The organism is Metabacillus bambusae (genome assembly GCF_017497975.1).
GTDB lineage: Bacteria > Bacillota > Bacilli > Bacillales > Bacillaceae > Metabacillus > Metabacillus bambusae.
Window position 1 is genome coordinate 230685 of the sequence record NZ_JAGDEL010000001.1, and the last position, 57671, is coordinate 288355.

A 57671-nucleotide genomic window follows, 5' to 3' on the forward strand; every position below is an offset into this window, starting at 1 on the left:
TACCCGACATTGGCTTCATCACTATTTTCGAATGTTTTTTCAAATAGGATATGACCTGTTTTCCACGCTGAATTCTTTTTGTCGGTATCAGGTAGTCTGCAAATTCGTTTTCTGTTTTTACTTTTTTATATACTTGTAATTTATTTCCTACAGAATGACTGGTAAAAGGAAGGTCTTGTTTCAATCTCCTATAAATCATCACTTGTTCCGCTGATTTTGGACTACTGCTGTTTATCACAACATCTGGAAAGTCTGTTTCTAATTGTAGCCATTCTCCATTTCCATATTGCCAACTGTTAATTTTTCTTCTATTAAAATCAATCCCGTTATAGGAAAAATAAATAAAATCTACACCTTCCATTTTTGCAACTGCTGCAAATGCATAGGCCTTTTTTACCTTTTCCGGACTTTTTCGATAATGGAGCATACCAATTAATGTCATGTTGAATCATCCTTATAGAGGGACTAAATAAAACTTTATTTCTTTAGCCGCTTTCATTGCAATCCTTTTAGCTTCTTCCGGTGTGTCAGCCGCTGCAAGAACATATGCGTATCTGTCACCCATTGACATTGGAATTGTTAAAATTGTTCCTTTCCGAGGTTTAACATATACTTTTCTAACTCCGCTTATGGCAGAAGCTCGATTTTTCCCTGTTATTTTTAACAATCTCCCTGTTGAATTAACAGTTAAATAATGTGCGTAAACATATTTTTGTTCATTAATCGTTTGAAAGGATTTTAAACCTAAGGTCAATTTTAAAATTTCTTTTGCTAAATTTATCCCTGTACTTTCCATAATGATTTCATTCATTGCACCGCCAGAAATTCGTGGATTTATTTCGATTAATTTCCAAACGCCATTTACGAACCTCATTTCTAAGTGACAACTACCATCAGTAAATTCCATACATTTTAGTATGCTTGTTACCGAGTTTATTAAATTCGTATATGCTTCTTCTGTTAGTACTGCAGGATATTCATATCCTGTTACAATAAAACGATATTTATGATCAATTTTCTGTTCAATTACTCCTGCAAACTCTATTTTTCCATTACATACAACAATCTCAATAATGTATTGGGTTCCATTTAAAAATTCCTCAACTAAAATTGAACTAGTTGGATATTTCCTTCTTAAAGACAAAAAACCATTTGTAAATTCTTCAATACTTTTTACTAAAATCACATCTTTTGAGCCATTTGATACTGGGATTTTAAGTACTAGTGGTAATTGATCTTTAATCTTTTCAATACAAAAGGTAAGAGGAGCCTCAAAAGGGAGAATCGTATATGATGGCGTTGAAGGGTGAGTGGATAAATGATCACGGGTCCTTGTTTTATCCTCCATCCTATAAAGTGCTTTAGTTGATAAATGAACTAGACCTAAATATTCAGATAGTCTTGCTGCTACATACACAAAAGGATCTATGTAACTAATACAACCCTTTATTGATTTACCCAGCTCAGACAATCTTTCAATCTCCCTTATTAGTTCTTCATTATATGATAAATTTTTCAAATAAATCATCAAATGGACATCAGGGAACTCATCTCGTTGGCGGAAAAAATTTTCCCGATCAGTAAACAAAACAGTGAAGTAGCCAAGTTCTTCCGCTGCTTTTATTGCATCTCTACTTGATCCTGATTTGTTCGTGCCGATAAATACAATCGTTTTCATATTCTCTTCAACTCCAAAAACGTAAAGTGAAACTTCTAAAAGGTCAGAAAATGGCTTTAATCATAATTTATTCATGTGAATTTCAATGTGTCATTTTTTTTAGTATGTTTTGAAAAAATCCAACATCTAATAAATGTATATGGTAGTAGGAGGTTTTAAATGTGAGGACAATTGGGGTTTTACTGACAGAAAGAACATATCAGTCCATTAAAAAAGGAACTCCTCCCCGTTCGATTACATTTTACGAAGAGGTTGCTATTTTAAATAAGTTATCAATTGTTTATACCTGCCCTTCGCAAATAAATGACATTTATGTAGAAACTGGCTTGGTATATGATGCAAATTTAAAAACATTTCATGAAAAATCATGCCCACTCCCTTCCATTTTTTATAATCGTTCAAGCTTCAATAATAGTAAGTCCATAAAAAAAGTGAGTTCACTTATACAAACTAATATTGTTGTTTTTAATGCACTCCCGTTTAGAAACGGTAAGCATAAAATAAACAACATTTTACAAGGTTATGAAACGATAAATAAACACCTTCCGAAAACAGCCATGACCTCAGAATCATCGTTGATCAAAATGATGAAAAAGTATTCAATGCTTATTCTCAAGCCATGCCATAGTAGTAAAGGAAAAGGAATCATGTCTCTTGAAGAAGTCAATCAAAATCAATGGCTTCTTATTTATCAAACCAAAAATGGGAACATGAAGGAAATCGGAGAAAAACAGCAGATTGTGAAGCTTATTATGAAAAAAATCAACGGAAAAAAATATATAATACAAGAAAAAATTAAACTATCAACGTTAAATGATCGCCCCTTTGATATTCGAGTTATTCTTCAAAAAAACGATCTAGGAGAGTGGAGCGTCACGGGGATGCTAGGTAAACTTGCCGCAATAGAAGAATTTGTTACGAATGTTGGACATAGAGGAGAATTTGATTTATTAGAGTCCTATTTAATGAAACATCCATCACTATCCTCATCCAGTGTTATTCTTCAATTGGAACAGTTATCAAAGCTAATCGCTCAGAAATTAGAAAAACACTGCTATCTACTCGGTGATTTAGGTTTTGATTTTGGTGTAACAAACGAGGGGAAAATTTATTTTATAGAATGTAATTTCAGGTCACAATATAACGTGCTAAAAAGCAAAGAATATCTCTACTACTTATGGAAACAAACTCATACCCAACCAATTTTATATGCGAAATTTTTATTAAATAATCTTTAATACATTCATTAAATTTGAGACCCTATAAGTTGAAATATTTTTAATGAAAATAGGAAAACTAAGCAGGATACAAACATCTTAAAAAAGGAGGTTTTCAAAGTGTCAAAGAAAAAACAAACACCATCACCAGAAGTTGATCAAAAACAACTAATCAACGACAAGGTTGAAAAGTTACGTGAAAACAATTATGAAGATGATCACGTTCGGAAGGTAACAATAAGTGGTGCAGATGGTCAATAGGAACTAGGTTTTAATTTACAAAGCCTGCATTTTTAACAATTACAGGCTTTGTAAATTTACTAATATTAATATTAATCGTTTTCTTACAAGCTTGGAAGTGTTTGAGAAATCTGTTTCTTCACCGTGTTCTCCAATACACCAATACCCCCTATTTCGATTTCAATTCGATCATTATGATCCAATGTAAATTCATTCGGAGGTACAATACATGTGCCTGTTAGTAACACTGTACCATCAAATATTTCGTTATCTTTTAATAAATAGGAAACTAGCTCTGTATAGCTACGTTTTAATTGCTCTGTATTTGCAGTACCTTCAAATACTTTTTCTTCATTTCGGAATATTCTACATGTAATATCAAAGTTATATGGATCTTCTACCGTTTCTGCTAGTCGAATCGAAGGACCAATCGAACATGAATTTTTCCATACTTTTGCTTGTGGTAAATACAACGGATTTTCCCCTTCAATATCCCGACAGCTCATATCGTTTCCAATTGTATAACCAATGACTTTCCCTATCTTATTAATAACCAACCCTAGCTCTGGCTCAGGAATTTGCCAATTTGAGTCACTTCGTAAATAAACTTCACCTCTAGGTGCAACAGTCCGAGCACTTGTTGATTTGAAAAAGATTTCAGGACGTGCCGCATTGTATACCTTGTCATAGAATGTTTCTTCTTTTTTCTCATACCCTTGAGATGCCTCGTAATTTCTTGCAAGCTTGCTATTTTCATAGGTTACGCCCGCTGCCCATACTTCAGGGGCATCGACTGGTATTAACAAATCTAATTCATTTAACGTCATTTCCAATGGAAGAGAATTTTCGATTACTTCTTCAATAAGAAACAATGGTGTTTTTCCCTTATCTTCTGCCTCCCTAACTAAAGATAAAAAATCTGACTGAGGTAGGACATATATTTTACTTTCAATGGTCAACACCGCTAAAACGCTTTCATTTAATTCGTTTCTATACCGTATAATATTCATTTTAAATTCCTCCAGCTATTTAATATGATATTACAAATATCGAATAACCTGATCTGAATTAGTTCCAATTACATTTTCCTCATCTAGGAGCTCTTTATAAATAAAGTATTCAAAATCAGCATGCTTTTTTGCACCGCTTAAATCTTGAACACACAATCCGATAAATGTTCCTGTAAAGCGTATGTAATCACCGTATTCGTCTGATAAATGACAAATATCGATTAAAGGACCAATCTTGTTCCATTTATCATTTTGCGAATAGGTATAATAAAATTGCAAGTTCTCCCTTTCGATAACAGCTTTTAACTTACAAGTTTTTCCTTCCTGTAGAGGGACATCTTTTTCTAACAATTCATCATATTGCCCATTCTTTGTTTGGATGATGTTCAAACACTTACCTAGCTCCTCATTATTGGATATCCGTAAATATACATAATCATTTGTGTCATAATAAACAACTAGCCCTGCCATATGTTGAAAATGTTCTGGATTGAAATCAATTGCTGTTTCAACTTCACAATTAAAACTTTGTTGCCTTCTTGCTACTAAACTTTGTTTATGCGTGGATGATAGCGATTCCATTCCTTTTAATCTTAAAAAGCCTGATCGTTCTGTTAAAGATATCCATGAAGGATCTGTTGGAATTCGTAATGTACTCCAATTAAGCTGTAGAGACTCGGATTGAAAGTCATCTTTTATCAAAACTGGATCAAATGGATGTGACTCAATTTTAGGTGCCTCAACATGTAAGGACGGTGTATTTCCTTCACCATCGATTCTCAGCCAACTATCTTCAGTCCAATAACAGCGTTGGATCGCTGTTTCTCTTCCTAAATTACAGTAGTTATCCTTCAATGGTCGACCACAAAGATGTGCTAAATACCACTCATCAGTGTGTGTTTGAACAAGACTACCATGTCCCGCCTTCTGTAAGGATAGTTCTGGATGGTTAGCAGATGTTAGAATTGGATTTGACGGATCAACTTCAAAAGGCCCAAAAAGCGATTTAGATCTAGCCATTGTAACAGCATGGTTATATTCTGTACCACCTTCTGCTGTCATCAAATAGTAATAACCATTTCGTTTATAAAGATGTGGCCCTTCAGTAAGCTTAAGGTCTGTTCCTTTAAAGATATTTATTACTGGTCCAACTAGTTTTGCTTCTTCTAACGAGTATTCTTGAATTACAATGCCTGCAAACGAGTTTTTTCCTTTTCGACCATCCCAAAGCATGTTTACTAACCACTTTTTTCCATCGTCATCATGAAACAGTGAAGGATCGAATCCACTGCTATTTAGATAGATTGGTTCAGACCACGGCCCCATAATATCTTGTGCTGTCACTAAATAGTTATGTGTATCTTTGTATGCTCCTTTTCTACTTTTCACATCTGTATAAATCAAATAAAAGATTCCCTCTGAATAGGTCAAACATGGTGCCCAAACTCCCCCGGAATCAATATTACCTTCCATATTCACCTGTGATTTACGTGTTAAAGCATGTGTTAATAATCTCCAGTTTACTAGATCTTTAGAATGGTGAATTTGTACCCCAGGGAACCATTCAAAAGTAGATGTTGCAATATAATAATCATCCTCCACCCTTAAAATTGAAGGATCCGGGTTAAAACCACGTAAAATTGGATTTGTAATCTTTCTCATCTTTGCCTCCTCAATTCTACCATACTAGTATGGCTATGATGGTGTAATGATAGGATGAATTTGCATCCATCCCTTAAAATTAGTCTTAACTATACTTGATAATCTTCTTCAGTTTTTTAAATAAACTGATAATTTAACTTTACCATAAAACCCATATTTAACATAGATTCAAATTCTAGTTTTCCATTATTTTTTCTGCTAAAATCCATCTATACCACTGAATTTTGAATTAAATAAGTTAACCTTAAAGATTATTACTTACAACGAAATCAACCTACTAAATCTTATCGATTTAATAGGTTGATTTATCTAAACTACGTTATTATTTTACAGCAGAGGGACGTTCCTTCGCTTTATCCGATTCCCCAGCATTTTTAGATGATTCGTCTCGATTTTGAGCCATTTCTTCAACTGTTTTCACTTTTAAACGTGCTGCACCTTCGTAATTTTTTGTAGGTAATAGATTTCCGGAAGCTAATCGTTTCTTCGCTTCAGCTATTGCTTCTTTATACTGTGGCAACCATCGCTCTTGTGCGACAAGCATTTCGTCAGTCATTTGCCATATTTCCTTTGGATTACAAACTGCCCCAACCAATGGGTCCATCATCATTGCTTGTCGAAGTAGGAAATCATCGCCATTAATCGCTGCTTCAACAGCTAATCTTTGTACTGAAATACTCACATTACAAACAGCAGCACAGCCTAATGGAAGATTTCCTACATGTGGCATGCTTATCCCATTACGATCAACATATCCAGGTGCTTCTATGATAGCATCGTCTGGTAAATTTGAAATCACACCATTGTTTACTACGTTGAAGTGACCTCTGTAAACACGGCCTGTTTCAAGGGCTTCAATAATATATGAACCATGCTCTTCCCCTCGGTTTTCTTGTTTATATTCCATTGCTGGTTCTGTTAACCAATTAGGAAAGTCTGTTTCAAACCAATTTCTTCCCTCTGTACATACGCGTAAATAACCGCCAGTTTCTCCATTAATCCATGTACCTAAATCAATCCATTCATTGATTTCTTCTGCACGCTTACGATACCATGGAACATATTCACTTAAATGGCCATTTGATTCTGTTGAATAGAAACCAAAACGTCTGAGCATATCGATACGGACCTTTTCTGTCTTACTAAACTCAGGATGATTCTCGAATGCTTCTAATATTTCCCCTGTCATATCCTCACCATTGTGCTTCACACTTATATACCATGTTTGGTGATTGATACCTGCACAGATGATGTCTACTTCTTCCTTTTTCAATCCAAGTGCATTTGCAATTTGTCTATGACCACCTTGTACCCCGTGGCAAAGACCAATTGTTCGTACACCACCATAAGTATTACAAGCCCACGTTAACATAGCCATTGGGTTCGCATAGTTAAGCAATAAACAATTTTTTTCAGCTACTTCACGGATATCTTTACAGATTTCCATCATCTCAGCAATACCCCGTTGACCGTACATGATTCCTCCAGCACAAAGCGTATCACCAACACATTGATCAATACCATACTTTAACGGAATATCTACATCGGTTTGAAATGCCTCAAGCCCGCCAATTCTCACGACAGAAAAGATGTATCTGGCATCTCTTAATGCTTCTCTTCGATTTGTTGTTGAAAATATCTTAATATCTAAACCATTCTCGTCTATATCACGCTGACAAAGCTGAGTAACCATATCAAGATTTTGTGAATTAATATCTGTAAAAGCAACTTCTATTTGATTAAATTCCGAAACCGCTAATAGATCTCGTAATAAACCTCTAGTAAAACCAATGCTTCCTGCGCCAATAAATGCGATTTTAAATGACATTGACAGTTCTCCTTTTCTCAGTTCAGTATTAAAAAACCTATGATTATTTTATCAACTATGACTTGAATACGTTTTCAATTTTATAACTTTATGATGTAAAAAATCTTAACCTTTTTTTAATTCTAGGGTTATTTGCTTTTCGTTATAAGATCACACTTTAGGTATACTTTTTTGATCATACCAAAAAGCAACGGCCATCAAACCGTTGCTAATTTCTTACTAACTGCTATATTTAACGATGTTTTTAAGTACAGATTTTCTAAACTCAAGTGGTGTTTTATTTGTATACTTTTTAAAAAGAAGACTAAAGTATTGTCTGCTATTGATACCTACATAATGTGAGATTTCGATTATAGGTATATCTGTATCAGTTAAAAGCATTTTTGCCTTTTCCATTCGATGAGAAGTCAAATATTCCATAATCGAACAGTCCATTTGATTTTTAAAAATACGGTGAAGATATCCAGGATGTAAATTTACTGCTTTACCAACATCTTTTATTTGTATATCACAGTCGTAGTTTTGATGGAGGAATTCAATCGCCTTCTTCACATAGATATTCGCCTGATGAAACTCACAATCTTTCTCTTTTTCTTCAACAACCATTCTAGCTATTTGAATAAGTAATTGAGCCAAAAGAATCTGAACCAACATTTCGTTTTCCGAGCCTTTTTTATCCATCTCTAATACCAGATTTTTAAGTGTATGATAGATTTCATTTGGATCCTTTAACACAATATATGAGTAACTTAATGCTAATAATTGAGTCAGGCTTTTATTTTCCGCTACTAACTCTTTAAACGCCGGAAAACTCCCCTGTTTTTGCACGAAGGAAAACTCTATATTTAACATTCTGCATGGAACGCTTTTCTCTACTGTTAATCGATGGGGCACATTTGCATCTAATAAAATAAAATCTCCCTTTTTCATTGAAATCCTTTTATCTTCTGTCTCAACCGTACATTTCCCATCGATTACATACATGATTTCTACTTCCTTATGTGAATGAAAAGGCATTTGATGACTTTGCCATTGTTTAAAATAATAGGCATTTACCTTTGGGTGGAATTGACCTGCTATCAATTCATCTTGATAAAGACTAAAATTGTTCATAGCCCCCCCCTTAAGTCATACGTTATGTTTTAGATTCATTCATTACAAAGCTTATTCTTCAATCATTCCATTTGGATAAACCATTACCTTTAAACTGGCTTTTTTATTAAGTCTTGCTCGTTCCATCGCTTCCTTCGTTTCTTCTAACATAAAGCGATCAGTAATTAAGCTTATTAATTCAGTATTCTGCGCATTCAAAAATTCAATTCCTTGAGGATATGTATTTGAGTATCGGAAAATTCCGAAAATATCTAATTCATTATCTGCAATAAGAGGAACATTTAGACCTATTTCATCTTGTGGAGGTAGACCAATGATTGCCATTTTTCCCCCACGTTTGACAGCTTTCAACGCAGATTGTAACGCTTTTGGGTTTCCGGCTGTTTCAAATGCAACATCGACACCTTTTCCATCAGTTATCTTTAGTATTTCTTCATTTGGATCTTGTTCTAATACATTAATCACATGGGTTGCTCCAAGTTTTTTAGCTGCTTCTAAACGATTATTTTCCAAATCAGTAACAATAATATTTGCAGCACCAAACGCTTTAACTGCTGCAATTGCAGTTAATCCTACCGGCCCCATCCCCATAATTGCAACAGTTGAACCTGGTTTAAGATTTGAACGCTTTGCTGCATGAATTCCAACAGAAAAAGGCTCAACAAGTGCTGCCTCCTCAAATGATAGATCATCAGGAATAGGAAATAAAAAATCTTCACGATGCTTTATGTATTGTACAAATGCACCATCAACAGGTGGTGTTGCCAAAAACTGAACGTCTGGACAAAGATTATATCTTCCCTCTTTACAGTATTCACAACGACCGCATGTAATACCTGGTTCAATTGCAACACGATCTCCAACTTTTACGTTCGTAACATTTTCACCAACCTTTGCAACAATACCTGCACATTCATGTCCTAAAATAATTGGTTTTTCAACGACATAACGGCCAATCTTGCCGTGTTCATAATAATGAATATCTGACCCACAAACACCTACAGCCATGACTTTCACTAACACCTCATCACCTTGAACCTGTGGTACTGCGATTTCTTGTATTTCGATATCAAAAGGTTTATTCATTACTGCAGCTTTCATAATAGTAGGAACCTCTATTACTCCAGCTATTTTTACATTTGATTTTGTCGTCATTTTTACTTCCTCCAATTATTTTATTAAAAACCTACACTGATAACGTTTACATAATTGTTCAGTCTAAACTTTCCCTTAGGTCTGAAACGGTCCCAATTTTGTCTACTTTATTAAAGAATACCACCATCCTTAATTAAAGTAAAAGATAGATTACTAGTTTTAACCCAAAAATCTCTTTCCACTTTTTTATAAAAATAAGATGATCGTTACAGTCAACTTTTCTTGTCAAGGCACCAACTCTTTAAAGTAAACACTTTGACTCCATTACGTTTTTTTCAATTTATAAAAATTAATTTTCACAATTTGCATGAAGAATTCTACATATAGAGACACTACAAAGAACAGTTTAAATGTAGAGGTGTTATTAATGGAAATTAGTAGGTATGAATTAAAACGTGATTTGAATAATTATTACACACTTGTCATTTATCTTGATCCTCTGTTGACTGAATTTTCAACAGAATTAGGAGAAGCTCAACTAAAAAAAGATGATTTCAATAAACATTTTCGAACTTTAATCAAAGAGAGATTTCCGTATGTTCCTATTAAAGCTGCGAAGGTAATGGCTGGATCTTTACTTATTACGACTTTATATTTAACAGGATCAGCAACGAGTGCAGAAGCAAGTAGTTCCACCCAGCTCACACAAGGAAATCAATTTGATGTGTACACCGTACAATCTGGTGATAGCTTATTTCTTATTGCAAAACGATTTAATGTGTCAACTGCCTCTCTTAAATCGTTAAATCATTTAGCATCAGACTCTATTTTTATTGGCCAAAAGTTAAATCTACCTTTCTTCACCTATACTGTTGTTTCAGGTGATAGCCTTTCTGTTATCGCCAAACGTTTTAATACGACGACTGAGGCAATAGGAGCATTTAATCAACTTACAAGTTATACAATTAACATTGGACAAAAGCTTAAAATCCCAATAGATACTAATCAAATTCAAGAAACACCTGATGCCCCTCCAATAGTTGAAAATAATAATAATAATAATAATAGTACGTACACGGTTATTTCCGGTGATTCTTTGTCACTAATTGCCAAAAAACTCAATACAACTGTCGATACTATTCGGACTTTAAATCTTTTAACGTCTGATATGATATATGTTGGCCAAATATTGAAAGTTCCGCAAAATCAACTGCTTGATCCAACAGAAGAAGCACCACCAACAACTGTTAAAGAGCCAGAACTAGAACTAGCTCCTGAGACACAAAAAACAGATGCTCCAACTACATATACGGTTATTTCAGGGGATTCATTATCATTAATAGCGAAAAAGTTTTCTACGACTGTCGCTGCCATTCAGGATCAAAACAACTTAACAACAACCGTTATCTTTGTCGGACAAATGTTAACCATTCCAAAAGCAGCGGTAGAAAGCGAGGCTACAACAGAACCAATTAAAGAAATAACAACAACTTATACCGTTATCGCTGGGGATTCTTTATCTGTTATCGCAAAACGCTTAAACACAACAGTAAACGCTATTAAGACAACCAATGGTTTAACAACAGACCTTATCTTTGTTGGTCAAACACTCAAAATACCTACAGTTGATACTGCACCTGTGAAACCTGCAGATAATTTGGCTCCTTCTATTCCTGTTTTAACTACAGCTAGTCAGATTACTAGTTCAAACTATGCACGTTTGAATATATCAGGAGCAACAGAAGCCAATGCAAATGTAAAAGTTTCCATTTCAGACGGTAAGAATGAACCTAATACATTCGAGATAAAAGCTGATGCAAATGGAAAGTTCCAAAAGGTTGTAGATGTATCGATGTTACAGGATGGATCTGTTACCATTACAGCTTCGGCAACAGATGCTGCAGGAAATCAAAGTTCAGAATCTCAATTAATTGTAAAAAAAGATACTGTTTCAACAGCTCCTACCATCTCGTATACAACGATTAATCAGTCATCATCTGGAGCTCACCCTATTATAGGTACAGCAGATCCTGGCTCTATCGTGACAATCATGATATCTGACGGAGAAAATTTAGAGATTACAACTCAAAGCATAGCAAATGAACGTGGAGAATTCCGAGCCATTGTAGATTTAACTCCTTTAAATGATGGGGAAATTTTCATTACTGCCAAGGCAATAGATTCTGCTGAAAATGAAAGTCAAGCATCGAAAATTTCTGTTATTAAGGATGCTTCTATTAATCGACCAACAATGGAACTACCTTCTACAGTAAATAGTGATTCTGTTGGAAATGTAGCCATCAAAGGAAAAAGTGAAGAAAATGCTTCCATTATGATAAAAGCTACAGATGGAGTTTCTGTGGTTGAAGCTAGTGTGACAAGCACTAAAGAAGGTGACTATCAAGCAAATTTGGATTTAACTTCACTTAATGATGGGAAAATTACGATTACTGCTACCGCTATTGACCGATTTGGTAACAAAAGCGAGAAAAATATAGGAATAATTGCTAAGGACACATTTGCAACTGAACCTATAATCGATACTAAAAAACACGTTACAAATGTAAATGCACACGAATACACAATTTTTGGCGTTGCTGAGCCTGACGCTACAATCAAAATTATTGTAACTGATGAAAATAACTCTAAAATTAATACTATTGTAACAGCTAATGAAAATGGTGAATTTCAAGCAAATGTTGATTTACGTTCACTTAGTGACGGTCAACTAATAATAACTGCTCAAGGAATAGATTTGTCTGGTAATCGTAGTGTTACCCTAGTTAAAAAGCTGTTAAAAGACACTGATATTCCCCTAGTCCCTATATTTAATAATAATTTTTTTATTAATAGTGAAAATCAAAGCTCATACCTTCTTACGGGATCTGCAGAAGGAAATGCCCAAATCAATGTAATCATCTTTAATAACGATGGGCAGTCGATTCAAGTAGATGGAACTGCTGATGAGGGTGGGAGCTACCAAATTCCAATTGACCTCACCACATTTAATGATGGAGATGTAACATTCAAAATAACGCAAAATGATTTCGCAGGGAACATTAGTCCTTCCATCTCAAAAACAATAATAAAGGATACAATCGCTCCAACAAATCTAAAGGTTGATCTACTTAATACTATTTTTAGTGGTAATGCTAACTCCTATAAAGTTGGTGGCTCGGCTGAACCAAACATTACGCTTGAAATTACTCTTTCAGATGAGAAAACAAATGTAACAAAGTCTTTGACAACTAACCAAGATGGGTCTTTTGAAATACCATTAGATGTTAGTACATTAATGGATGGAATTATCACTGTTTCATTTTTGACAAGGGATGCAGCTGGAAATAGTGGTTCACCAGAGTCCATCACCATTAAGAAGGATACAACTGCACCTGCTGAAGCGATTGTAACAGTTCCACCCTATGTGAATTCACAAAATATGAAGCAATATAACATAACTGGCTCTAGTGTTGAAGAAGGTTCACTAATCAAAATGGTCGTAACAGATGGGACGACGGAGATAATAAAATCAGCGAAGGTAATAAATGGTAGTTTTAACACACAACTCGATTTAGCAAGTTTAAAAGATGGTCCAATAACCTTTGAAATCACTCAAACAGATCTTGCTGGAAACACAGGTATTGTTCAAGCATCTTCGATTGAAAAAGATACAGTTGTAGAAAATCCAATTGTTTCAAAAAGTGGTTTCAAATATGAAAACCTCCAGTCTATTTATACAATGATTGGAATAGCTGAGCCAAATGCAACAATTGATATAACGATTTATGATGCCAACGGGAATAAACTTTTAACAAAATCATCCTCTGCCGATTCTAAGGGGTATTATTCAACATTTTTTCAGCTAGATCTTGATGTGCTGAACACATCTGGTGAGATAACTGCATCAGTCTCTCAAACAGATTTAGCTGGAAACACAAGTGATATAACATCTGTAAACCTTTACACTTATCAAGTTGCAGCTGGCGATTCGCTATATTCGATTGCAAAACGTAATAACACAACAGTTGACGCTTTAATGTCTCTTAATCAATTAACAAGCGAAGCGATTCAACCTAATCAAAAATTACGCTTACCTATCTCAGCAAGTGAAGTGATTAACTTAGGATATATGTATTTTGGCAATACAAATGAATACATTAACATGGTAAATCAAACAGCAAATTCAGTAAATATCGTGTCTCCAAGTTACTTTGATATAAATTCTGATGGATCATTAAAGCTCACCTATCAAGTAGATCCTCATTTTATTGCTATGATGCACCAGCAAGGTAAACGAGTTGTACCATTTTTAAGTAACCATTGGGATCGTAATATTGGTCGTGCAATGCTGGAAAATAAAGAGCAAGCTGCACAGCAAATTGCTGATGCGATAGAGCACTACAATTTAGATGGTGTAAATGTTGACATTGAGAATGTAACAGAGTTAGATCGTGAAAACTATACAGAATTTGTTCGGTTATTAAGGGAAAAAATCCCAATGACTAAAGAAGTATCTGTTGCTGTTGCTGCGAATCCTAATGCATGGTCCTCGGGCTGGCATGGTTCCTATGATTATACGGAATTAGCCAAATATGCTGACTATTTAATGATTATGAGTTACGACGAAAGCTATACTGGCGGTGAGGCAGGTTCTGTAGCTAGTTATTCATGGGTAGAAAAATCTATTCAATATGCACTTGATCAAGGTGTGACAAGTGATAAGATTGTCGTAGGTGTTGCACATTTTGGTCGTTATTGGATTGAAGGAGTTTCATACGGAGGCTTTGGGATATCGAATTCTAAGGTTGAGGAAATGATTGAAAAATATAATGGATCGGTAACGTTTGATGAAATAAGTAAAACACCAAAAGCAACGATCACCATTAACGAAGGTGACCCTATTACATTTGTGAGTGGTAGCTCCCTTTCTCCTGGTACGTATACAATTTGGTATGAAAATGAAGAATCTATTCGACATAAACTTTCATTAGTAAATCAGTATAATCTACGTGGAGTTGGTAACTGGAGTATAGGACAAGAAAATCCAGAGGTTTGGAAAAGTTATACGACCTCACTACCTACTACTGTTCCTGTCATCACGCCTGAATTTACAAATGTGGATAAAGACGAAGGAAAAGACTACAGACTTTACACTGTAGTTTCAGGTGATAGTTTATGGGCAATTGCGAACAAAAATAATACGACAGTTACTATCCTTAGAGACATAAACAATTTAAATACAGATACTGTACTGATAGGACAAACTTTAAAAATACCTTATGATGAAAATATTGCAACAGTAGCTGAACCAGAGACCTCAACTATGTCTTATACAGTTGTTTCTGGTGACTCACTATCGGTTATAGCTATGCGTTTTAACACAACTGTTACGTCAATTAAAGAACAAAACAACTTAATATCGGATTCTATTTATGTAGGACAGGTTTTAAATATAAGCACTACCACTACCTCGACAGAAATTGTGACTCCACTAAAGGATCCTGAAATAACAACCTATACAGTAGTCTCTGGTGACTCATTATCAGTTATTGCTAACCGATTTAACACTACTGTTACGTTAATTAAGGAAACAAATAATTTAACATCTGACACGATTTATGTAGGGCAAACTTTAAAAATCACTCATTAGTAACTAATCTGTATTTTTCAAAGTAGAGAGCATATCGAGTAGGCGTCGTCATTTATGTCACGTCTCTTACAAAACCGTACTTCGTATAAAGTCCTTTCACTGAACGCTTATAGTGGTACTGTTCATCATAATTAGAATTCTTGTATAAAAATACCTTCTGAATCGCAAAATAGAAGGAAATGCCACTGTTTCGGGAGGACTTTTCAAAATGCAAGATAAATCAGAGGTACGATTAACAGCAGCTGAAATGTCAACACTTTGGTCGCAATATATAAATGACTCTGCTTCAGTTTGTGTATTAAGCCATTTTTTAGAAAAAGTTGAAGATGATGAAGTTCACCCAATTATTGAGTTCGCCTTAAATACATCAAAAAGGAATTTATCACTATTAAATGAACTATTCCAAAAAGAAGATTTTCCAGTACCCATTGGTTTTATCGAAGAAGATATAAATCCTAAAGCACCTAAGCTGTTTTCAGATACATTTGTCTTAATGTATTTAAGAAATATGGCTGTGTTAGGTTTAGCAGCAAGCAGTTTATCGCTTGGAATTGTTACTCGAGAAGATATATTTACCTTTCATAACGATGTGTTAAATTCATCTGTTAAACTACAATATCTATCACGTGAATTAATGCTAATACAAGGGACATATGTAAGACCTCCATTTGTTTCCACTCCTGATAAAGTAGATTTTGTTGAAAACCAACAATTTTTAGGAGGTATCCTTGGCAAAAAAAGACCATTAACTACTGTAGAAATTACCCACTTGTTTATAAATGTCCAAACCAACGCTATTGGTAAGACGCTAATTTTAGGATTCGCTCAAGTAGCTCAAAAAAAAGAAGTGATACAATATCTTCTTAGGGGAAAACAACTAGCTCAAAAGCATGAAGACATTTTTAGTGACATCTTAAAAAAGGCCGACTTACCCGCACCTATGTCTTGGGATTCTGCAGTAACTGATAGTACTACACCAATTTTTTCGGATAAATTAATTATTTTTCTTGTATCTGCTATGATTACTGCTGGAATAGGTAATTATGGAACAGCTATGGCTGCAAGTCCTAGAAAGGATATCGCCATTAAGTATGCTTCATTAATTCCGGAAATATCACTGTACGCTGAAGATGGTGCAGATATCATGATAAAAAATGGATGGTTGGAAGAGCCCCCTCAATCAGACGATCGAAAAAAGCTTGCAAAAAAAGAATATGAATAACAATGAATGATCTTAGATAACTTTTAGATAAATACAACACAAAAAAATCTCAACTTTAATATGCATTAGTTATAAAATAAAAAAGAAAATATCACAGTGGCACTTTTTCACCACTGCGATATTTTCATTACAATTCACTAAATACTTTATCAAAACCTAACTTTGACCTTCTAAAAAGCTCTTCAATTGGTTGTGTGGGCATACTCGGTGTAAGGACTTCTTGAGCTACTGGACCAGTATAACCAGTTTGTTTAATGCTTTGCAGAAATAAGGCTAAATCAATAACTCCTTCCCCTGTATATAAACGATCATTATCTTTTAGTTCAGCTGCAGGCAGATTGTAAGCATCGTTAATATGTACATGGACAATTTGATTTTCTTTTAATTTTACAAGATCCTGACTTGTTAATCCTGTTGTATACCAATGATATGAATCAAGCAAGAGACCAACATTAGACAACCCAATTGCATCTATTAACTCTAACGTTTCTTCTTGTGTCCAAATAAATGGATTTTTCCAGGTTTTTCTTAAATGATGTGGTCCAACATACTCTAAACCCAATCTTATCCCATACGCACTTAAAACATCTGAACAAATTCTTAATCGTTTTACTGCAAGACTCATCAGTCTTGCAGCTTTAAGGTCTGTTGAAGGCAAAATATACGTACAACAGCGTGTACACCCTAGTTCTGCAGCTGCTTTGGCTGTAGCCGTAAGATCTGATAATCCTTCAGAGAAGATTTCAGTTGATTGACGCCATTCAACTGGAAGCCCAATTGAACCTATTTCAATCTCATTTTTTTGTAAGATATCCTTCGCTCTATCCACACCATATTCATCGATGAAATTTTTTGCATCAAGATCAACAGAATGAAAACCAAATTCCGCTGCTAATTCAATAAACCGTTTATCATCTGCTATTTGCCCTAAACCCGCTTTTGTTATACCCCTTAACATGTTCCTAAACACCCTTTCGTTAGTAAATAACCTTAAATTAAAATCCGTCTTTCAAATTAAGAGGAAACGGTACCCTATTTTGGATACCGAAACGAAAAAATTAAATATTCCAATCTAACACAACTTCACGACCAGTAATAGAAGATTCATAGATTGCATCAAGGATAAGGTTATTAGTTAATCCTGACATTGCAGATGTGATCGGTTGTTTTCCTTCACGAATACATTCAATAAAATGTCTACTTAATTGGGCACGATCATCTTGTTCACCTTCAGGTGGTGTAAGATCAATATCAATAGCACGGTCAAATTGTTCTGTTAAGATTTTTGCATGATTACCGCTTAGTGATGCACCACCCTCTGATCCCATTAAGTGAATAAATGGTTCATTACTTGTATCCATATGAACGGCCCAGCTTACTTCAAGTGATAATGTAGAACCATCCTCCATTTTAATTAAGGCAGTTGCCAAGTCCTCAACATCATATTGGCCATTCCAATTTGGTGTTCCCCAAGAACCAATACCTTTTTTCTTCGGACCGAATTCAGCATATGTTGAGCCGTAAACCGATACTGGTTTCGGATTTCCCATTAAATAAAGAGCTATATCTAGCATATGAACCCCGATATCAATTAATGGACCGCCACCAGCTTCAGACTTCTGTGTAAACCAGCTACCCCATCCAGGAATTCCTTTTCTACGAAACCAACCAGTCTTGGCATTATAAATTTTACCTAATGATCCCTTTTCAACTTGTTCTTTTATTTGTTGAAATTGCCACTGCCATCTCATTTGATGACCTACCATGACAACTTTACCAGTTTCACGTTGTGCTCTTACGATATCCTTTGCAGCTTCACTATTAATTCCCATTGGCTTTTCAACAAGTACATGCTTCCCTGCCTTTAACGCTTGAATAGCTAATGGGGCATGCCACTTGTTTGGTACACCAATAATGATTGCATCTATTTGTGGATCATGGATCAATTCCTCTGCACTATTGAACACTGTGTTTATTCCATATTCCTCTGCTCGCTTTTCTGCTAGTGGTAAATAAACATCAGTAATGCCTTGAAGGATGACCTCATCCGATAGTTTTCCAAAAGTATTTAAGTGAACACTACCAATTGCGCCTGCACCAATCATCCCTAATCTTATTTTATTCGTTTCCATTTATATTCCTCCTTGTTATGTTTAATCTATGATATCCATACTTATAATAGTGATAGACTTTTTTGTATCCATCATCTTTGCAACTAAAACACCAATTTGAAAACAATCAAATCCCTTTTATATAAAGAGAATATTATAACGCTTACATTTATGATAAGATAAATAGAGGAAAAAAGCTGATCAATTTTTCATCTATTTATCTCATTTTTTCTGTAAAGGAGGACTGAAGCTTTGACAATATTCCCTATGTATCTATCTTCATATCCTAATATGGATACATCATTCCCGTTTCACCTTTCTATTAATGAAATCAAGTCCACTTTTCCTTCTCATCGCCATGATTATCTTGAATTTTCGTTGGTTATTGAAGGACACGGATTTGAAATTATCAATGGAAAGAAACATAAAATGGAACCTGGAACATTTACATTCATCCTCCCATATCAAATACATGAGATTGTGGCTGAGAGGGAAACACACTTATTACTTGTAAACTGTATTTTTGATCTTGGTCTCATCCACGATCTTGGTCTTCATAATCTATTAACTGATTCAGGAGAATTTGAACTTGAACCATATCTAAAACTAAATGAGGAGCATTTTTTAAAAATGAAACAGCATTTATATGAAATGCTTGACGAATACAGGAGTAATAAATCATATAAAGAAGTTGTTTTAAAAGCAAAAATGGCTGAGGTATTAGTTTTATTTGAACGAAATCGTCGGGTGAATCACTCGTCTGCTTTTATCAAAAAACGAGCAACAAAAAAAGGCATCATATGGGACATTATTCAATACATCCATCTTCATTATGATGAGGATATAACCTTATCTAAAATAGCAAAACAATTTCATGTCAGTATCCCGTACTTTAGCGAATTATTTAAAGAACATGTGGGACTTAATTTCGTTCATTTCATACATGAGGTACGAATTCGACATGCTTGTAGTCTATTAACATCCACGACAATTCCTGTCACAGAAATTGCTTTGGAAGTCGGATATCGATCCTTTCAAACCTTTTCTCGTGTATTTAGGGAACAAAAGAAGGTAACACCAACAGCTTATCGTAAAATACATAACAGACAGGAAATAAAATCGGATCTGAACATATGAACAAAAGCGCAAGCGCCTTGATCAGCGACGTATAAAAAAGAGCACTCCGTATCTAGCTGCGGCTCCTAGCTCTTCAAGTCATAAGCCAATCAGCTGCCTGAGGAGAAAACCACTCCCCATCATCTGCTCGTCTTATGCTTGTCAGAGCTGAACAGTCGCCTCCGCTTTTAAATGTATGAGATAAAGGAAACACGAAGAGCGTAAGCGATTCGATGTTGACTTATCGTGTAAGAAGTTTGAAGTTCACTTGGCGCTAGGCGCAGGAGCTGGATGTCAAAGCGCTTATCCACAGTACAAGAAATTTATAATTTCTTAATAAAATAAAGGGTCTGCCCCCTTACCGAATATTTAGCATTTTCTTAATGAATAGCTACATACATTGGTATTGTTCGAGGGGACAGTCCCTTGTCATTCTTTTTATTCTTATCCGATTTTAGGTAATGTAGTTTTTAAATAGTTGATACTTATTTCAATACTTTCGAAAGGAGAACGGTTACATTTATCTTGTTCGACAACATACCATTGGATTTGTGTTTCCTTACTCTTTTTAAGAACACCCTCAATATTTACTCCACCTGTTCCTAATTCAGCAAAGGTTCTATCGCTATCTGTTGTCATATCTTTCAAATGAATTAGTGGCATACGTCCAGTGTATTTTTCCATCCATTCTAATGGATCTTCACCAGCAAGAGTTAACCAGTATACATCCAATTCAGCTTTAACATACTCTGGATTTGTTTCAGCAAAAAGTTGTTCAAGATGAGAAACACTATCACCTTTTTCAAGTTCAAAATCATGATTATGATAACTTAATGAAATCCCTTCCTGCTGACTTCTTTTTCCAATCTCGTTTAAGCTTTTAGCTAATTGTGAATAATCTCCACGTCTATCTTCTACTAAGTATGGACAAACAATATTTTTGCAGTTGATAGCTTTTAAATATTCTAATTCAGCATCTAAATTTTCTTCCATTCTTTCTAGTGGAACGTGACTGCTAACTGCTTTAAGGCCTAGTCTATCAAGAGTTGCCTTTAAATCTTCCGCTTCTTTTCCCCAATATCCTGCTAATTCAACACCATTAAAACCTAATCCAGCTACTCTTTCTAATGTTCCATAAAAATCTTTTTCACATTCTGCATGTAGAGTGTATAATTGTACAGCAATCGAATTGTTCATTTATGTACTTCCTTCCTCATTAAAAGTAGTTTCATAGTAATCATACCAAAAAAATCCTAGATTCTCATTATTTTAATTGAAAACGTTTTATTATTCTATTTCAAAGCTAATTTTGATATAATTTTAACGGTTCTATTTTCAATTGGTGAATGTTGAAATGCTTTTAGAATCCCCAACTTTTTAACAAGATCTTTAGTAACGTGTCTTAAAGGAATAGAAAGCTTAAACTCTTCAGTAAAAGGAAATGGGTTTACCATTATTTCCTTTTCACTCTTCCACACAGCATGAAAAGTAAATTCTTTAAAGAACGAAAATGGTTGAGTAAGACCATTTTTAAACCAATTATGCACTTTGTCACCATTTGCTCCAGGTTCCTGCATACATACAAAAAGTGAGATATTGTCACAAAATTTTAGCAAGTTATAGTGAAAAACTAGATTTTTATCAGTCTCATAGAGGTTTAACGCATTTAAAAGACGCTTTTGTCTTGAAAGCTCCTTATTTACAAATAAGATAATTCTTTTATCATTTGTTAACTCATTAAAAAATTGAGTATAGTGAATACTACAAAGTAAAGCTGCGTATAGATTTTCCTCTTCAATCTCATCGATTCCTTTTTTATAAAAATTCAGCTTTAAGGAGATCGGAAAATCGACAAAGGTAAAAGGTACTTGTGCTTCATCGTTCCATAAAGGTGACTCATCAACATCGATCCATGCACGATCATGCTGAGCTATTGCATATAAAACCGAATCTCTTTTATCAATTCCAAGAAATTGTTCCTGTTTCCAGTGTTGTGCAAAACCTTCTGATAATAATGCATGCTCATGTTGTTCAGTCATGACAAATGAAGTTTTGTCCTCATAAACGATCATCGTATCCCCTCACCTTGATTTCTTAATAGAAATACTATTTACTAGATCATTCAATATAGATGAAAAAATCCCTTTATATATTTAATGTGTGTTTTAACTTACCAATGATAAAATTTAATGACGAATATTTAGTTATAGATGGATTGTAGTTACTTTCACATTCTATACAAATGGCTGTTTTCGCAAACTTTGTTGCTATTTACCAAGTAATGTGGTGTGGTTGATTTCCACTCCAGATGCTCGCTTTCCGCGGGGCGGGCGGTGAGCATCCTCGGCGTAAACGCCTGTGGGGCTCACCTGTCCCGCTGCTCCCGCAGGTGTCTCGCAATCTGTTCCAATCAACCTTAAATAGTTTTCGTTTTAAAAGCAACAATCTCTTAGAAAAGAGCCATACAAATAAACATAGCTAAAAAAAAGTCTTTACCCAAGCTTTCAAATACAATACACATCAGATCCCTTGTAGTTAAAGGTTATTACCTGTATTAAAATATTAATTGGATAGCTTAATGAACATTTTATTACCGTAGTGATTTATTTTTACAACTATTGGTACTTTACGCGCATAAACAAGCGTGATATTGTATAAATTAATAATGTCCCTTCCGAAACATTCGCTTGTTGCGGGACACTTAACCATGTACGGATCGGAAGGGACTAGTGTCTGATTTTTTAATCAGGCACTTTTTTGTTTTTATACGATAAATGAGTGATAATCTATGCTTAATCTGCTATTATTTATATAGGATATCCTTTTTTTGCAAAATTGTTAATTGAAACTGCCCATTGGTAAATAAAAGTACATACAAAATACTCTTATAGGGTGTGTAATCGTTAACAAGCAAAAATTTAATTTAATACCATTATTGTTATATCTAGGAGGAGCTACGATGGTACATACATATGAATTTGTTTATCTACCAACAGATGTTGGGACAATTCGAGTTGATATTCATTTTAAACATTCAATGTTTCATGTTCAAGCTGAGTTAAATGATTTAATGAGTTCGGCTTTTGATCGTAAAAAAGTCGAAGCCGTCAAAAAAGCTTTGCTCCTCTTAGCAAAAGAACACCATGCTTTTGGACACCAAGAATAGTTTTACACACTACATTGCATGTGTATAATAGTAATATGAAATGATGTATCGAACAATACAGGCAGTTTAGCACCTACTTCTAACTCGATTTCACTTAGAACGGGTTCTAACTGCCTGTTAATATGGGAAAAGTTTGTATTTGTAAGAGGTGAACAAAATGTTAGAAGGTTGGTTTTTGTGGTTTATCCTTTTTTGGGTTGTTTTTCTTATCTCAATGTTTGCTATAGGTGGATTTTTCATGTTTCGAAAATTTCTTCAAAGAATGCCAAAAGAAGATGGGAAATCGGATTTAGACTGGCAGGATTATTATCTTGAGAAAACGAAACACCTGTGGAAGCAAAATGAAAAAGATCTATTAGAAGATCTTGTTGAACCTGTCCCAGAGCTTTTTCGTGATGTAGCACGAGCAAAAATTGCTGGTAAGATCGGTCAACTTGCTTTAAAGGAAAATGCATCAAGCATCACATTAGATTTGGTCATTCGCGGGTATATTTTGGCTACCCCAAAACGCGATCATAAATTTTTGATAAAAAGATTGAACGAAAAACAAATTGATTTTTCAGCTTATAAAGCACTTTTCTAAAAAAACCGAAACGAAAATTCGTTTCGTTTTTTTTTGCGTTTAGAAATAATTAAAATTTTGCATCGGTGTTTTAACAACTAGCACCTAGTGAACTTAGCTCGTACAAGCAGATGATTGTTGTGGTATTCTTCTCGAGTAGCTGATTGGTATATGACTCAAATAAGAAGCTAGGGACCGCAGCTAGATACTACGGAGTGCTCTTTTTTCTACGTCGTTAAAACGGGCGCTCTGAGCTTTTGTTCTTGTCTAGGAAATTATAAAATTCTAGTTCTGGGGATAAGCGCTAGGCATCCAGCTCCAGCGGCAATCCCCACTTGAGTCTACAGCCACTCACGAATTGAAGGTAAAAAATACCATCTATTCATGAGCGTCTTATTTGCCCGAGGCTGTTCAAGGCGCTCTGAGCTTTTGTTCTTAATCATTAAACTCCTGTGGCTGAGTGCTCGTGAATATAGCAAAAGTGCATATAATGAAAATACCGGCGTCCTATTTAAATTGTTGGTATATTAGAAGATGAATCTAACTGATTTTTCACCCTTTTGAAAGAAAAGAACATTGCGATTCTCCAAGGAACAATCATCCCGAATGCAAGAATCCAAAACATACCACTTAATTCCCCAAAATCAATTGTATTACTTAAATATGATTTCATGATTATACGAATGAGTAACAAACCAATCAAAATAAAAGCAAATGCCTTTGATCGCTTAAGATAGATATTATCCTCTCTAATTTCGAAATTAGATGTTTTAATCAAAAGAATGGAAAAGATCATTCCAACAAGCAAAGCCTCAAAAAATTCAGCAGCAGTTACGCGGAACATTGGATGAATAAACATCAAGGCACCTGTGCTCATAAATATCGGTGGCAAAATAATTTTCTTTGCAGTTGCAGGCTTCTTAGCTGATTTTATTCGAATGAATAAAACAAACAGAGCCATACCGATTGCAAAAAATGAAGAAATAATTGTGACCAAATAAATCAATCCTTTACTAGACGAGTAATAGTCTTAGTATAAACGAATTTACCATATTTACCTACATAAACTTTCATTTTAAAGAACCTGTTAAAATTACTAATTTTAATACTAATAAAAGTATTTAAATCCTATTTGCATTTCACCAAGTTATAAGGCGAAAACTTTGATTTTTTAATTTCTTATCAGGAATGTAAATCCCTAATAATGAACAAAAGTGCAAGCGCCCGTTTAGCGACGTATGGACTGGACTGAGCTGCAGGAGATAAAGGAAACACGAAGAGCGTTAGCGATTCGATGTTGACTTATCGTACAGAGGTGAGGGATGAGGGAAGTCCACTTCTGCTTAAGCGCTGGAGCTGGATGCCAAGCGCTTATCCACAGTACATAGAATTTTATAGTTTCGCTAAACGAACAAAAAACCATTTAGAAATAATCATAAATGGTTTCACGTCTTTTTAACCTAGTACACGGTTAATTGCTTCTATAACGCGATTTTCATCAAAGGGCTTAACAATAAAATCTTTTGCGCCTGCTTCTATAGCTTCTACAACCATTTTTTGTTGACCCATTGCTGAACACATAATAATCTTAGCTTGAGGATACTCTTGTTTGATTTCTTTAAGTGCTTCAATGCCATTCTTTTCTGGCATCGTAATATCTAAAGTAACTAAATCTGGCTTTTCTTTTACAAAAAGTTCAATAGCTTCTACCCCATTTTCAGCTTCTCCGACGACCTCATGATTCGCTTTTATTAATATATTTGATAACGTCATTCTCATAAACTTGGCATCATCAACAATTAAAATTCTAGCCATGCCTAGTTCCTCCCAAAAAATGATAAAGAAAGCCTGTTAATATTGAAACTTCGATAGTGAAGGCGATTGCAATTTGACATTGTGGTAACCTCTTTTGAAATTTGTTTTTTTATAAAGTAACATCATTCACTCCTACATTCATTATATCAAAAAATTTAAAATGATATAGTAAATTCGACTCAAAAAATGTTTTTTTAACAAATTACCAAGGACTAAAATCCTGTAAAGCCTCCAAATAATTGAGTTAATAAAATGATAATCGATGTCATTAGATCAAAGAATAGTAATATACCCATTCCTATCATCAAATATCCACCTATTTTCATTATTTTCAAATTATGCTTTTTAATCCATCCCAGCTTTCCGATGAAGAACGATAAAACTAAGAATGGTACCGCAAACCCTCCTATATAGGCTATCATATAGATCATTGCCGAGCTAGGATTTGTTGCAGCTAACCAAATAACTGCAGAAAGAATTGGCCCTGTACATGGAGTCCAACCTGCCGCAAAAGCCATTCCTATTAAGGAAGAGCCTAAGTATCCTGCAGGACGATTTTTAATTTCAAACCTTCGCTCTTTCATTAGAAATTCAGGTGTAAAAACACCAACAATAACTAACCCGAATACGATAATTAAAATGGCACCTATTTGACGAATCAGATCTTGATAATTATGAAAGATCTCTCCAACAAGAGATGTACCAAACCCTAATGCTATAAAAATAGAAGAAAAACCGATTAAAAAGAATATCGTATGTAATAAACTTCTCTTTTGTAATAGAGCATTTTCCGTTTTTAGTTCCCCAACAGAAACACCTGTTATATAAGATAAAAATGCTGGATAAAGTGGTAAACAGCATGGAGAAATAAAAGATAAAAATCCTGCTCCGAATGCTAAAAAAATGTTTATATCTGCCATGTTACTCTCCTCCTACACCAGAATGTCTTCTCTATTCTAGCAAATTTAACCTTTATTTATATGTAGGATCTTGTGACATTTTTATGTCAATTCAATAACAATTTACAATTTCTTCTTTTCGTTCTCCAATTATAACCTTATAATAGATTCAATGTAGTTTCTAGCTTCTCCCTTTGAAACCATTCAATATAAGAGTATAATTCTTAACTAATAAAAATAAACATGATTAGAAAGGACAAGTTCTCGTGTCTAAACATGAAATGCTTAAACTAATTGAAGAGAAACGAGCTGAGCTTATTGACATTGTCCTAAAAAACGGGATAAATTCAACAATATCAATACAATTTAGCCAAGAGTTAGATATTTTATTAAATCAGTATATTAAAGATGATATTAAACAAAAAAATCGTGTCTATTATTCCTGAGGTTCGTAACTCATCTTTTATATCGAAAATGTCATTAATCAACAATAACAACTAAATCAAATCCAAATAAAAAGCACGCTTCTTCGCGTGCTATTGTTTTTCAATGAATGATTACCAATTATTATCTACTAAAAGATTATCTATCAAAACATTTATATAAAAATGTCGGCAAAATATAAAATAAAAGCCCGAATATTGGGATTTTATTTTAATTGACCATTCATTGCTTTTAACATTTGATTGATTTTCTTTTGGGAAGGTTTCATACCCATTTACTTCAAATGCTTGACATATAAAGGTTTCTTACATTTCCGTCCACTTTTCCATTTAAGAAAAACATACCATATAGTTATACTATTTGTCTATATAAAAAGGTAGAATTCTAAAAATACTGGTTAATTCTTCTGATTTAACTCTAATCAATTCAGGTAAAAAAAATGTACGAGGAACTAAAGCAAAAAGAACCCACTAAGGAATAGTCCAAAGTGGGTTTATTTTATTTAATTTATTATTTATAACATTTTAATAACGACCAGTGTTCGCAGATTGAATGAGAGCCCCACTTGAAGAATAAATACCAGCTTTGGCTAGAGCATTATACGGATCTTTATCCCATAATTGAGCAGTATAACAGGAGGTCTGACCCTTCATGATCCATCCGTTACCACCAGAATTGGCACAACTTGCAAAACCTCTCTTTGTAGTGCCATTATAACTATCAATCCAAACATTCGCATAATAATCGTACGGAGCAGCCGAATAAAACTTTAAGTAACCCCAAGCCGTATGACAATACGCACTTCCTTTTAACTGTACATATCCAATTTTCACACCGTTTTTATAGATATATTCTGTTTCATAGGTGATTGGACTTTTATATGCACAACCTGTTGAGTAAGGATCTGTATAATCATAACTAAGTGCAGAAGCTTTATCAATTGGCGCAATCGCAAAAAACAGACCCATAATAATAGTAAATACTATACCAATATTAAATAATTTTTTCATCATAACATCCCTCCTTCCCTTCTTCTAAACTTTACCATGTAAAAATTTGTATTTCTATGTACCATGGAATCATTTACCATCTACATAAATACTACCGTTTTTGGCTAACTACTAAGTTAAGAAGTACCTTATGAATTAATTTTTTATTTAAACACAGAAAAACATTGAGTAAAATTCACTGTTTTTCTGTGTTTAATATTTAATAAGGATAATTTTGCTTATGTTGTAATTTATGTTGTTATCCTCTTTATAAATCTATTTTAGTTAAAACTTGGTAATGCAATCTTGCTCGATCACACCACTCATCCAGCTTCTTTTTACGTTTCTCAGACGATGAATAATAAACAATAGTATGGGTTCCGTGATTAACGAATCACTTTTCCATATAAATCTGTTACTGTCATTAATCATTACTCATGAGTTTCCCCCTTCTTAAAATTGAGCATAAAAAAGAGTCCCTACAATTCAAGGACTCTACCACGAATCATAAATTGAATATCCGTGTATTTATGATTAGATTCCCAACGCCCATTTCAACGTTTATAGTTTCGTACTCTTGAATCATAACAAAAATGTCATCGCCCTCAATTTCGTATTTACCAGGTGTTATGAATTCAAGTCGTTATCAATAAGAAATTGAAGTACTTTTTTTACAAGGATGCAGTCCATAATATATTTCAGCATTTGAAAGTTTGTTGATAATCAATGTTATCTCCCATTTATTTCTTTATAAAATCACTTATGTTTACCATATTTATTAGAAAATTATTAATGAACTAGAAGATATTGCCTTTTCTAATAACTGTGCATCACTCATAGATTGTAAATATCTAACGTAGATACCTTTTTATACAATGAAACAATATTTTGTGGCAGAAACCCTGTTTTTTGTTTATTTCTAATATAGGAATTTAGTTCATGAACAGTAATACTTTCTAATTCTGTAATTGCTTTTTTCTCAATTAGAATAATCTGTTTTAACTCTTGACGTTTGTTTTGTTTAACATAGTATTTCTTAGTAAAGTCCTTTGCAAAACAATGATTTAGATATTCCTATATTACATTTTCTTATAAAAAAACCACCTTCGCTGCTGAATCTTTCAACAGAAAAAGTGGTTTTGAGTTTGTTATAAGAAAGATTAAGCAATTTTTATGTAAAATCCAATGCAGGATAAACTCACCTTAGTAATTTAAGTAGTTAAACTCATTGTATAAATTGCTTAAAACCTTATTATATCAAGCGTTATTTATTTCATTTGGCCATTCATCGCTTTTAACATTTGATTGATTTTCTTTTGGGAAGGTTTCATACCCATTTGCATCATCATCATTTTTAACATTTGTTCGTTGATTGGTGGATTTTTCTTTAGGTAAGTCATCATGTATTTACGCGCAATGAAAAATCCTAGTGCAACTCCAGCAAGTAGTGCTAGAATGCCTACTAGAATAACAACCCATAATTCCATTATTTTTCCTCCTTCGTGTTGTCTATCTTACAGTGTACTAAACCCTACGATATTATACAACATTTGTACTATAATTTCTTCACTTTTAACCAAAATTTCTTTCTTTTATAGGATTTAACCAACCATATCTTTCCCCATGTAAATCCATTGCTAAAAAACACGGATCAAATTTTCTTAAAACTTCAAAGAAAATCGTTTCTGCCTCATAGCTTCCATCTGAGGTAAGCTCTAAATGACGGTCTTTTACAATTAAAGTAGCATTCCCTCGATTAGCCTTAAGTTCGATCTTATGTATATGGTGAATATTTTGATAATCCGCACGGTTTGATAAGTGAGTACCAAGTAGTTGATGTATAAATAATGAAGGAATAGGCTTAGTAATATAATTAATTTGTCTTTCAAGTGTAGCCACATGATTTGAGCGTACCGTAGTCCAGTGAAAGTCCTGAAACAGGTGATAAATTTTAGACTCCCGACCAAAGTAGTGACTAGCAAATTCTTCTTCTATTAAGTAAATATAATAGTGTCTCACCATTTCACTCCTCCTCTATCATCTATTTCTATTATTATAAAAGATCATCAAAGCAAGAATTGTCTTAAGACGGAGAAAGAAGCCACTATTTTTGTCGAAGAGTTTAACATTTTTTTATTTATATTAATAGAGTTAAGCAGTGAAAGATTTTAAGCTTTTTAATTAATGGATATAAGCTTTAAACTCAAGCATTTAGACGCTCTACTGTGAAGCCATACCTAACCTAATATCTTTTCCTCTCTGGTGCAAAAGCTCCATAAAGTCTTCAGAAACCATACAGCATGATGAAAAATATAACGTATGATTAAGTCTTTATTATAAGTAACAAAGGTTTTACCTTCGTATTTTTCCTTTATTAAAAATTTATGAATAAAAAAAGAATAAATCATTAAGATCTATTCTTCTAATGTAGATTAAACTTCTTCTCATCTTTTAATTTTTGTGGGGTTACATCATTTCCATTTGGATCAACAACTGTTACACCTTTTAACGTATTTTTCATTGATGAACGAAAAGCTTGTAAGTATTGTTGACGTAAAGATTGTTGTTCTTCTTGTTCTTTTGTTGTTAAACCTTCTGATTTTGATTTGTTTGATAATTCATTTATTCGATCAATTTTTTCTTTAGGTAACATAGTCATTTCATTCTCCTTTCGGCCTGCATGTATATTAGTCAACCAACTCGATCTTTTTAGGTAAATCATCCACAAATAAGTCCTCATGTTAATCTTAAAAATAAAATTAAATAGAGTTCCATTAACAATGTAAAATCGTGATTAACATACATGTCATATTACTAAAAGAAGACATAAATGACAACTCCTATGCAACCTATAGAAGAGAAATCATATAATCAATTACTGTTTGCTAGATATGATCAATCGTTTTACTTTCAGTATATTCTTTATATCTTCTATGTACAGTAGCTTTACTAACATCATAACCTACACCTCTAAGTGTAGCTGCTATCTCATGAAAAGTGAGTTTTTTACTACGTAATTTAATGATTTCTTCAATTGGAACATCAATTTTTTCACGACCTCCACCCTTATCTATATTAGATAAATTATCCTGTGGTCTATATCCTTTTGCAATTGCTCGATCCATTCCTCTTTTAATCTTATAGTTTACTAGTTTTCGTTGAAATTCTTCAACCGCAGCAAGTATATTTAATACCATGATATCACTCTCTGATAATTCCGGCTCCCCTTGTTCATTAAGAGTAAATACCTTTGCATTTAATTTTCTTATTTCATGTAAAATTGCAATTTTAGCATGTCCGCGTCCTAAACGGGTATCATCCTGTACAAGAAGCAAACTCGCTTGTTTATCTTTTATAAGTGCAAGTGCCTCTATCATTCCATCTCGATCAACGTCATATCCACTATGCCGTTCTTCAATTACCTTTACTACATCTATGTTATGTATTTCAGCAAGTTTTACTAATTCCTCTTTTTGCCTTTCAATTGACGTATCTTGAGATTCTTTATTTGTACTAACTCTACAATAAATGATTGCCTTCATTTTGGATCACCCTAGCTAATAAAATCGTATTATTTCTATTGTATAAGAATGTATAAGAAAAAAGCAGCAACTACATAGACTTCCTATTCACTAGCAATCTGTTCAAATTGATATAATTGTTCTTTCTCTACTGGTACAAAAACTAAATCACCTGGTTTAATAACACTTGAATGAATTTTATTTTTATCTTGCACCCATTTAACAAAGTCTTGCTTTGTTATGTTAGCATTTTCGTGGAATTGTTCAGCAATACTCCATAAGCTATCCCCTTCTTCAATTTCTACTTGATGAAAGTTTTCTAAATTTTCATTTGTCCCAGTATATGAAATAGCTCCTGTAACAGCTATTACCACAGCAAAGAAAGATAGGATATATAATATTGTTTCTTTTTTCAATTTTATCACCTCATAAGAATATTTGTTCGTATTTATGATTAAAGTATAATACGAACAAACATTCTAGTCAACTGTTTTCTCGAACTTATGTTTGTATTAATAGGTAAATGATGCTATAATAAACATATATTACAGGAATCCGAGGTGTCACAAAGGATGACGAAACTATCAAAAAGACAACAAGATATATTAAGTTTTATAAAAGATGAAGTTCAAAAGAAAGGCTATCCGCCGTCTGTAAGAGAAATAGGCGAAGCTGTAGGCCTTGCATCCAGCTCTACTGTTCATGGTCACTTAGCTAGATTAGAATCAAAAGGATTGATTCGTCGTGATCCAACTAAACCAAGAGCAATAGAAATCTTGGAAGAGGAAGAAACTCTTCATATTCCTAGAAGTAAAGTTGTAAACGTGCCGGTGATTGGTAAGGTAACGGCGGGTTTACCTATTACTGCAATTGAGAATGTTGAAGAATATTTCCCACTCCCTGATCGGTATGTTAATGACGAGGAACATGTTTTTATGCTAGAAATTATGGGTGAAAGTATGATAGAAGCTGGTATCCTAGATGGAGACATGGTCATTGTAAGACAGCAGCAGACTGCTAATAATGGTGATATTGTTGTTGCAATGACCGAGGAAGATGAAGCAACCTGTAAGAGATTCTTTAAAGAAAAGGATTATATTCGTTTACAGCCAGAAAACTCTACTATGGATCCTATTATTTTACGCAATGTTAGTATTTTAGGAAAAGTAATTGGTGTTTATCGGACGATCCATTAAATAGCTTACCAATTGGTAAGCTTTTTTCATATACTCTGAGATAAAAGTTACATCGTCTTTATCTAAAAATTATTCAATTAAAAACTACTAAAAAAAGTATGCTTTTTTATAAGTGGAATCACCGATTTGAAAACTTTCTAGTACATGGAGAAAACAATCTCATGTACTGATGAATTTACAAGAACAGATGTTAACTCAAAAACCCCTTAATACAAATTGTGAACTATAACCTTATTTTTGGACACTACTAAAAAACTAGTTAAGCAGTTAGTATATGACCCGGTATTGACGGGGTTATATAAGCTACTCCACACCCGAGTTCTTTTTAGTCCTTCTTAATAATTGAATTGTTTTCTCCTATCCCCCCTCTTTAATTTTGAGACCACAATTAGCAACAATTTTTTGTATCTTATCTTCATTGTTACTAATATTTTCGTATTTGAATTTTAAGTAAAGTAAAAATGATCCCATTGCAGCACTACAAGCAAATTCTATAAACATAACCACCACCTCTTCCCTTTAATATCCATAGGATAATCCATTAGAAAACGAATTGATAAATAAGCTATACTTTTTGTTTTAAGATGGATAGTTAGTTCGTTTTATTATACGGCACTCTTATTTCATTCCGACTTCCTTAACGAATAAAGAAAAAGAAGGGTTTTATAATAAACTGGCGAAGCAAGAGATTAGTTATTTAGAATATTCAGTTGGTGAGTAGTTTATCTATATCATTAAAGTTGAGGATTATGTAATGTTTTCTATAGTCAAAGGTGGAATATCAGAATTATTTTTAATAAAGAAAGTGTTGATGAGAAGATAAAAACATTAAACGAGTGTAACAATCTAAATACATATGATTGAAATCCAATTGACTGTACATAGGATGCTAATTGAATATCGTAGTTATGAATAAAAAAATAACCCTCTCTGACGGATTAGAGAGGGTTACAATCATAAAAGCGAAACCGAGTTCTATTATGATTTATCATTAAATTGCAAATATGAAGATTTTAGTTCAACCTTTGTTAAGTGTTAAAATTAAATTTAAGCAACACCTTTATGAGTATTTAGGTTGTTAGTATATTGACTTTGGTTAAAGTATATCTTTCCATTAAACAATAAATTTGTAAGCTTGTACCTTTTTATAATAGTATTAAAAATAAGAGGCACTAATATAGAAATAAATACATTTATTATTAAAGGAGCTTTAATATAAAAAGGTAACAATATTAATATAAATGAATGCATATACATAATGCTCAAAGAAGCGCTTCCTAAGTAACTAAATATTCCTTGGATTAATTTTAAATTGGATAAATATTTTGAAACTGAAATAGTCAATATAATAAAACTTAACGGGATAATAATATCTAAACCAAAAGTTGAGAATATTTGACCTTTCATGTTCATTTTGTATGACCAATTTCCAAAAATATCTAAAAACAGAAAAATTGTAGTAGGTACTACACTTATTAATAAAAGATAAAATTGATTATCCTTATATAGGAATTTCTTTGATTTATATCCAAAATAATAAAAAGTTAATGCATAAGGAACAACCCCAAAACTCCATGGAGTTTCAATAGCCATAAAATTCACTGAAAAATAATAAGAAATTACGTACAAACCGAGTATTGTAAATAAAAGTGTTAGTTCTTTTTTTATATAACTCAGCATTACGTAAAATATAACTCCTGTAAACAATAAACAGGTAATATACCAGAACACTGTATAGAAACCACCTAATTGTTGCCCTCCAAAGATAAATCTTTCCATGTCGATTTGGATTCGTTTATCTGTTGGCGCACCATAATGCCAGAATCTAATACTAGTGAGCAAAATTAAATAAACAATATATGGGATTAATAATGAAACTACCTTCTTACTAACAAAGTTTTCTTCTTGTTTATGAAAGTACCCACTAATAAAAAAGAATAGTGGCATGTGAAACCAATAGATATAAGGGGCAATTTGAGGAACAGAATGTCCCAATACTACTAGAACTATTCCAATTCCTTTGGCAATATCTAACCAATTAACTCTATTCACAAGATCTCTCCTTTGTCGAACCTTGTAATATTTTATATGAATTCATCGTTTTAAGCAATGTAAATAACTAACATTTCCCTAAAATCAAATGTCTATATTTATATAAATTCGAGTAACTAATAGTGTGGGAGACTAAATATGAGTAATTTTTTGAAATATTTTAATATACTATTCCTGGTCTTATAACACTTTTAGGAGTTTTTTTAACTCAACGCCATAATCACAACAAGAAAAAAATTTAAAATCTCAAAAAGAAATTTTAGAATTAAATATTTAATTTAAAACTAAGACTGATATTATTTTTGAATATACAGGAAACTAATATAGGTAATTAGAGAGTTAAAATATTTCTAGAGTGAAGAAGGAAAATTTATAAGAAGAAGGTTGCTTAATTACAAACCAGTTGATCCTCATTGTACACCTATGGATAGAAATTATCATTTTAATGATGTTACAGAGGGATCTATAAGGGAATATATTGAATTCTTCATTCCTTTAACAATATCATTAAAAGATAAATTAATGAAATTTAAAAACTCATCCGAATTAATTGCATCTTATTTAAATGTAGAAAAAAGAATATTTATTAATAATTTGCCTAAAAAAGTAGCATTTGTATCTAATCAGATTATTGGGAGTATTTCTAAATTAAAGCTAGATGTTAACGTTCACAGTTTGATAAGCTTTGAAATGCAGACCTCCTACCACATTTCAAAGATTCTGTAATTAAACCCAAGTTTTTCCTAAAAAAACAAAAAATGCCGTTATCAATTTACATGTTTAAATAACACATGAACTAATAACGGCTTTTAATTTTAACCATCTCTACTTGTATCCAACCAAAGTACTTTGTGTTAACTGATGGAGCATCACCCTTTACAATTTCATTCCCTAACCAAGAACAATACTTGTTTTCCCCATATAGTTCCACATCCCATCTATATTCACACTTTTAATCCCAACAATTACTGATAACTATTCCAGTTCCTAGTATTTACTCTTACCTGCTGAAAAAACAGGATGTTCACCAAAGATGAAATCAGCATATTTTGTACAAATTAATCTATATTCAGGGGGAGAAAAGTTTTTGGGGTGGATGTCCAGTAGAGGGTCCAGTCAATGATTTTAAATGTACAAGTAAATATACAGTCAGTCTCTTGTATACCAACACTTATGACTTAGTACTAACACGCATAAACCTTCTATTTACTACCTATAATCCTATATACACCTTAATGCGCAGTGTCCTTTTCAAGTTACTGTTTAGCCATCTCTCTTTAATTGCCTCTGTATCTAAACTGTTATCCTTATGGATTTAGTTACATGTATAATTCAGCATGTTTTCCACTACCGTCAATAGCTTTCTTAGCAATAGATTAAATACTTCTACTGAATCATTAGTTGTAAAATTCCTTTACTCTTTATTGAACTCATCATTTTGTCCCCCTAGTAGCAATGTATTCCTATGAACACCTACTACCTCACACATATCCTTTAATGTTGTTAGTTTAATCTTTTCACATATCTCTTCATCCCTTAGGAGTCAAATGTAACTAAAATGTTTGATGGTCAAATAACGAAAAAGGTAACAAATTAAAAAATATTAAAAGGGATTTGACATAACTAAAAGTTACGCAAATCCCTTTATATCTAATATTCGTTAACGCTTAAAGTATCCCGTTTGAACACAAATTGTGTTCAGGGGTCTTATTATTAATACATTGACATGTATTGTTCTCTTTCCCATGGGTGTACTTGCGTGCGGAACATATCCCACTCGATTTCTTTCGCTTCGATGAAGTGCTCAAATAAGTGCTCACCTAAAGCGTGTTTCATTGTGCTGTCAGCTTTTAGTAAATCTAATGCTTGAGCAAGAGTTGCTGGTAGATCAACGATCCCATTTTCAACACGCTCTTCTTTAGACATTACATAGATGTTACGATCGATTGGTTTTGGAGCTTCAAGACTATTTTTAATACCGTCAAGTCCAGCAGCTAAAAGAACACTCATAGCCAAGTATGGGTTTGCAGCTGGGTCAACACTTCGTACTTCAACACGTGTGCTTAAGCCACGAGATGCTGGAATACGAATTAATGGACTTCTGTTTTGTGCAGACCACGCAACATAACATGGTGCCTCATAACCTGGTACTAAACGTTTGTATGAGTTTACAGTTGGATTTGTTACTGCAGTAAACGCTGATGCATGTTTAATAATACCTGCAATAAATTGTCTAGCTGTATCACTTAATTGAAGGTCAGCACTAGTGTCTAAGAATGCATTCTCTCCATTACGGAATAATGATAAGTTACAGTGCATACCAGATCCGTTTACACCGAATAACGGTTTTGGCATGAATGTAGCGTGTAAACCATGTTTACGAGCAATTGTTTTAACAACTAATTTAAATGTTTGAATATCATCACACGCTTTGATTGCTCCTGCATATTTAAAATCAATTTCATGCTGTCCAGGTGCAACCTCATGATGAGATGCTTCAATTTCAAAGCCCATTTCTTCAAGTTCTAAAACGATATCACGACGGCAGTTTTCACCTAAGTCTGTTGGTGCTAAGTCAAAATATCCACCATTATCATTTAGTTCTAAAGTTGGTTCGCCCTTTTCATCTAATTTGAACAAGAAGAATTCTGGCTCAGGTCCTAAATTGAAGTCTGTGAATCCAAGCTCTTCCATTTCTGTTAATAGACGACGTAAATTGTTACGTGGGTCACCAGCGAATGGAGTTCCATCCGGATTGTAAATGTCGCAAATAAAGCGAGCAACTTGACCTTTTTCAGCTGTCCAAGGGAAGATGACGAAAGTATCTAGATCTGGATATAAATACATATCAGATTCTTCAATACGTACAAACCCTTCAATTGAAGATCCATCAAACATCATTTTGTTGTCTAAAGCTTTGTCAAGCTGACTAACTGGGATTTCAACGTTTTTAATCGTTCCAAGAATATCCGTAAATTGTAAACGGATGTATTTTACATTATTTTCTTTTACTAAACTTACAATATCTTCTCTTGAATATTTAGACATCGAAAATCTCCTCTCCTACAGGCAAAAAATTTTATAATTAATTGGAATTACTCATAATTAATGAAAAAACCTTGACATGTCACCATGTCTTAACGTTGGTCGATTAAAGCGACCCGCTTGCATTAGTTCGGATTTCAGTAGTTTGCGCAATTCTGCATCACTTATGTCTGGCTTCTCAACAGTTTTAGGTTGTTCTAGTTGAGCTTCTTTATGCGCACTATCATTGCGGGAGAAAATTTGTTTAATCCCTGCTAAATTTACACCTTGCTCAATTAAGTTACGAATCTCCAATAACTTATCAACATCATTAAAAGAGAAAAGTCTTCGATTGCTCTCGGTTCTAGCGGGAAATATCAATTCATTCTCTTCATAATATCGGATTTGTCTTGCAGAAAGATCTGTTAACTGCATAACAATACCAATCGGAAATAGGGGCATTGAGCGTCGAATATTATCACTCATGTTATTCGCTCCTTTTGTTTAACTATTTTTATTATATGTCATGTTATATTATGTGTCAATAATATGTAAGATGTTGTAACATCATTTTCAAATAAAATTACTAGTTAGCTATTTATCGAGAGTAGATCTTGATCGAGTAAAGAATCAATAGCTGAACAAATCGCTATTTTCACATGGGCATATGTAAGTCCACCTTGTACATATGCGACATACGGAGCTCTTATTGGTCCATCTGCAGATAGTTCAATACTTGCACCTTGTACGAATGTTCCTGCAGCCATGATTACATCATCCTCGTAACCAGGCATATAGTTAGGATAGGGTGTCACATGTGAATTAATTGGAGAAGCATATTGAATCGCCTGACAAAAAGCCACCATCAGCTTATCATCATCGAATTGAACAGATTGAATTAGATCTGTTCTCGTACTATTCCAAGACGGATTCGTCTGCAATCCAAGTTCTTCTAAGAAGGCTGATGTAAAAACAGCACCTTTTAAAGCTTGTCCTACCACATGTGGGGCTAAAAAGAAACCTTGATACATTTCTTGTAAGCTATAAAGGGAAGCTCCTGCTTCTGCACCAATGCCAGGTGACGTCATCCGATAGGAGCATGCTTCTATAAGTGGTTTTTTGCCTACAATATATCCACCAGTTTTAGCGATTCCTCCACCTGGATTTTTTATTAGTGATCCGGCCATCAAATCTGCACCTACATGGCATGGTTCGAGTTCTTCCACAAACTCACCATAACAATTATCGACAAAAATGACAACATCTTCTTTCAAAGATTTTACAAAAGTTATCATTTCTTCAATTTCAGCAAGTGTAAATGATGGACGGGTTGCATATCCTTTTGAACGTTGAATACCAATCATTTTTGTCTTGTGTGTAATCGCATTCTTAACAGCTTCAAAATCAATTTTTCCATTTTCGCGAAGATCAACGGTTTGATAATCAATCTGAAACTCTTTTAATGAGCCTACTCCATTTCCTCTAATCCCTACAATTTCTTCAAGTGTATCATAAGGCTTACCAGTAATATAAATAAGTTCATCGCCTGGTCTTAACACACCAAATAATGCAATTGAGATCGCGTGAGTACCAGAAATGATTTGTGGTCTTACCAATCCTGCTTCTCCACCGAATACATCTGCATATATTTCTTCCAATGTGTCTCTGCCTATGTCATCATAGCCATAACCAGTCGTAGGAATGAAATGAGAATCACTTACACGATGCTTTTGAAAACTTTTAAGGACACGAAATTGGTTTGCTTCACTTTGTCTTTCAATCGCTTCTTGTACTTCCTTTATCTTTTCTTCTACCTTTATTACCATTGGTGCAAGTACTGCACCATGTTTTAAATAATTAAACATTAATTCTTACCCTCCCCATTATACTTCTCTAGCTGTCCGTTTATTGAGTGAGTTGGGAGTACGAATCCTTCAATTTCATACAATTCATCCTGTTCATTAAATATTAACTTTTTAATCAATGATTCTGTTTTTAATTGAGATAGTAATTTACCTTCACTCGCAGGTATTTTCACACTATATTGATTCATTACACCCTTTGCAAAACTCTCTACATGATCCATCAGGTTATCCAAATCATCTTTTGAAAATGCGGTAATTTGGATATACTCTTCATTCGGTGATGGAACAAATGAGCCAGGTGCTTGATCTTTTTTATTGTAGACCGTTAATATTGGAATTTCTGTTACCTCCAACTGCTCAAGAAGTTTATAAACAGTTTGTTCATGGTTTGCATAATCCTCATTTGAGCTATCCACAACATGTAAAATCAAATTTGCTTCCTTCACTTCTTCTAATGTAGAACGAAAGGCAGCTACTAGCGTTGTTGGCAGATCTTGAATAAACCCAACTGTGTCTGTGATAAGAGCTTGATAATTAGATGGTAATACCACCTTGCGGGTCATTGGATCAAGTGTTGCAAACAATAAATCCTCTTCAAAGCTTCCTGCTGTTGTCAAACGATTAAATATTGTTGATTTACCTGCATTTGTATAGCCAACAAGAGCAATTTGAAAAGCTTGATTTTTTTTACGGCGCTCTCTATATCTATTTCGGTGACTAACAACTGTTGCAAGCTGTTGTTTGATTTCATGGATTCGATTTCGAATATGTCGACGATCAGTTTCGAGTTGTGTCTCACCAGGTCCTCTCGTCCCTATTCCCCCACCTTGACGTGAGAGTGCAATCCCTTGTCCAGTAAGTCTTGGTAACAAGTATTGAAGTTGCGCTAATTCAACCTGTAACTTACCTTCCTTTGATTTAGCTCGCTGAGCAAAAATATCTAAGATTAGTTGTGTACGGTCAATGATTCTTACATCTAAAGTAGATGATAAATTTCTAAGTTGACTAGGTGACAATTCATCATTAAAGATAACTATATCTGGCTCAAGCTCTCCAACCAGATTTTCTAGTTCTTCAACTTTTCCTTTTCCTATGTAAGTAGCCGGGTGTGGTCGATCACGTTTTTGTATGATATTAATTATTACTTCACCATTTGCGGTCTTAGTTAATGAAGCAAGTTCTTCCATGGAATATTGAAAATGATCATCCAGCATTGTTTGAAGCTGGCAACCAACTAAAATGACTTTTTCTTTTAAAACATCAATTGTATTATTCAATAAAACCCTTCCCTTACGCTGTTTTAGCAATCTAATCATATCAAACATTTGGATATTTCACTAATTATTTCTTTAGTATATACCAGAATGTAACTTCTTTATCTTTTGAGTATTTCCATTCATGAAAAAATCATTGACCTTTCCATATTTGAGCTTTAAAATCAAGTTCAACTACAAGAATGAACGGACATGGAGGTTTCAGGTGATATGACATGGGAAGTATTAAGTATTATCGGAACGATTGCTTTTGCAATAAGCGGAGCAATTGTAGCAATGGAAGAGGAGTATGATATTTTAGGGATATATATATTAGGTATTGTCACAGCATTTGGTGGCGGTGCAATTCGGAATCTTTTAATTGGGGTTCCGGTCACTGCATTATGGGAGCAAGGGGTACTCTTTCAAATTGCTCTTTTTGCGATGACAACTGTATTTCTTTTCCCGCATAGTTTATTAAAGCATTGGCATAAATGGGGTAACTTGACTGATGCCATCGGTCTTTCTGCCTTTGCCATCCAGGGAGCACTTTATGCGGTGAACATGGGTCATCCAACAAGTGCCGTTGTAGTTGCAGCTGTCCTAACCGGAAGTGGCGGAGGGATTGTTAGAGATTTACTAGCTGGTCGTAAACCATTAGTACTTCGAGCTGAGATCTATGCATTTTGGGCAATCATTGCTGGGCTTCTCATCGGTTTTGAAGTTGTCAAACAACCTATTGAATTATATATATTATTCGTTGGAATCGTTGTACTCCGCGTATTTTCCTACACGTATAATTGGAAATTACCTAATCGGAGTTTACAAACATTATCAAAAGAACAATCATTATAGAAATATGCCATAATATTAATAACCTAAGATTTAGGAGAAGAACAACTTATTTGTTGTTCTTTTTGTTTATCGTTTTTTAACAATTTTAATACAACGATAATATTATTATGTAAACTTAATCGATGATAGAATACATTTTTTTGATATTACAATTAGATGCAAATGCATAATGAATGCATTACTTTTTCAAATAAAAAAAGAAACACGGACGACTGTGTCATGTTTCTTTTTTTCATTAGCTAATTTTTTGAAGTGAATGTCTTGATTGGTTTACTTTACATTTAATATACGTCTGAGTTGTATCAAACATATCCGCAACGTACAATGTTGCTCCATAGTAAGTTTTTTCATGGGACATTTCTTTATCCACTATATAATCATATATTGTTGCTTCTATATCATTAAAAAACGGTAGGATTTTTTGATTACTTGCTAGAATTTGATAAAGCTGTGTTATGAGAAACGGGCTTTTGTCAAATTTTTCCTGTAATTGATCAATAACATATTCGTTAAGTGACAATTCATTTTCAACAAGATATTTAAGCTCTTCTAAAAATAATTTGTTATCACTCATCCTGATCACTCCCTCTTATACATTGTATTTTATCATCGTCACAAGAGAAATGAAAGCGTTATCAATGGTGATTTCTATAGCTTTTTTCGAATGAAAAGTATGAGTTTAATGCTATTTATATATGACTCTATATATTTATTCATTTCAATCTATAAACAATAAAGAAATATATACTAATCTTTGTTCATTACATTGTTACTTCACAGAATTGTTGGGATAAATACAAGCTATCTCATTATTATCGTTATGTATTTTTATATATTTCTGCCAATTACTTTGCACGTAAATATAATGTAATTAGCAATATAGTTTGTTTTTCACGCTCTCCGTTCTAAGCCGTATTCTTTGATTGAGATTTTTTTACGCCCTTTTGCAATATAGCCTCACGGTTTAATAAGAAAAGAATAAGTTATAATGAACGATCCTTTGAAAGGTGTGAGTGATTCGTGAAATGGAAAAATTATGGGTTATGGGTGTCAATTGCATCTGTTTTATATATGGTCATTAATGATCTAGGGTATCAGATTGATTTAACACGATGGGACACATATGTTACTGCAATATTAGGTATATTGGTTGCTTTAGGGGTTATTTCAAACCCTGAAAGTGGTAAGGGATTTTTCAATGCAAAAATACCAGCTGATCATGTTCCTACAAATGAAAATGATTCTACTAATGATACCACTAATGGGAATAATGAAGCATCACAAAACGAAGCAATAACCAACTCAGAAAGTCCACAAGATTACTCAGATCATTTAGTTAATTCGTCAGATAATCAAACATCCGAAGAAATAACACCTTATCGTAGATATCCACCAGATGAAAGGTGAAAATCACAAGTACCTTAATAAACAAGAGATCATTTATTAAGCTGCAGTGTTGTTGCAAAACTCAAAACTCAGTTAAAAAATATATATTTATTCTAAAAAAGGGTATAACTCATTTTTATCATTTGAGTTATACCCTTCTCACTTCTACATCATCATTTATTCAAGTTTCTCGATCTTCACAAGCCCACCAATATGATTTTCAGATTCAACATATGCTAATATTTTATCCTTCACATGAATGTTATCTTCAATAGGATACTTCACATTTTTACGATTAAAATAAATTTTAGTTGTCCCATCAAGAGATTGACCATAATAGTCATTTCCATTTATTTCAGTAATGACATAGGTAAAGGTTTTATATGAATCTAGCATTTCCGCATCTTTTGTTGGTTGATTTGTTTCTAGTTTTTCAGATGGGTTCCATAAGTAAATACCAAGTACAAGTAGCACGCTAAGTAGGATGAAGAGAGTGATTAGTTTTCCTTTCATTTTTACCTCCAAAAATATAAATCTGATATATCTTGTATGACGAACGAGTCAAAAAAAGAACGGCTAATGACGAGAATTAGAATTTTTTACAGTACAATAACAAAGGCTCAGGGCGCCTTGAACAGCCCCGACGCTCAGGAATAGAAGGTGTTTTATACCTTCTATTCCTGAGTGGCTGTAGACCTAAGATGGGCTCAGCGCTGGAGTTGGATGTCAAAGCGCTTATACACAGTATTGAAGTTTCCAATTAAACGACGATAAAAAGGTGACTGTCTCTTTGTTGAGTCAGCCACCTTTTATCCATTACAGCCCTTCGTTAATTTGACTTTTCATCTGTTAACACAAGATCTTGACCCTTAATTGTTAAAAGATCTTCACGATTATATTTATCTGTAAGTAATAAACGCATTGCTTGAGAACGAATTGATTTCTCTATGATATTTCTTACATATCGGCCATTACTAAATTTTGCTGGGGGTGTCATCGTTTTAACGTTCATTAAATGTTCCCTTAGTTTTATTACTGCTTCATCATTAAAGCGATATTCCCGCTCAGACATCATACGATCAGATATCTCCATTAGATCATCTACTGAATAATCAGGAAAATCTACAACTAATGGAAATCTTGACAATAGTCCGGGATTAAGAGATAAAAAGTTTTCCATTTCTCTTGGATAACCCGCGAGGATTAATACAAAATCATGTTGCTTATCCTCCATATGTTTTACTAACGTATCAATTGCTTCTTTACCAAAATCTTTTTCCCCACCTCTAGCAAGTGAATAGGCTTCGTCAATAAATAAGATGCCACCTAGTGCTTTTTTTATGAGATCTCGGGTTTTTTGAGCCGTATGCCCGATATATTCTCCTACGAGATCAGCTCTCTCAGCTTCAATTAAATGCCCTTTTGACAGGACATTCATTTGAAAAAACAATTTACCAACTAATCTTGCTACCGTTGTCTTACCAGTTCCTGGATTCCCCTTAAACATCATATGGAGGGCTTGCTTTCCAGCCTTTAAACCTTGCTCCTCACGTTTTTTATTAATAAAAATCCAAGCATATATTTCTTTTATCATTTGTTTCATTTCATTCATTCCTACAAGGGAACTCATTTCGGCTTCTATTTCTTTTAAAATCGTATGCTTTCCTTCTACTTTTGGGATTTTTAAATCATAGGAGGATGAGCTTACTTTATCATCGATTTTTTCATTAGATTGATTATTTAATATGATGTTAATCTGTCCATTTGTTTTATAAGTGACTGCTCGATCTCTTTCCAAAGATGTTCACCTCACAATCTGAAACTATTTATACTTAGGCTTTTTACTAATAAACTATGATGTACTTCCATAATGTCGCTTTCAATCTTCGACAATCGTGATGAAAATGCAAGAAAGGTGTTGTATTTTGCGCTTTCCCAAGAAATATTCATTCCTTTATTTATATTCATTTATTAGAAATTTACCACCATAGTAGTAACTTTTTTAGGAGTATTGATAACTTAAAAGTTAAGAATGAGTATGTGGGGGAAATAGAAATGGAGCTGACGATACTAATCATCAGCTCCATTTCTATTTTTTATTCAAGCACTAATTGTATATTTTTTTGTGGTGAAAAAGTAGAGATTGCATGTTTATAAATAAGTTGTTGTTTACCTTCTGTTTCTAAAAGAACTGTAAAGTTATCAAAGCCCTTAACTAGGCCTCTTAATTGAAATCCATTTAGTAAAAATACAGTTACAAAAGTACCATCCTTACGTAATTGATTAAGAAATTGATCTTGAATGTTGATAGTTTGTTTCATGTTTCGTCCTCCTCTTTTCTCTATACCTTTTAATTCGATTAATCTTGAAGCTTTCCTGCAATATATGTAAAAATTTCATCAACCATTTTATCATGCTTGATTGGTGGGGTCATGTCAAACCATTTGACATCCATCTTGTTTCGAAACCAAGTCAACTGACGTTTTGCATATCTTCTTGAATTTTGCTTTAACAATTGTATCGCATCAGTATATGTTATTTTTCCATCAAAATAGTCATATAACTCCTTATAACCAATCGCTTGAATCGCTTGTGTATTACGGATACCTTGATTATAAAGTTGCTTAACCTCTTCAATTAAGCCTTGGTTAACCATAAGATCAACTCGTTGGTTGATGCGGTCATACAACACTTCTCGATCCATTGTTAATCCAATTAATGCTACATCATAAAGCAGTTCCTGTTCTTGACTACTTATGTATTCAGACATCGTTTTGTTTGTACAGTGATAAATCTCAAGGGCTCGAATCACCCTTCTACTATTATTTGGATGAATTTTACTTGCTGCTTCAGGATCGATTTCTTCAAGTATTTGATGAAGCGCTAGTTCGCCCTTTTCCATTAGCTCCTTTTCAAGCCTAGACCTAAATTCAGGATCTGATGGGTTTTCTGTAAATTGATAATCATATAAAACAGATTGTATATATAAGCCTGTACCTCCAACAATCATTGGTGTTTTCCCTTTATTGGTAATATCCTCAATTAAAGGACGGACAGTCGCCTGAAATTCAGCTACAGAATAATCTTCATCAGGATTTTTTATATCAATTAAATGATGAGGTATACCATTCATTTCATCTTCATTAATCTTTGCTGTACCGATATCCATATTCTTATAAATTTGCATTGAATCACCACTAATAACTTCACCATTAAGGCGATGAGCTAAATCAATGCTTAGTTTTGTTTTTCCAACTGCTGTTGGACCAATGATGACGACGAGTTTCCTTTTCTCCACTTAAAACCACTCTTTCACAACAGATAGATTCTACGTTCATCATCTTATCATGTGAACTACATGAACACCATATTATTGTTTCCTTTTTAATCTAATTGTAAACATTTTGTATGTAAAACACTTCCTTTTAATGCAATGATTACTATTTTTGAATTAAAGAGAAATATCACCCAAATTGTTTTAGTGATAATTTCTATCTATGCTGTTTACATAATAATATTATGCAACTGATCATTATAAAAAACATCTTATTTGTAGTGTTGATTTTATAAAAAGTTAAAACGTGAAATCCTATGTGACTTCACGTTTTAAGCAAAATTTGATTTACCTTTAGTACCTAGTATTGGAACCCATTACCGTGATAACCTAAATTCTCTTATTTTGTTTTTTTACATGGTCAACTAGCTTGATGTATTTTAATAACAAGTCTAATGGCCAGAATAAACTAATCAGGACGACCTCATGACGCTTTAACTCATTGACTTTATATACTGAATACACTACACCAATCATCATATAAATCAGAAGTATAAGCATAAGGATGTTCCTTTCCCTTTTTGTTATAGTATTCAATAATTCGTATTTGGTTCTCCAAAGAAAGGAAGCATTTTATACAGAACCTGTCAGTTTGAGAAGTTTTAAAGAGATGAATAAAGAATTTATTAACGAAACTCCACCATTATTGAAGTTTAGTTTCTAAAAAGAAAATAATAGATAGGGTTGATGGTAATAGTGAATGGACATATACGAAATAATGTGAATCGATTTGAGGGGTTCGGGACACTATATGATGAAAATCGGCCTATACCACCTCAAGATATTGTGGGGATCGTAAAAAAATACTTACGAAGACAACCTCAAACTGTTTTAGATGTGGGCTGTGGCACTGGTCTTTCTACATTTTTATGGGTAAATGAAGCTGACTCCATCATTGGGTTCGAGCCAAATGATGACATGAGAAATGTGGCACTTGCAAAATTGCAAGTGCTTGATCGGCCATCAAACATTCAATTTTTAAAAGGCTTGTCACATCAATTAAAGATGCCAACAGAATCTGCTGACGTCGTGACATGTTCGCAATCCTTTCATTGGATGGATCCACACAGTACATTGCAAGAATTTTCCCGTGTCCTTCGTCATGGAGGAGTATTCGCTGCTTACGATTGCGACTGGCCACCTACCTTTGACTGGTTAATTGAGGAACAATACAAACAATTAATTTCGCTTACCAATGAGAAATTAATAAATTTGACTGAAAAGGACGAACAACCTTACAGATGGAATAAGTCTGAGCATCTACAGAAATTTCGTGAGTCAAACCTATTTCGTTTTTCAAAGGAAATTGTCTTTCATCATTGGGAAAAATGTGATGCAACACGATATGCAAATATTGCTTTTAGCAATGGCGGTTTACAAACCGCGCTACAATTGGGCGCTGACGACTTGCATGAAGCAGTTAATGATTTCAAAAAACAAGTGAAAGAGTCATTTGCTGGTGAAATGTGTGACGTACTATTTAGCTATCGGATGCGATTGGCAGTTAAATAACATAAAATGAACAAAAGCGATAGCGCCTTGAACAGCCTCGGGCAAATAAGACGCTCATGAATAGAAGGTGTTTTTTACCTTCAATTCATGAGTGGCTGTATGTAGACCCAAGAGGGGCTAGTCGCTGGAGCTGGATGCCCAGCACTTATCCACAGTACTAGAATTTTATAATTTCGCTAGACAACAAAAAAGCGTTAAATAAGAAATAACTTCTTATTTAACGCTTTGATTATTACAATATTAATCACTAGTTTTCTTATATAACCCGTTTAATTATCCACTTTAACGAACGTTCATTCTGTTTCGATCCTTGAATTTTTTCTTCTATTATAATATAAATCTTATAATAGTCTTCCGTAGAATTTTAACGCCAAATGGACAAAAGATGGTCATTCTTGTGGTCACCTTTTATTTTGAGGTCAAATCGCCCCTCAATATGGACTCTCTTGAAAAGAAGATGTTACTACAAATGATTGTTAAAAGGACTGATTTAGATAAAATCGGAGATCGACCAGTAGTTGACAGTTTGGTTATAACCGACATCAAATTTTATTAAAAGACCTATACTTATTTCTTCTTCAACTAACTGGCAGTTTAGTTTAAGTACAATTCTTCACAAAGTTATTGAAAAGTCGTTTTTCCTAAAACAACTACACATCATCACCAAAAAGGTAGCCTTTTTGAGACTACTTTTATATATGTTGCTTCAAAGTGGAATTAAGTCCAAGATAAAATCAGCAAATAAAGCTATTTAGCCAATTCCACAGTAAGCTTAATTGTATTTCCAAGGCTTTTAATCACTGATAAATCTCCGTCTATTCGCCCTAATGTAATCATATTTTCATAACTCCCGGAAACTTCTTCGCCATCAAAAAGGATGCTAAAGTAGCTCCCAGCAAGATCAATGTCTCCATTTTTTCCAACCATTATGTTTATCTTTTTCATCATATTCAAACCGGTCATCCATCACACCACAGTAATCATATTCATAACGATTTAGTGTAATGGTATAAGGAAGTCTGGAAATCAAATCCTGAGCTGCCTTACTATTATTCAGTGTTGCAGGAATCACCGTGTCTCCAACAGTTAAGGTAACGGCTGTACCAGTTTCATTTACATGTTTATCCAATGTTGTTTCCTCCCTTTCGGTTGTATAATCGCGAATAACTAACGCATCGAATTCTTTGATTCGATGCGTTAATTGTTTACAATTTATTTAGTTACATTTTCATATACTTCGTCTGAAACAGGTTCCAACCATTCCGGTGTACCTGCAGTGATTGCAATATGTTCAAACCAACTATCTTTTGCGGCACCATGCCAGTGCTTCACACCATCGTGAGTGACAATAACATCGCCAGTTTTTAAGAATTGAGCAGGTTTTCCTTCTTCTTGGTACCAACCTTCGCCACCAGTTACTAATAAAATTTGAAATCCATCACGATGGATATGCCAGTTATTTCGGCATCCCGGTTCAAAGGTCACATTCCCAACACCAACACTCACTTTAGGATCAGCAATTAATGTTTTCAGATAACTTTGTCCCACAAAAAATTGTGCATATGCTTCATTTTTTTCGCCCACTGGGAAAATAACGCCATTTTTTACTTCTTCATGTTTTGCCATAATTAATTCCTCCAATAAACTTTATTTTTTATGATTAACCAACTTGAACTGTTGGACGAATAATCATTTCATTAATGGCAACATCGGATGGTTGCTCAATGGCAAATGCAATTGCACGAGCAATGCGGACAGCATCAATTGCCACTTGGTAAAATTCATCTAAACCTGCTTTCATCGTTGGGTCTGACGTAGTTTCTAATAATTCACTGCTGACAGCCCCAGGAGAAATATTTGTCATACGGATATTAGTGCCACTCATCGCTTCTTCTTGACGCAAGCCTTCAGAAATGGCTCTTACTGCAAATTTAGTGCCACAATATACCGTTCCACCTGGGTAGATGTTATGTCCAGCTACCGATGAAAGATTGATAACATGACCGGATTTGCGTTCTCTCATAGATGGAACGATAGCAGCGATGGCATACAAAACACCTTTGATGTTGACATCGATCATCTTATCCCACTCATCAACTTTATTTTCAGCAAGAAAAGCTTGTGGCATGATTCCAGCATTGTTGACTAATACATCGATTTTTCCAAATTCTTTAAGAGCATATTCAGCTAGTTCTACCATCTGATGACGGGAAGTTACATCTGTTACTTTATAAATTGCTTTTCCGCCACTGGTTTGAATCTCATCTTGTAATTTCTTTAAACGGTCTTCACGACGAGCTGCGAGTACCAACTTTGCACCTTTAGACGCAAGTTCTTTTGCAGTAGCTTCTCCAATCCCAGAAGAAGCACCCGTAATAATGACAACTTTATCTTGAATATTTGACATAATAAATAACACCCTTTCTTAAATTTCATGAATAATTTCGTTAACGCTAGCTAATGCGTTCAGTGTTCTCGGAAAGCCCATATATGGAAGGCAGTGGGTGATAGCGGTGATCAATGTTTCCTTATCATTGCCCACATTTTTGTTACCCTGCACGTGTGCCTTCACTTGACCTTCAGCGCCACCCAATGCACTTATAATACAAAGTGTCAACAACTCCCGTGTTTTCAAATCAAGTCCACCACGGGTATAGAAGTCTCCGAAGCAAAAAGCCGAAAGATAATCCTGAATATGCTTTTGGTTTGCCGGGGCATTTTCCCGCATTTTTGCGATTGTCTCACCAAATATCTCTACCTGCACTGCAAGCCCTTTATCAAAACGATTATCTTCATCTACAGTCTTTTGGCTTTCGATTGGTAAAGCGATATTCTTCGCTTTGAAAACCTCATTGACTTCATTTATGGCATTCAGTGTTTTAGGGAATCCAATGTACGGAACACACTGGTAAACAGCCTCTTTAATTTCTACAGGTGTTAGCCCAACATTCAGTGCGGCACTAACATGTGCTTTTAGCTGCGGCAACGTCTGATTGGTTGAAAGAACAACCAGGGTGATCAACTCACGCTGTTTGTCATTCAAATTACCTTGATAAAAAACTTCCCCAAAAATGAAATCGCTAAGAATGTCCTGAAAATCAGGATCGGTAGCATATGCGGCAGTTACTCCCGCACCAAATAGCTGGTTGAACTTTTCCTTGCTCTTTTCAATACGGTCCATAACTAAACCTCCTCTTTTAATTTAATTAACTCTTCTATTATTTCGAGGCTAGTAAAATTTGATGTATTAGCAAATCGCATGTTGATGCGTTATCGCACATCTGTGTATAATATAAAATGAAAAGAGGATGACTGCAACAATCAAAATGCCGTGATTTGTGCGTTACTGCACAAGTTGATTAAAATTGTGCGATAACTTTTAAGAAAGCTTGGTGATTACTACAATGTCTAGGGTGGATAGAAGAGTACAAAAATCTCAAGAAGCAATAAAAAATGCTTTTATTGAACTACTGTCTGAAAATAGTTTTGATCATATTACGATACAAGATATTTCCGACAGGGCAAATGTCGGTCGAAGAACCATTTATGACCATTACATGGATAAATATGATCTTCTGGAAAAGCTCATTGAAGAACATATTAACGAACTAAAGAAACTGTGCGAATCGGCATCTGAATTGGATTTTGTTGAGGGAAATCTGATTTGGTTTGAATATTTTGAACATAATTATTCATTCTTTTCAACAATACTAGCGAGTAAAGGGGCCCCTGCTTTTCGGAATCATTTCCTAGAATTTGTAATCGAGGAGTTGGAGGGTGAAGTAGATGTAACCGAAGGAAAAAATCAAGGATTAAGTAAAGATTTAATTCTTAAATTTTTTGGAGCTGCCATCGTAGAGATAGTAATAGCGTGGATCACCAATGGATTATCTGAACCAACTCAAGTCGTGGCAGAACAAGTAGGGATTTTGTTAGATAGGAATTTATAGTTAGAGAATAGTTTTACAAATACAACGAAGATTGTGAAGGAATATACTTAAACAAACGGGGGCGTTAGTTTAACAAGAAAATAATTATTCATTGTCCTATTATCTTGACAGAATGTCTTGTCTAGATAACTTGTCTAGATAACTTGTCTAGATAATAGGACTCTAAATAGGGTTATTTTTATTTTTCCTTCTATTACATGTACTCTTTTTTAGATAAAAAAAGAAATAGCCTTACTTAATCAATTGTAAGAGTATTTCTTTTAAGTTATTATTTAACATTACTTAATTCTACTGTTATTTCTCCATCATGATAAAAATCTATTACATAACCTGCTTCAATAATATACATAAAAGTTTCTGATCCAACTGCTTAATATCATCTAATACTTGAAGTGAATTTTGTAAGTTAGTTTTTATTCCAAAACTATCTGTATAATTCCAAAGATTTAATAGATTAAATGCGGATTAATCATTAAGTAAATCCTCATCTAACCAAATTTCCACATCATTAAGGTCTACTTCTTCTGCAATTTTATCATTTATTTTTAATGAGTTTAAAAAGTTTAAAAAACTATTACTAATAATTTCTATATTTTCGTAATAAGAATTTATATCAGTATCGGAATTTATTTCACCTATCATTTTCCTAGCTTCTAATTCATTTTCATGATACCAAAGGAAGACCCCTTCATTGGTTTCTTCTTTCACACCTATGCATACTTGGTCACCATTTGGCCGCTCTCCAATCGGTATAAGATTCTGTGGCATTCTAAATAAAAATGTTTCGATTTGCGCAGTAAGGTTATTATTACCAGTTAAGCAATAGAGCTCATTTAGTATAAATTCTGAATTTTCAATATTAAATGAAACTGCATCTGAAAAAAAGCCATTATTACATAATAATAGGAAACACTTATAACTTTCAGGTAAAAATAAATTGTATTTTTCTTCAATTCCCTGCATAAGATTTAATTTTTCTTTAAATGAATCATTATCTGATATATCAAGTTTAAATTTAGATAATATAGATAATATATCTTTTTCATACTCTGTATACATTTTAATATCCTCCTCTTAAATCTGATGCAGAACCAATAAGGTTGTGTCCGAAAGATTAGGTCAAGCTAATATTACAATTACTTTAGAAAAGTACAGTCATGTTACACCAAATATACAGAATGAATCTACAGAAAATTTTTCAAAAGCACTAAAAAAAACGAGCACTGAGCAATGAATGTGGTCGTTTTGTGGTCAAATCATTATAAAATAAGGGTAAAACACTTTTGTTTCAAGCACTTTACCCTCAGATAAATTACATAACCCGCTTAAACATCTTCTCCATCTCATAAGTTGAGTAATGAACAATAATCGGACGTCCATGTGGACAAGTAAACGGATCTGACGTTTTTCTTAAGGTTTCAAGTAAAGCAAAGATCTCATCGTTACGTAAATGATGGTTTGCCTTAATTGAAGCTTTACAGCTCATCATAATGGCTGCCTCTTCGCGAAGTTTTTTAATATCGATTTTTTTCTCTTCAAGGACTTGTTGAATAACCTCTTCAATTGTTGTCGCTTCATCACCCCTTGGGAACCATTGTGGGTGTGATCTGACAATATAGCTATTACGACCAAATGGTTCTAGGAAAATACCAACCTTGGCGAGAGTGTCAATGTGTGCTTCGATGATCATTGCTTCATCGTTCGAATATTCAAAAGTTAATGGTACTAATAGCTCTTGAACCTCTGAATGGATTTCTCCGACTTTTTCACGGTAAAACTCATATTTTATTCGTTCCTGGGCAGCGTGTTGATCAATGATAAAGAGGCCACGTTCATTTTGGGCTAAAATGTAGGTTCCGTGCATTTGTCCGATTGGATACAATGGTGGAACCCGCTCACTTAAGGAATTAGTTTCTTTTACTTCTTCTTTACTATATGAGGCATCCTCAACTAGTACTTCATCTTCAGACGGTAGATCCCATTGTTGAGATGGTTCTTCTTGTTCAACCTCTTCAAATGGATCCATTTCAGCTTCTGTAGCCTGCACCTCAATAGTAGCAGGTATTTGAGTAGCTATGGTTTCAAATGGTTTTTCTTTTACAATGGTCGGATGCTTAAAAGGATTATTCAATTTTTGTTCCTGAGATGAAATCTCTGATGAATGATCAAATGTAAATTGTTGCTGTTCATCGGTTGTTTTTACCCTTTGTGCCCTAGGAGTTTCAACAGATGGAATGAGTTGTTGCTGTCTAAATACATCGCGAATCCCTTTTGTTATTAGTTCATTTAATTCAGCTTCTTTACTTAATCTAACCTCTAGCTTTGAAGGATGAACATTGACATCAACAAGGATTGGATCCATTCTTATTTCTAAGAAAACGATTGGAAAACGTCCAATCGGCAGCAATGTGTGATAGCCTTGTTGAATGGCTTTTACAAGTGGGTAGTTTTTAATAAAACGCCCATTAATAATTGTCGAGATATAGTTTCGAGATGCTCTTGTTATTTCAGGAAGTGCCACATAGCCATTCACTTCGAAATCAAGAGACTCTAACGATATCTTTTTCATTTTTTTAGCAATTGACATACCATAAATCGCAGCCAATACTTGTCGTACATCACCATTTCCATTCGTGTGTAAGAGCTTTTTGCCATTATGAACGAGACGAATTGATACATGTGGATGAGCTAAGGATATGCGATTCACAATGTCTGTGATGTTACCTAGCTCTGTATGAACGGTTTTCATATATTTCAAGCGTGCTGGTGTATTAAAAAATAAATTTCTAACCGTAATGTCCGTACCCTTTCGGCTAGCTGTTGATTCATGTTTTTCCATTTTCCCACCGGTTAAAACGAGGTTTGTTCCCGCACCACTACCCGTGCTCGTTTTCATATCAAGCATTGAAACAGAGGCGATACTCGGTAAAGCCTCTCCTCTAAACCCCAATGTTCTAATTCGAAAGAGATCATTTTCATCTTTAATCTTACTTGTGGCATGACGATGAAAAGCATTTAGGCAATCATCTTGTTCAATTCCATCACCATTATCAAGAATTCTTATTTTACCTAAGCCCGCTTCTTCAATCTCAATTTCTACAATTGTGCTATTAGCATCAATCGCATTCTCTAATAGCTCTTTTACAACCGAAGCTGGTCGTTCAACAACCTCACCTGCGGCAATTTTATTTGATAGCTGGTCATCGAGGCGAATAATTTTTCCCAAGAATTTCACCGCCCTTTTCATTTTGTTAGTTTCATAACTTTTTTATACAAGGTCTGTTCAATTAACCCTTCATGAGTTATGAGGTTAGATGTGGGACTTGTTAGGATCGGCGATTTGCCAATCTCTTTAATTAAAGCCCCACTTATGTTTAGTAACATGTGTTGTACTTTATTTTATTTTTTTCTGAAGTTGATACAATTCATTCATTGCATCGAGGGGTGTCATTTCTAACAGATTCATAGACTTTAATAGTTCAATGACAGCTTGTTCTTTTTTTGGATGAGCAGGAGCCTTTTTTGGTACTGGCTTTTCTTCAGCAAATAAAGAAAGTTGCGAGTCGGTCAATAGATCTTCTTTCACAATCGATTTCTTTTCAACAGTTTCTGTATTTAACTTGTCTGCTTCTAATTCTAATAAAATTTCCTTAGCTCGCTTTATTAACGATTTGGGAAGATCAGCTAATTCGGCAACATGAATACCATAGCTTTTATCAGCGGCACCTTCTTCAATTTTGTGAAGGAATACTACTTTGCCATTCTCTTCAATTGCTTTAACATGGATATTTTTTAATGAGCTTAATTGCGCATCAAGGATCGTTAACTCATGATAGTGCGTTGAAAATAACGTTTTTGCTCCAATATGTTCATGAATATGTTCAATAATTGCTTGTGCTAATGCCATTCCGTCATAGGTTGACGTTCCTCTTCCAATTTCATCGAAAAGGATTAAACTTTGTGATGTGGCATGTGCAATTGCATTTTTAGCTTCAAGCATTTCCACCATAAATGTACTTTGCCCGGAAATCAAATCATCCGCAGCACCAATTCTCGTGAATATTTGATCAAAAATTGGTAGTACAGCCTCTGAAGCAGGAACATAACAACCAATTTGCGCTAATATTGCTGTTAAGGCAACTTGGCGCATATATGTGCTTTTCCCTGACATATTGGGACCAGTAATAAGAAGCATTTGACGATCTGCATTTAAATAACAATCATTTGGCACATATTCCTGTGAATCCATCACTTTTTCGACAACTGGATGGCGACCGTCCTTTATGAAAAGCTCAGTTGTTTTTGAAAATATTGGCTTACTATAATGACGGTTTTCACTAACAGTCGCAAAACATTGAAGGACATCTAACTCACTTAAACGCTTCGCTAACACCTGTAATCTAGGAATATATTGTTTCACCTGTTCACGTAAATCAACAAATAACTGATACTCAAGCTCAACAATCTTTTCTTCCGCTTCTAATATTAGCGTCTCTTTTTCCTTTAATTCCGGAGTAATAAAGCGTTCAGCATTTGTTAAGGTTTGCTTGCGCTCATACATACCTTCCTGTAATAAATGAAGATTAGCTCTCGTTACTTCAATATAATAACCAAACACTCGATTATAGCCGATTTTTAGGGATTTAATTCCTGTTTTTTGACGCTCCTGCTGCTCAAGTTGAGCAATCCATGTTTTTCCGTTACGACTTGCATCACGGTATTGGTCAAGCTGATTATGGAAGCCGTCCTTCATAATATTCCCTTCCTTGACAGAAAGGGGAGGGTTATCAACAATAGCTTCCTCTAATAGATTGCTTAATTCCTCACATGAATCTAAGCGTTCTGACAGATAGACATCATTTTGTAAGGACCTGCAAAGCTCTTCAATGGCTGGAACCTGTTGGAGTGATTTTTTTAATTGAATTAAATCTCGAGCATTCACATTTCCAAATGCGACCCTGCCCGCAAGCCTTTCTAGGTCATATACCTCTTTAAGTAGAGTTCGCAAATCTTCGCGTTCAAAGTAGTTTGCAATAAATGTTTCAACCATAGTAAGACGAGCTTCAATTTTTGTGCGATCAACAAGAGGCTTATCCACCCACTGTTTGAGTAATCTTCCGCCCATTGCTGTTTTCGTTTCATCCAGGAGCCAAAGTAACGATCCTTTTTTCCCTTTAGAACGGATTGTTTCGGTCAATTCTAAGTTTCGTTTTGAATAAAGGTCAATTTTCATTGAATCTTGTAGATAATAAACATTTACCTTTTGTAGATGATCAAGACTACGCTTTTGCGTACGTTGTAGATAGGTTAACAGTCTTCCAAATGTGCAGATAAGTCTCTCATCATGAAGTTCCCCAAGGATCCCCACAAAATCAGAAGAAATCGCCGTCTCTGTTTCATACGATAATGTTGCTTGACAGCGATCAATCAGTTGTTTTTTCCATTCATCAGGAAACTCTCTTGAGATGACAACTTCCTTTGCTCCTACTGAGTAGATTTCGTTTAAAAGCTCATCAAAGTTCGAGCATATTGCTACAAGGTTTTCACCCGTAGTTAAATCACTTAATGCTAGTCCAATCTGTGTATCAAAGGCAGTAATAGAGGCTATATAGTTGTTTTCTTTGTCATGAAGCCCTTTTCCATCCATCACTGTACCAGGTGTAATGAGCTGAACAACCTCTCTTCTCACAACACCTTTCGCTTGCTTGGGATCCTCTGTTTGTTCACAGATTGCTACTTTATGACCTTTTAAGATTAATTGTTCAATATAGGTAGGTGCAGCATGATATGGAACTCCACACATTGGAATCCGCTCTTCTCCCCCACCATCGCGACTTGTTAGAGTAATTTCAAGTTCCTGTGATGCTTGAATCGCATCCTGGAAAAACATTTCATAAAAATCACCT

The 57671-nt window shown here is 34.1% G+C and carries 52 protein-coding genes (2 of these 52 cut by a window edge); 13 read left to right on the forward strand and 39 right to left on the reverse strand.

Annotation, left to right across the window (positions count from 1 at the left end):
* Both I7822_RS01010 and I7822_RS01015 read right to left on the reverse strand, forming a co-directional pair.
* Positions 1 to 442 carry the 5' end (the start) of a YheC/YheD family protein gene (locus I7822_RS01010; protein WP_207974941.1) on the reverse strand. 566 nt of this gene lie to the left of the window's left edge, so only the first 442 of its 1008 coding nucleotides appear in the window; its start codon is at positions 440 to 442; its stop codon lies off the left edge, out of view.
* Between the two features lie 12 nt (positions 443 to 454).
* Entirely contained in the window at positions 455 to 1678 is a 1224-nt protein-coding gene (locus I7822_RS01015) for an ATP-grasp domain-containing protein (RefSeq protein ID WP_207974942.1), read from the reverse strand.
* A 161-nt stretch (positions 1679 to 1839) separates the two neighbouring features.
* On the opposite strand from I7822_RS01015, the gene I7822_RS01020 reads away from it, so the two are divergent.
* Positions 1840 to 2916, forward strand: a complete 1077-nt coding sequence (locus tag I7822_RS01020) for a YheC/YheD family protein (protein ID WP_207974943.1) — start codon at positions 1840 to 1842, stop codon at positions 2914 to 2916.
* A gap of 99 nt (positions 2917 to 3015) precedes the next feature.
* Positions 3016 to 3156 (forward strand): hypothetical protein, encoded by a 141-nt coding sequence (locus I7822_RS01025; protein WP_207974944.1) that lies wholly within the window; start codon positions 3016 to 3018, stop codon positions 3154 to 3156.
* 83 nt (positions 3157 to 3239) lie between these two features.
* Here the strand turns inward: I7822_RS01025 and I7822_RS01030 are convergent, their stop codons facing one another.
* From I7822_RS01030 to gutB, 5 genes are all read right to left on the reverse strand, one after another.
* Entirely contained in the window at positions 3240 to 4145 is a 906-nt protein-coding gene (locus I7822_RS01030) for a fumarylacetoacetate hydrolase family protein (protein WP_207974945.1), read from the reverse strand.
* 30 nt (positions 4146 to 4175) lie between these two features.
* Positions 4176 to 5807 carry a glycoside hydrolase family 43 protein gene (locus tag I7822_RS01035; protein WP_207974946.1) on the reverse strand — a complete coding sequence of 544 codons (1632 nt, stop codon included), beginning with the start codon at positions 5805 to 5807 and terminating at the stop codon, positions 4176 to 4178.
* A 322-nt stretch (positions 5808 to 6129) separates the two neighbouring features.
* A complete protein-coding gene (locus tag I7822_RS01040) occupies positions 6130 to 7635 on the reverse strand; it encodes an alpha-glucosidase/alpha-galactosidase (protein ID WP_207974947.1) in 1506 nt (501 codons plus the stop codon).
* A gap of 219 nt (positions 7636 to 7854) precedes the next feature.
* Entirely contained in the window at positions 7855 to 8748 is an 894-nt protein-coding gene (locus I7822_RS01045) for an AraC family transcriptional regulator (RefSeq protein ID WP_207974948.1), read from the reverse strand.
* 51 nt (positions 8749 to 8799) lie between these two features.
* Positions 8800 to 9903 (reverse strand): sorbitol/xylitol/iditol dehydrogenase GutB, encoded by a 1104-nt coding sequence (gutB, locus tag I7822_RS01050; RefSeq protein ID WP_243459189.1) that lies wholly within the window; start codon positions 9901 to 9903, stop codon positions 8800 to 8802.
* A 367-nt stretch (positions 9904 to 10270) separates the two neighbouring features.
* Here gutB and I7822_RS29690 point away from each other — a divergent pair, with 367 nt between their 5' ends.
* Both I7822_RS29690 and I7822_RS01100 read left to right on the forward strand, forming a co-directional pair.
* Positions 10271 to 15493 carry a LysM peptidoglycan-binding domain-containing protein gene (locus I7822_RS29690; RefSeq protein ID WP_243459190.1) on the forward strand — a complete coding sequence of 1741 codons (5223 nt, stop codon included), beginning with the start codon at positions 10271 to 10273 and terminating at the stop codon, positions 15491 to 15493.
* A gap of 208 nt (positions 15494 to 15701) precedes the next feature.
* A complete protein-coding gene (locus tag I7822_RS01100; protein WP_207974949.1) occupies positions 15702 to 16715 on the forward strand; it encodes a DUF3231 family protein in 1014 nt (337 codons plus the stop codon).
* 127 nt (positions 16716 to 16842) lie between these two features.
* Here I7822_RS01100 and I7822_RS01105 read toward each other — a convergent pair whose 3' ends face one another.
* Together I7822_RS01105 and I7822_RS01110 are read right to left on the reverse strand one after the other, a co-directional pair.
* Positions 16843 to 17673, reverse strand: coding sequence for a sugar phosphate isomerase/epimerase family protein (locus tag I7822_RS01105; RefSeq protein ID WP_207974950.1), 831 nt, complete (start codon positions 17671 to 17673; stop codon positions 16843 to 16845).
* Between the two features lie 100 nt (positions 17674 to 17773).
* Positions 17774 to 18847, reverse strand: a complete 1074-nt coding sequence (locus I7822_RS01110; RefSeq protein ID WP_207974951.1) for a Gfo/Idh/MocA family protein — start codon at positions 18845 to 18847, stop codon at positions 17774 to 17776.
* A gap of 231 nt (positions 18848 to 19078) precedes the next feature.
* Between I7822_RS01110 and I7822_RS01115 the strand changes: the two genes are divergently transcribed.
* On the forward strand, positions 19079 to 19963 hold the full coding sequence (locus I7822_RS01115; protein ID WP_207974952.1) for an AraC family transcriptional regulator: 885 nt from the start codon (positions 19079 to 19081) through the stop codon (positions 19961 to 19963).
* A gap of 423 nt (positions 19964 to 20386) precedes the next feature.
* On the opposite strand, the gene I7822_RS01120 is transcribed toward I7822_RS01115, so the two are convergent.
* Complete coding sequence (locus I7822_RS01120) at positions 20387 to 21139, reverse strand: sugar phosphate isomerase/epimerase family protein (protein WP_207974953.1); 753 nt, start codon at positions 21137 to 21139, stop codon at positions 20387 to 20389.
* Positions 21140 to 21234: 95 nt separating this feature from the next.
* Positions 21235 to 22014 carry a DUF3891 family protein gene (locus tag I7822_RS01125; RefSeq protein WP_207974954.1) on the reverse strand — a complete coding sequence of 260 codons (780 nt, stop codon included), beginning with the start codon at positions 22012 to 22014 and terminating at the stop codon, positions 21235 to 21237.
* An 887-nt stretch (positions 22015 to 22901) separates the two neighbouring features.
* Here I7822_RS01125 and I7822_RS01130 point away from each other — a divergent pair.
* Entirely contained in the window at positions 22902 to 23108 is a 207-nt protein-coding gene (locus I7822_RS01130) for a hypothetical protein (RefSeq protein WP_207974955.1), read from the forward strand.
* A 157-nt stretch (positions 23109 to 23265) separates the two neighbouring features.
* Entirely contained in the window at positions 23266 to 23691 is a 426-nt protein-coding gene (locus I7822_RS01135) for a DUF2621 domain-containing protein (RefSeq protein ID WP_207974956.1), read from the forward strand.
* Between the two features lie 490 nt (positions 23692 to 24181).
* Here I7822_RS01135 and I7822_RS01140 read toward each other — a convergent pair whose 3' ends face one another.
* The 3 genes from I7822_RS01140 to I7822_RS01150 all read right to left on the reverse strand — a co-directional run bounded on the left by I7822_RS01140 (position 24182) and on the right by I7822_RS01150 (position 26405).
* Complete coding sequence (locus I7822_RS01140) at positions 24182 to 24667, reverse strand: CcdC family protein (protein ID WP_207974957.1); 486 nt, start codon at positions 24665 to 24667, stop codon at positions 24182 to 24184.
* Positions 24668 to 25125: 458 nt separating this feature from the next.
* Positions 25126 to 25485: a response regulator gene (locus I7822_RS01145; protein ID WP_207974958.1), complete on the reverse strand. Its 360-nt coding sequence runs from the start codon at positions 25483 to 25485 to the stop codon at positions 25126 to 25128.
* A 212-nt stretch (positions 25486 to 25697) separates the two neighbouring features.
* Positions 25698 to 26405: a cytochrome c biogenesis protein CcdA gene (locus I7822_RS01150; protein WP_207974959.1), complete on the reverse strand. Its 708-nt coding sequence runs from the start codon at positions 26403 to 26405 to the stop codon at positions 25698 to 25700.
* A gap of 245 nt (positions 26406 to 26650) precedes the next feature.
* Between I7822_RS01150 and I7822_RS01155 the strand changes: the two genes are divergently transcribed.
* Positions 26651 to 26830, forward strand: a complete 180-nt coding sequence (locus I7822_RS01155) for a Spo0E family sporulation regulatory protein-aspartic acid phosphatase (RefSeq protein ID WP_307847656.1) — start codon at positions 26651 to 26653, stop codon at positions 26828 to 26830.
* 522 nt (positions 26831 to 27352) lie between these two features.
* On the opposite strand, the gene I7822_RS01160 is transcribed toward I7822_RS01155, so the two are convergent.
* From I7822_RS01160 to yneA, 6 genes are all read right to left on the reverse strand, one after another.
* Positions 27353 to 27841, reverse strand: coding sequence for a DUF2690 domain-containing protein (locus I7822_RS01160; RefSeq protein ID WP_207974960.1), 489 nt, complete (start codon positions 27839 to 27841; stop codon positions 27353 to 27355).
* Positions 27842 to 29085: 1244 nt separating this feature from the next.
* Positions 29086 to 29304 (reverse strand): YneF family protein, encoded by a 219-nt coding sequence (locus I7822_RS01165; protein ID WP_066337492.1) that lies wholly within the window; start codon positions 29302 to 29304, stop codon positions 29086 to 29088.
* Positions 29305 to 29389: 85 nt separating this feature from the next.
* Positions 29390 to 29839 carry a sporulation inhibitor of replication protein SirA gene (gene sirA / locus I7822_RS01170; protein ID WP_207974961.1) on the reverse strand — a complete coding sequence of 150 codons (450 nt, stop codon included), beginning with the start codon at positions 29837 to 29839 and terminating at the stop codon, positions 29390 to 29392.
* 400 nt (positions 29840 to 30239) lie between these two features.
* Positions 30240 to 30470: a DUF896 domain-containing protein gene (locus tag I7822_RS01175; protein WP_207975228.1), complete on the reverse strand. Its 231-nt coding sequence runs from the start codon at positions 30468 to 30470 to the stop codon at positions 30240 to 30242.
* Positions 30471 to 30702: 232 nt separating this feature from the next.
* On the reverse strand, positions 30703 to 31359 hold the full coding sequence (locus tag I7822_RS01180; protein ID WP_207974962.1) for a YneB family resolvase-like protein: 657 nt from the start codon (positions 31357 to 31359) through the stop codon (positions 30703 to 30705).
* 83 nt (positions 31360 to 31442) lie between these two features.
* The gene (gene yneA, locus I7822_RS01185) at positions 31443 to 31754 is read right to left on the reverse strand and encodes a cell division suppressor protein YneA (RefSeq protein ID WP_207974963.1); all 312 of its coding nucleotides are present in this window, start codon (positions 31752 to 31754) and stop codon (positions 31443 to 31445) included.
* Between the two features lie 156 nt (positions 31755 to 31910).
* Here yneA and lexA point away from each other — a divergent pair, with 156 nt between their 5' ends.
* Positions 31911 to 32534: a transcriptional repressor LexA gene (gene lexA / locus I7822_RS01190; protein ID WP_207974964.1), complete on the forward strand. Its 624-nt coding sequence runs from the start codon at positions 31911 to 31913 to the stop codon at positions 32532 to 32534.
* Between the two features lie 357 nt (positions 32535 to 32891).
* On the opposite strand, the gene I7822_RS01195 is transcribed toward lexA, so the two are convergent.
* From I7822_RS01195 to hflX, 6 genes are all read right to left on the reverse strand, one after another.
* Positions 32892 to 33035: a hypothetical protein gene (locus I7822_RS01195; RefSeq protein ID WP_207974965.1), complete on the reverse strand. Its 144-nt coding sequence runs from the start codon at positions 33033 to 33035 to the stop codon at positions 32892 to 32894.
* Between the two features lie 546 nt (positions 33036 to 33581).
* The gene (locus I7822_RS01200) at positions 33582 to 34586 is read right to left on the reverse strand and encodes an acyltransferase family protein (RefSeq protein WP_207974966.1); all 1005 of its coding nucleotides are present in this window, start codon (positions 34584 to 34586) and stop codon (positions 33582 to 33584) included.
* A 1713-nt stretch (positions 34587 to 36299) separates the two neighbouring features.
* Positions 36300 to 37634: a type I glutamate--ammonia ligase gene (glnA, locus tag I7822_RS01205; protein ID WP_207974967.1), complete on the reverse strand. Its 1335-nt coding sequence runs from the start codon at positions 37632 to 37634 to the stop codon at positions 36300 to 36302.
* Between the two features lie 57 nt (positions 37635 to 37691).
* Complete coding sequence (locus tag I7822_RS01210; RefSeq protein ID WP_207974968.1) at positions 37692 to 38096, reverse strand: MerR family transcriptional regulator; 405 nt, start codon at positions 38094 to 38096, stop codon at positions 37692 to 37694.
* 104 nt (positions 38097 to 38200) lie between these two features.
* Positions 38201 to 39475, reverse strand: a complete 1275-nt coding sequence (locus I7822_RS01215) for a methionine gamma-lyase family protein (protein ID WP_207974969.1) — start codon at positions 39473 to 39475, stop codon at positions 38201 to 38203.
* Positions 39475 to 40689: a GTPase HflX gene (gene hflX, locus I7822_RS01220; protein ID WP_243459217.1), complete on the reverse strand. Its 1215-nt coding sequence runs from the start codon at positions 40687 to 40689 to the stop codon at positions 39475 to 39477. Before hflX ends, I7822_RS01215 begins: the two co-directional genes overlap by 1 nt.
* Positions 40690 to 40959: 270 nt before the next feature.
* On the opposite strand from hflX, the gene I7822_RS01225 reads away from it, so the two are divergent.
* Entirely contained in the window at positions 40960 to 41583 is a 624-nt protein-coding gene (locus I7822_RS01225; protein ID WP_207974970.1) for a trimeric intracellular cation channel family protein, read from the forward strand.
* Between the two features lie 235 nt (positions 41584 to 41818).
* Here I7822_RS01225 and I7822_RS01230 read toward each other — a convergent pair whose 3' ends face one another.
* Entirely contained in the window at positions 41819 to 42157 is a 339-nt protein-coding gene (locus I7822_RS01230) for a hypothetical protein (protein ID WP_207974971.1), read from the reverse strand.
* A gap of 446 nt (positions 42158 to 42603) precedes the next feature.
* Between I7822_RS01230 and I7822_RS01235 the strand changes: the two genes are divergently transcribed.
* On the forward strand, positions 42604 to 42990 hold the full coding sequence (locus I7822_RS01235) for a hypothetical protein (RefSeq protein WP_207974972.1): 387 nt from the start codon (positions 42604 to 42606) through the stop codon (positions 42988 to 42990).
* A gap of 156 nt (positions 42991 to 43146) precedes the next feature.
* On the opposite strand, the gene I7822_RS01240 is transcribed toward I7822_RS01235, so the two are convergent.
* The 4 genes from I7822_RS01240 to miaA form a co-directional block, all read right to left on the reverse strand.
* Entirely contained in the window at positions 43147 to 43482 is a 336-nt protein-coding gene (locus I7822_RS01240) for a hypothetical protein (RefSeq protein WP_207974973.1), read from the reverse strand.
* Between the two features lie 316 nt (positions 43483 to 43798).
* Positions 43799 to 44767: a stage V sporulation protein K gene (spoVK, locus tag I7822_RS01245; RefSeq protein ID WP_207974974.1), complete on the reverse strand. Its 969-nt coding sequence runs from the start codon at positions 44765 to 44767 to the stop codon at positions 43799 to 43801.
* 298 nt (positions 44768 to 45065) lie between these two features.
* Complete coding sequence (gene hfq / locus I7822_RS01250) at positions 45066 to 45290, reverse strand: RNA chaperone Hfq (protein WP_207974975.1); 225 nt, start codon at positions 45288 to 45290, stop codon at positions 45066 to 45068.
* Between the two features lie 38 nt (positions 45291 to 45328).
* Positions 45329 to 46267, reverse strand: a complete 939-nt coding sequence (miaA, locus tag I7822_RS01255; RefSeq protein WP_207974976.1) for a tRNA (adenosine(37)-N6)-dimethylallyltransferase MiaA — start codon at positions 46265 to 46267, stop codon at positions 45329 to 45331.
* 723 nt (positions 46268 to 46990) lie between these two features.
* Between miaA and I7822_RS01260 the strand changes: the two genes are divergently transcribed.
* Positions 46991 to 47815 (forward strand): class I SAM-dependent methyltransferase, encoded by an 825-nt coding sequence (locus tag I7822_RS01260; RefSeq protein WP_207974977.1) that lies wholly within the window; start codon positions 46991 to 46993, stop codon positions 47813 to 47815.
* Between the two features lie 747 nt (positions 47816 to 48562).
* Here the strand turns inward: I7822_RS01260 and I7822_RS01265 are convergent.
* The 5 genes from I7822_RS01265 to I7822_RS01285 all read right to left on the reverse strand — a co-directional run bounded on the left by I7822_RS01265 (position 48563) and on the right by I7822_RS01285 (position 50996).
* The gene (locus I7822_RS01265) at positions 48563 to 48742 is read right to left on the reverse strand and encodes a hypothetical protein (protein ID WP_207974978.1); all 180 of its coding nucleotides are present in this window, start codon (positions 48740 to 48742) and stop codon (positions 48563 to 48565) included.
* Positions 48717 to 48944 carry a cyclophilin-like fold protein gene (locus I7822_RS01270; protein WP_207974979.1) on the reverse strand — a complete coding sequence of 76 codons (228 nt, stop codon included), beginning with the start codon at positions 48942 to 48944 and terminating at the stop codon, positions 48717 to 48719. Before I7822_RS01270 ends, I7822_RS01265 begins: the two co-directional genes overlap by 26 nt.
* Before the next feature lie 83 nt (positions 48945 to 49027).
* Positions 49028 to 49441 (reverse strand): cupin domain-containing protein, encoded by a 414-nt coding sequence (locus I7822_RS01275; RefSeq protein WP_207974980.1) that lies wholly within the window; start codon positions 49439 to 49441, stop codon positions 49028 to 49030.
* A 34-nt stretch (positions 49442 to 49475) separates the two neighbouring features.
* A complete protein-coding gene (locus tag I7822_RS01280) occupies positions 49476 to 50222 on the reverse strand; it encodes an SDR family oxidoreductase (protein WP_207974981.1) in 747 nt (248 codons plus the stop codon).
* An 18-nt stretch (positions 50223 to 50240) separates the two neighbouring features.
* Positions 50241 to 50996 carry a carboxymuconolactone decarboxylase family protein gene (locus tag I7822_RS01285; protein ID WP_207974982.1) on the reverse strand — a complete coding sequence of 252 codons (756 nt, stop codon included), beginning with the start codon at positions 50994 to 50996 and terminating at the stop codon, positions 50241 to 50243.
* A 223-nt stretch (positions 50997 to 51219) separates the two neighbouring features.
* Here I7822_RS01285 and I7822_RS01290 point away from each other — a divergent pair, with 223 nt between their 5' ends.
* Positions 51220 to 51765, forward strand: a complete 546-nt coding sequence (locus tag I7822_RS01290) for a TetR/AcrR family transcriptional regulator (RefSeq protein WP_207974983.1) — start codon at positions 51220 to 51222, stop codon at positions 51763 to 51765.
* A gap of 465 nt (positions 51766 to 52230) precedes the next feature.
* On the opposite strand, the gene I7822_RS01295 is transcribed toward I7822_RS01290, so the two are convergent.
* From I7822_RS01295 to mutS, 3 genes are all read right to left on the reverse strand, one after another.
* Positions 52231 to 52824, reverse strand: coding sequence for an SMI1/KNR4 family protein (locus I7822_RS01295; protein WP_207974984.1), 594 nt, complete (start codon positions 52822 to 52824; stop codon positions 52231 to 52233).
* Between the two features lie 253 nt (positions 52825 to 53077).
* Positions 53078 to 54991 (reverse strand): DNA mismatch repair endonuclease MutL, encoded by a 1914-nt coding sequence (mutL, locus tag I7822_RS01300; RefSeq protein ID WP_207974985.1) that lies wholly within the window; start codon positions 54989 to 54991, stop codon positions 53078 to 53080.
* A 168-nt stretch (positions 54992 to 55159) separates the two neighbouring features.
* On the reverse strand, positions 55160 to 57671 hold the 3' portion of the coding sequence (mutS, locus tag I7822_RS01305; RefSeq protein ID WP_207974986.1) for a DNA mismatch repair protein MutS. The gene runs 80 nt beyond the window's last position; the window shows 2512 of its 2592 coding nt (coding positions 81-2592); the start codon falls outside the window, past its right edge — the gene reads right to left on this strand; its stop codon occupies positions 55160 to 55162.

Bases quoted from the DNA above. Each gene is read 5' to 3' on its own strand.
- I7822_RS01280 (WP_207974981.1), bottom strand. From the start codon at position 50,222: ATGTCAAATATTCAAGATAAAGTTGTCATTATTACGGGTGCTTCTTCT.
- I7822_RS01175 (WP_207975228.1), bottom strand. From the start codon at position 30,470: ATGTTACCTAAAGAAAAAATTGATCGAATAAATGAATTATCAAACAAA.
- I7822_RS01295 (WP_207974984.1), bottom strand. From the start codon at position 52,824: ATGTATACAGAGTATGAAAAAGATATATTATCTATATTATCTAAATTT.
- I7822_RS01130 (WP_207974955.1), top strand. From the start codon at position 22,902: ATGGTACATACATATGAATTTGTTTATCTACCAACAGATGTTGGGACA.
- I7822_RS01100 (WP_207974949.1), top strand. From the start codon at position 15,702: ATGCAAGATAAATCAGAGGTACGATTAACAGCAGCTGAAATGTCAACA.
- I7822_RS01290 (WP_207974983.1), top strand. From the start codon at position 51,220: ATGTCTAGGGTGGATAGAAGAGTACAAAAATCTCAAGAAGCAATAAAA.
- I7822_RS01195 (WP_207974965.1), bottom strand. From the start codon at position 33,035: ATGTTTATAGAATTTGCTTGTAGTGCTGCAATGGGATCATTTTTACTT.
- I7822_RS01240 (WP_207974973.1), bottom strand. From the start codon at position 43,482: ATGAAAGGAAAACTAATCACTCTCTTCATCCTACTTAGCGTGCTACTT.
- I7822_RS01265 (WP_207974978.1), bottom strand. From the start codon at position 48,742: ATGGTTGGAAAAAATGGAGACATTGATCTTGCTGGGAGCTACTTTAGC.
- I7822_RS01230 (WP_207974971.1), bottom strand. From the start codon at position 42,157: ATGAGTGATAACAAATTATTTTTAGAAGAGCTTAAATATCTTGTTGAA.
- I7822_RS01125 (WP_207974954.1), bottom strand. From the start codon at position 22,014: ATGATCGTTTATGAGGACAAAACTTCATTTGTCATGACTGAACAACAT.
- I7822_RS01260 (WP_207974977.1), top strand. From the start codon at position 46,991: ATGGTAATAGTGAATGGACATATACGAAATAATGTGAATCGATTTGAG.
- hfq (WP_207974975.1), bottom strand. From the start codon at position 45,290: ATGAAACAAACTATCAACATTCAAGATCAATTTCTTAATCAATTACGT.
- lexA (WP_207974964.1), top strand. From the start codon at position 31,911: ATGACGAAACTATCAAAAAGACAACAAGATATATTAAGTTTTATAAAA.
- I7822_RS01150 (WP_207974959.1), bottom strand. From the start codon at position 26,405: ATGGCAGATATAAACATTTTTTTAGCATTCGGAGCAGGATTTTTATCT.
- gutB (WP_243459189.1), bottom strand. From the start codon at position 9,903: ATGACGACAAAATCAAATGTAAAAATAGCTGGAGTAATAGAGGTTCCT.
- I7822_RS01015 (WP_207974942.1), bottom strand. From the start codon at position 1,678: ATGAAAACGATTGTATTTATCGGCACGAACAAATCAGGATCAAGTAGA.
- I7822_RS01285 (WP_207974982.1), bottom strand. From the start codon at position 50,996: ATGGACCGTATTGAAAAGAGCAAGGAAAAGTTCAACCAGCTATTTGGT.
- I7822_RS01145 (WP_207974958.1), bottom strand. From the start codon at position 25,485: ATGGCTAGAATTTTAATTGTTGATGATGCCAAGTTTATGAGAATGACG.
- I7822_RS01275 (WP_207974980.1), bottom strand. From the start codon at position 49,441: ATGGCAAAACATGAAGAAGTAAAAAATGGCGTTATTTTCCCAGTGGGC.
- I7822_RS01035 (WP_207974946.1), bottom strand. From the start codon at position 5,807: ATGAGAAAGATTACAAATCCAATTTTACGTGGTTTTAACCCGGATCCT.
- I7822_RS01210 (WP_207974968.1), bottom strand. From the start codon at position 38,096: ATGAGTGATAATATTCGACGCTCAATGCCCCTATTTCCGATTGGTATT.
- I7822_RS01135 (WP_207974956.1), top strand. From the start codon at position 23,266: ATGTTAGAAGGTTGGTTTTTGTGGTTTATCCTTTTTTGGGTTGTTTTT.
- I7822_RS01180 (WP_207974962.1), bottom strand. From the start codon at position 31,359: ATGAAGGCAATCATTTATTGTAGAGTTAGTACAAATAAAGAATCTCAA.
- sirA (WP_207974961.1), bottom strand. From the start codon at position 29,839: ATGGTGAGACACTATTATATTTACTTAATAGAAGAAGAATTTGCTAGT.
- I7822_RS01105 (WP_207974950.1), bottom strand. From the start codon at position 17,673: ATGTTAAGGGGTATAACAAAAGCGGGTTTAGGGCAAATAGCAGATGAT.
- hflX (WP_243459217.1), bottom strand. From the start codon at position 40,689: ATGCTGGATGATCATTTTCAATATTCCATGGAAGAACTTGCTTCATTA.
- I7822_RS29690 (WP_243459190.1), top strand. From the start codon at position 10,271: ATGGAAATTAGTAGGTATGAATTAAAACGTGATTTGAATAATTATTAC.
- I7822_RS01215 (WP_207974969.1), bottom strand. From the start codon at position 39,475: ATGTTTAATTATTTAAAACATGGTGCAGTACTTGCACCAATGGTAATA.
- I7822_RS01120 (WP_207974953.1), bottom strand. From the start codon at position 21,139: ATGAACAATTCGATTGCTGTACAATTATACACTCTACATGCAGAATGT.
- I7822_RS01165 (WP_066337492.1), bottom strand. From the start codon at position 29,304: ATGGAATTATGGGTTGTTATTCTAGTAGGCATTCTAGCACTACTTGCT.
- I7822_RS01225 (WP_207974970.1), top strand. From the start codon at position 40,960: ATGACATGGGAAGTATTAAGTATTATCGGAACGATTGCTTTTGCAATA.
- I7822_RS01045 (WP_207974948.1), bottom strand. From the start codon at position 8,748: ATGAACAATTTTAGTCTTTATCAAGATGAATTGATAGCAGGTCAATTC.
- I7822_RS01030 (WP_207974945.1), bottom strand. From the start codon at position 4,145: ATGAATATTATACGGTATAGAAACGAATTAAATGAAAGCGTTTTAGCG.
- glnA (WP_207974967.1), bottom strand. From the start codon at position 37,634: ATGTCTAAATATTCAAGAGAAGATATTGTAAGTTTAGTAAAAGAAAAT.
- I7822_RS01110 (WP_207974951.1), bottom strand. From the start codon at position 18,847: ATGGAAACGAATAAAATAAGATTAGGGATGATTGGTGCAGGCGCAATT.
- I7822_RS01040 (WP_207974947.1), bottom strand. From the start codon at position 7,635: ATGTCATTTAAAATCGCATTTATTGGCGCAGGAAGCATTGGTTTTACT.
- I7822_RS01160 (WP_207974960.1), bottom strand. From the start codon at position 27,841: ATGATGAAAAAATTATTTAATATTGGTATAGTATTTACTATTATTATG.